Here is a 56,218-nt window from a genome sequence, read left to right on the forward strand (position 1 = left end):
GCGCCGCGTCGAGGTTGGAGAGCGGCTCGTCGAAGAGCAGGATCTTGGGCTCGCGGGCCATCGCCCGGCCGATCGCCACGCGCTGGCGCTGGCCGCCGGAGAGCGCCTTGGGCAGGCGCTCCAGCAGGCCGTCGAGCTGCAGGAGCTTGGCCGTGTGGCGGGCCCGTTCGTCCACCGTCTGCTTCTCCTGCTTGGCCAGCTTCAGGCCGAAGGCGATGTTGTCGTAGACGCTCATATGCGGATAGAGCGCATAGGACTGGAACACCATGCCGATGCCGCGCTCCGGCGGCGTCAGATTGTTGACCCGTTGGTCGTCGATCATCAGGTCGCCGTGGGTGATCGATTCGAGCCCGGCGATCAGGCGCAGCAGGGTCGACTTGCCGCAGCCCGAGGGGCCGACGAAGACGATGAACTCGCCATCGTCGATCTGCATCGAGACGTCGTCGATCACTTGGGTGCTGCCGAAGCGCTTGTTGACTCGTTCGAGCGTCAGACCAGCCATAGTTTCTCCTACCCGAGAACGGGGAAAGCGGTAGTGGCGCAAAGCCTCAGAGGCGTTCAGCCCTTGACGGCACCGGCGGTGAGCCCGGAGACGATACGCCGCTGGAAGATCACCACCAGCACCACCAGCGGCACGGTGACGATCACCGAGGCGGCCATGATCGGACCCCACGGCAGCTCGTACTGGCTGCCGCCGGAGATCAGCGCGATCGCCACCGGTACCGTGCGCTGCGAGTCGGTCAGGGTGAAGGTCAGGGCGAACAGGAACTCGTTCCACGCCGCGATGAAGGCCAGCAGACCGGTGGTGGCCATGGCCGGCCACAACAGCGGCATGAACACCTTGGTCAGGGTCACCCAGGGGGAGGCGCCGTCGACGATCGCCGCCTCCTCGAGTTCGTCGGGGAGCTGGCGCATGAAGGTGGTCAGGATCCACACCGTGAACGGCAGGGTGAAGATGGTGTAGCTCAAGATCAGCCCGCCGGGGGAGTTGTAGAGATCGAGCGTACGGATCACCTCGAACAGCCCCGAGAGCACCGCCACCTGGGGGAACATCGACACCCCCAGCACGATCATCATCACCGTGGTACGCCCGCGAAAGCGCACCCGGCCCAGCGCCCAGGCCGCGGTCAGGCCCAGCAGCAGGGCGATGAGCACCACGCTGAGGGCGACGATCACCGAGTTGCGGATCGCGGCCAGGAAGGTCGGCTGCGACAGCACCGTGACATAGTTGGAGAAGTCCAGACTATCGACCCAGTAGCTCACCTCGAACAGCTGGCTCGACGGCTTCAGCGAGGTCACGATGGCGTAGTAGAAGGGGAAGATGGCATAGAGCACCAGCACCGCCACCAGCAGCCAGAAGCCGATTGTCAGCGCGATGCCCTTCAGTCTGCGCAGCGTCATGACCCACCTCCCAGCTGGCGGCGTCCGAGATAGAGATAGACCACCGTGACCAGCGCGATGATCATGAACAACAGCGTCGAGGCGGCACTGCCGTAGCCCACATCCTGGAACTCCACCAGCTGCTGGCGGGCGTAGATCGACATCGTCATGGTCGAGGCGGCGTTGGAGGTCAGCACGTAGATGACGTCGAACACGCGCAGCGCATCCAGGGCGCGGAAGATCACCGCCACCAGCAGGGCCGGGGTGATCAGCGGCAGGGTGACGCGGAAGAACACCCGCAACGGATGGATGCCATCGACCTTGGCCGCTTCATAGCAGTCCGAGGGCAGCATCTGCAGCGCCGCCAGCACCAGCAGGGCGACGAAGGGGGTCGCCTTCCACACGTCGACCATGATCACCGCCCACATCGACAGACTGGCGTCGGCGGTCCAGGACAGAGGTGCGTCGATCAGCCCCAGAGTCATCAGCAGATGATTGATGATCCCGAACTGGTCGTTGAGCATCCACGCCCAGATCTTGGCCGAGACCACGGTGGGGATCGCCCACGGGATCAGCATCGCCGCGCGCACCAGGGTGCGGCCGCGGAAGTGGGCGTTGAGCACCAGCGCCACGATCACCCCCAGCACCGCCTCCAGCGACACCGAGACCAGCGCGAAGTAGAGCGTGTTCCACACCGACTGCCACCACAGCGGGTCGGCGAGAATGCCGTACCAGCCGTTGTCATGGACCAGATAGTTCTCGAACCCGATGAAGTTGGCGCCCTCGAGGCTCGACAGGCTGGCATCGGTGACGCTGAACCAGAAGGTGCGCGCCAGCGGCCAGCCGGCGACCAGCGCCAGGCCGATCAGCATCGGGGTCAGGAACAGCCAGGCCGCGCGTACCCGGCGCCGGCGTACCCGGGTGCCGCGTTCGCGGCGCGGCCGTGCCGGCTGCGTGGCGTCCACCGCGCCGCCCGGATTCTGGGCAGCCGATGTCTGCGCCAGCGTGGGTTGCCGAGTTGCCATGGATTGCCTCCCGGCCGCTTACCAGCGGCGCCGCTTGATGCGCTCGAGTTCGCTCTGCAGTGATGCCAGACCCTGGGCCGCGCCGACCTTGCCGGAGAGCACTTCATGCACGGTGTTGAAGAAGGCGTTGGAGACCCGTGGATACTTGTCGCCGGTCACCGCCGCGGGGCGTGGAATCGCCGAGGTGAAGGTGGTGTAGAGGGTGCCGAAGAAGGGCACCGCGGCGAGCACCTCCTTGTCCTTGTAGAGTGCCGGCAGGGTCGGGTTGTAGGAGCCTTCGATGGCGCGGCGCTTCTGCTCTGCGGGCGAGGTCAGAAAGGCGACCAGATCGGCGGCCATCTGCGGGTGCTCGCTGTAGCGCGAGACTGCCAGGTTCCAGCCGCCGAGCACGGCCGCGCTGTGGCCATCGGCGCCACCGGCGGGCAGTGCCACCACGCCGACCTTGTCGCGGATATCGCTCTGCTCGGACTGCACCAGATCCCAGGCGTAGGGCCAGTTGCGCATGAACAGCGCATTGCCCGACTGGAACACCCCGCGGGACTCCTCCTCGGTGTAGTTGAGCACTCCCTTGGGCGAGATATCGCCGATCCAGCTCGCCGCCAGGGTCAGCGCCTTGATCGCCTGCGGATTGTCGACGGTGATGTCGCCGGCATCGTCGACGATGGTGCCGCCACCGGGATAGCTGGCGATCCACTCCAGGGCGTCCACCGTCAGCCCCTCGTAGGCGCGCCCCTGGAACACGAAGCCCCAGAAATCCTTGTGCCCGGCCTGGCGCTCGCCGGTCTGGACGGTACGCGCCGCTGCGGTCAGCTGCTCCCAGGTGGTGGGCACCGCCAGGCCATATTTCTCGAGCAGATCCTTGCGGTAGTAGAGCACCCCGGCATCGGTGAACCACGGCATCGCCACCAGCCGGCCATCGACGGTGTTGTTGTCGACGATGGCGTCGAAGAAGTCGTCAGTGGTGCCCTTGGGCAGGTACTCGTTGAGGTCGACCAGATGCGGCGCGAGCATGCCCGGCCACACCACGTCGATCTGGAACACGTCGATGTCACCGGAGCGCGCGTTGAGAATCTGCTGATAGAGCGACAGCCGCTCGGTGGCAGAGTTAGGGGTCGAGACCACCTCGACGCTGTGGCCGCTCTGGGCTTCCCAGCGCGCGACGCCCTCCTTGCACAGCTTAAGCTCGGCGCCGACCGCGCCGCAGGAGATGGTGAGATCGGCGGCCTGGACCTGGCCCGCGACGATCAGCGTGGTCGCCAGCATTAGCAGAGAACGTGTTTTCATCCTGGGCTCCTGGGGAGTGCCGGTTGTTGTTGTGGGCGATCTCGTCGGTGGTCATCGCCGTGCGCCCGAGGGTCGCGGTTGGATGCGGCTCGCCTTGGTCTGCGGCAATCCAGACGCGATCTTAATCGTTTAAGTTCTCGGCCAAGTTATGCCACTTGTTTGCGCCCGCTCAACCCGGACTTTGGTTGTAAAGGGGCGTTGGCGAGGGCTGAGTGCAAAAGCGCGCCGAGCGCTCGTGATGCCCCGGGACGAGGGCGTTAGACCTTGGTCAAAGCGCCTTTCGTCGATATTTTCAGCCGGTTCTTAAACGTTTAAGTTCCGCCTTGCGTCACGGCTCGCTGACACCGCCATCCCGTGGTCAGGGCAGGGGACTCGGGGTTGGATCGGGGGATGGCGACGCCCTGCCGCGCAGGCGACGGGGCGTCCGGCGGGCAAGGGGACGACAACAACCACAACAGGAGCATGTCATGTCCAGATCAGCGATCGATGTGATCGAAGGTTCTCGGCTATGCCGCCCGCGCTGGGCGACACCGGGGTTTCGCAAGACCGGGCTCGCCATCGGTGTGGCGCTGGCCTCACTGGGCGCCGTCTCCTCGGCGCAGGCACAGTCGAACCAGAGCCTGGAAGCGCGCCTGGCGGCGCTCGAAGCCAGGGTGGCGGCGGCCGAGCAGCGCGCGGCCACCGCCGAACAGCGCGCCAACCGGGCCGAGCAGAAACTCGATTCGCTCGAGGATCAGTCGCTCGATACGCGTCTCGCCGCGGTCGAGAGCCAGACCGAGAACCGCAGCGCCGAGGCGGCCGAGCAGGGTGACGACGGCCTGTCGTTGAGCGTCTACGCGCGCTCCGGGCTGCTGCTCGGTGATGATGGCAAGAGCGCCCCCGGCGGCCCCTACCTGACCCCGGCGGGGGCCACCGGTGGCGCGGTGGGGCGTCTGGGCAACGAGCCGGACACCTACGTCGAGACCGTGCTCAGCTACCACCAGACCTTCGACAACGGTGCCAAGTCGCTCTACCGCATCATGCTGGCGGACAGCACCACCACCAGCAACGACTGGACCGCCGACGAGTCGCAGCTCAACGTGCGCCAGGCGTTCGTCGAGTTCAGCGATCTGCCCAGCTTCACCGGTCCCTTCGAGAACGCCAAGGTCTGGGCCGGCAAGCGTTTCGATCGCAATAACTTCGATATCCACTGGCTCGACAGTGACGTCATCTTCCTCGCCGGTACCGGCGCCGGTGTCTACGACGTGGCGGTCACCGACGACTGGAGTACCAACCTGACGCTCTACGGGCGCAGCTTCAGCGACTTCTCCGTGGTCACCAGCGACAACCCGGATCTGACCGGCAGCACCGACGCCCTGATCCTCTCTACCAACAACTACGTCGGCCCGTTCCAGTGGATGCTCAGCGGCCTCTCCGCCAACGATAACGATGATCGCGACACCGGCAGCCGCGCCAAGGCGGCCGACCACGGTTTCCATAGCATGCTCGCCTACCACGGTGACAGCTTCTTCGGGGTCAGCGACGGCAACACCGTCGCCGCACTGCTTCACGGCGAAGGGCTGGGGGCGGAGGTCAAGTCGCTGGGCTCCGACGGCAACCTGACCAAAGACGCCAAGACCACGCGGCTGGCGCTCTACGGCACCACCTACGTGGCGCCGAGCTGGCGCCTGGCCCCGGCGATGCTGGCCCAGACCAGCGACGACCGCTACGCCAACGGCGACAGCTACGACTGGGCCACTTTCAACCTGCGCTTCGCCAACGAGCTGACCCAGAACTTCGAGATGCAGTACGAAGCCAGCTACCAGTGGATGGATCTCGACCCCAAGGGTTACAAGGGCCGCAATGCGGTGGAGGGGGGCTACACCCGCTTTACCCTGGCGCCGACCTTCAAGCCCCAGGTGGGCGGCTTCTGGCAGCGTCCGGAGATCCGCGTATTCGCCAGCTACAGCGACTGGGACAGCGAGCTCAATAAATTCGCGGGTGACGATGCCCTGGGCAAGGACAACTTCACCGGCGGGCAGTGGACCTTTGGCACGCAGATGGAGGCGTGGTTCTAGAACAAAGTCTAGGCTGGGAGCCGACCTGGCTCGAGCCCGCCGTCAGCGGCGGGCCGTGTGACCCGCCACCCCATCGATCGTGATCGGCGGGGTGGCGCCTTTCAGGCGCCTACGTGCCGGGTGGCGCTGATAGGTGACAGGCGGCGTTGATAGGTGACAGGCGGCGCGGGGTCAGGTGAAGGAGAGCAGCAGCAGGATCAGCGGCGGTGAGAGCAGCGAGAGCAGAAAGCCGCTGACGATGGCCACTGGCACGCAGGCGATGCCGCCGTGCTTCTGGATCACCGGCAGGGTGAAGTCCATCGCCGTGGCGCCGCTGTAGCCGATCGCCAGCGGCACCGCGCCGCGGATGAACAGTGGCACCAGCAGAAAGGCCAGAAGCTCCCGGGCCAGATCGTTGAAGAAGGCGGCGCCGCCGAGCACCGGTCCGAGCTGGTCGCCGATCAGAATGCCGGAGAGCGAATACCAGCCAAACCCCGCCGCCATCGCCATCCCCTCGTTCCAGGGTAACTGGAGCAGCGGTGCCGCGATCAGCCCCGCCAGCATCGAACTCACGAATACGGTCGTCGCGATCGCCAGGCCTAGTCGATTGAGCAGAATCTGGCGCAGCCCCAGCCCCGAATTGCGCAGCTGGCAGCCGATCAGGCCGAGCAGAACGTAGAGCGTCCAGGTAGCCAGGGTCTCGGCCTGGGCCGCCGGGTGCCAGCCGAGCAGGCGCATGCCCGCGCCGAGCAGTACGCCACCGGCGACCACGGCGCACAGCAGCACCGAGCCCTTCATCGCCTGCCACTTGCCGAGTGGCGCGGCATCGTCGCCGGCGATGCGCTCGACCCGTGCCATTGGCCGCCGCGACAGCCACCACAGGGCGAGCAGATTGAGCGGCGAGATCACCAGGAACAGCACCAACGCCGTGGACCCGATGCGGGACAACTGCCCCAGCAGGTTCTCCAGCCCGCCCAGACTGATACCCATCAGCAGCAGGATCACGTAGACCGAGGCGCTGACGCCGCGATCGATGGCCTGACGAACCCCGGCGTGGCGAACGGGGATCAGGTAGCCGACGATCAACGGCAGCAGTATCCACAATAACCCCAGCAGCATGATCCCTCCCGAAGCGAACCCATGAGTCACCGGCAATGACGCGGCACGAAAAAAACGGACGCCGATGAATCGGCGTCCGTGATTGGCAACGAACTCTAGAGGATGTGTGCCGAGGAGGGAAGAACGGCCGGCCGATTATCCGCCGGAAGTGCTCGCCGAGGCCGAGTTCGACGGGGCGAGCGTCAGATCCGTGAGCGTGAGATGGCTGCGTTCCTCGTCGTCGCGCACGTAGCGCATCCCGAGCAGCAGGCCGGGGATCTCGCGGTGAAAGGTCAGGTAGAGATGTCGGCCTCGTTTATCGGGGTCCCAGGTGTCCACGGTAACGCCCGGGAACGTGCCGGCGGGGGTCTGGATGTCGCTACGGTCGATCACCCGGTAGTAGAGCATCTCCGTCTTGCCCTTGTGATTCTGGTAGTCGAGCTGGCAGGGCGAGACCTGAGTGCTGGCGCAGCGGGCATCCGGCGCCTTGCGTGAAAGATCGAAAAGTGCGGTCTGGCGGTCCGGCAACGCCTGCAACTGGGCCCGGTTCAGATGGTATTTATCGCCAATCCCCACGAGCGAGTACGAACTGGTGTAATCCAGCGCCTGCACGCGGTCGCCATCGAGCTGAAATCGGCCGCGCTCCTCGCCACTGGCGACCTTGATGCTGGCTCGCATGTCGCTCTCCCAGACATCGCCGGTTTGCACGTCATTGCCCCGGTGCGAGAGCTGGTGGGTGATCGTCGCATCCGGCCAGCCGCTGATGTCGAGCCGGTAGTGGGCGGTGAACGGCGTCGGTGCCGCCAGTGCCAAGGAGCTGACGGTCGTCAGGAGCAGAGCGGCAAGGGCCTTGAGAGTCGAAATTCGGTGTGACATGAACATCCTCGGAAGCGAATCGGCGATCTATCCCTCTCAGACGCCGAGCCGCCGCCGGTGTTCCCGATCATCAGGCTGGATCAGGCGACGGGCCACACTCTGCCGAGCCGCTCTACCGTGTGTTGCCACTTCGGCGTCGTCGGCTTGCAGACGGTGTTCTGGTTACCGAACAACCCCACCTCGCTGAACGCATCGTTCCTCGCTACCGTATGAATCCAGCGCACGGGCACGAGATACTCCGCCTCCTCTTCATCGAACCCGGTTTGAAAAAGATGCGGATACGACTCGTGCGAGAGACCAGTGTCTTGGTCAATGATCTCCGGCAGCGTTCTTCCACCTTCATTCTCGAACCGGTACTCGTCGGCCCGGCAGCGCTCGCCGGTGACGATGCCGACACCGACATAACCCGTCTTGGGAATATTCACCCAGACGCGATCCCCCTCGGAAAGCATGGATAACGTCTTCGAGTACCAGGTCGCGCCGCCGCCGGCGATGAAGCCCAGTCGTCTTGCCAGCGACCATGGCCTGTCGTCACCGAACGAGGCGTAGAACTCGCCGTTCCAGGGCTCCTTGCGGCCCTTGGTGATGGCGCGCTCCTGGCTCTCGTCCGGATCGATCATCCAGGCGCGACTCAGGTAGCGGTTGCCGCCATCCTCGAACGCCGCGAAGAACAGGGCGTTGATGGAAATCTGCGCGTAGTCGTTGAGATAGGTGATGATGCGCTCGGTACTGGCATCCAGCTTGGTCGCGACGACTACCATCTGATGCTGTTCGTTGACCGAGGCGTCCGACAGCGCGATGCCGAACTTGGCCTGGAACGCCTCGTCCAGCGTCTCGTGCGGGCGTGAGTAGCGTCTGGCGAAGTCGAGATAGATATCGACGATCTCGCTGTCCCCCAGGCCCGCGATCCACGAGGCGTAGTCGATGGTCTGGGCGACGACCTCGCGAGGCGTCTTGTCCCGCTTGAGTTCGATGATGATCACCGTGCCGTTGGCATCGATCGCCAGCAGGTCGATCAGCTTGTCGAAGGCCGTGCGCACCTGCCGGCCGATCAGCAGCCAGTCCCGATTGAGAATCGAGACGTCCTGCATGATCTGCGCTTCCAGCAGCCCCTCATCGGCCAGCCCGGCGGGGCGTAGCCGCTGCGGGTGTTCGCCCACGCCGCTGGCCAGCTTCCAGATACCCTGCTCGATCGCCACTCAATACCCCGCTTCGGGGTCGATGGTCTCGACCGCCTTGCCCTTCGACATCGCGTCCAGTGCGTCGGCGACCTGGTCGGCGGCGGCGCCGATCGGCGTGGGGCCTGCCATGTGCGGGGTGATCAGAATGCGCGGATGGCGCCACAGCGGGCTCTCCGCCGCCAGCGGCTCGGTGGGGAAGGCATCCAGCAGGGCGCCGCGCAGGTGGCCTTCAGACTCTCCATCACCGAGTGCGTCGAGCAGGGCGGGCTCGTCGATCAGCGTGCCGCGACCTGGGTTGATCAGGCTGGCGCCAGCGGGGAGCTTGGCCAGGTTGTCGCGATTGATGATGTGCCGGGTGGCTGGGGTGTCGGGGAGCAGCGTGATCAGCGTCTTGACCTGACGCAGCAGGGTGTCGAGCCCCTCATCGCCATGGTGACAGGCGATGCCTTCGATCCGCTTGGGTGAGCGGCTCCAGCCGTGGACGGGGTAGCCGTCGGCGGCAAGCATCTGCGCCACCCGCGTCCCGATGGCGCCGAGCCCCAGCACGCCCACCGGCCAGTCGGGCTTGTCGATGACCGGCACCTCGCGCCACTCGGCACTGGCTTGCTGACGTCGGTAGCGGTCGAAGTCGCGCTGGAAATGGAGTACGCCATAGCGAGCGTAGTCGCCGATCAGTTCGCCCATGCCGGCGTCGCGCAGTTTGACGATGGGGATCTCGCGGGGGAGTGCGGGGTTCTGCAGCAGGGCATCGACCCCGGCGCCGAGATTGACGATGCCCTTGAGCGCCCTCTGTTCCTCGAAGACCGAGGCGGGCGGTTTCCAGGCGACCAGGTAGTCCACCTGCGGGTTGCCACTGTCCGCCGCAATCTGGACCTCGGCGTCCGGCAGGCGCTCGAGCAGGATGGTGCGCCACTGCTCGGCGTCACTATGGTAGATCAGGACTCGCATCTTGGCTCCGTCGTCGCTGTTGGGTCATGTCTTGTCATCATGGCAGGTTGCCCGTGGCGAAAGAAACCGCCGTGCGCGGCTTGGCGGGTTTGCTGACCAGTTGACACCGTTCGTGTAGCCCATAGCCCATAGCCCATAGCCCATAGCCCATAGCCCATAGCCCATAGCCCATAGCCCATAGCTCGTAGCCCGTAGCCCGTAGCCCGTAGCTCGTAGCTCGTAGCTCGTAGCTCGTAGCTCGTAGCCCGTGGTCTTCAGTAAGCGATCTCCAGCATCGGCGGCGGCGCTTCGCCGAGCAGCTGGCTCAGCACGTCCAGGCCGCTGGCCAGGCGTGACAGGTCCGGTTCGGCTCCCAGGCTGATGCGAACACGCCGCGGCATGGCGGACGGCTCGACCAGGAACGGCTGGGCGGTGGTGATGGCGACACCTTCCTGGCGGGCCTGCTGCTGCAGCTCTTCCGCCCGCCACGGCTCCGGCAGCATCAGCCAGACATGCAGGCTGCTGGGGCGCGATTCGATGGCATGCCCCGCCAGCTTGCGTGATGCCAGCTGCTGGCGTTCCGCCAACAGCTGGCGCTGTTCGTGGGCGAGCGTGTCGACCATGCCGCTGGCCAGCCAGTAATCCGCCAGTTCGAACACCAGCGGGGTGGCCATCCAACTGGTGGCGCGCAGTCTCGGCAAGGTGTGGTGCATCTGGCCGCGGGGCACGCTGAGGTAGCCGGCGCGCAGCCCGGGGACGGTGGCCTTGGTCAGGCTGGTGACGTGGAAGCTCTGCTGGGGCAGCCTGGCGGTCAGGGAGGTGAGGCCTGCGGGCTCCAGCAGCGCATGGACATCGTCCTCGATCAGCCAGACGTCGTGACGCAGCAGAATCTCCGCCACGACGTCGCGACGGGCGTTCTCCATGGTCGCGCCGGTGGGGTTGAGCTGGGTCGGGGTCAGGCAGACGGCTCGCGGGCGGTATCTCACGATGGCCGCCTCCAGTGCTTCAGGAATGACGCCCTGCTCGTCGATCGCCACGCCGTGCAACTGGAAGCCGAGGGTGCGCGCCAGCGCGATCAGGCCGTGATCGGTCAGCGCCTCGGTCAACACGATATCGCCGTGCTGGACCACGGTGGCGATCGCCAGCATCAGCCCATGGGCGGCGCCATTGCAGAGCAGTCGGTCGTCGGTCTCGCCGGGGACGCCGAGGCGCTCCTTCAACCAGACGTTGGCGCGCTCGCGCTGATGCAGCAGGCCGGCGATCGGGCGGCTGGCGCCGATGACGTCGGCGTGGGCGGACCTGGCGAGTTCCGCCAGCGCCTCGCGAAAGCGCCGGTGGTGAGAGGGCGGACAGACCGGATGGGCGATCGACAGATCGATGGGGGCGTCGTCGCTGACCGCGGCCGGCGCCCGCAGGTATTCGTTCTCGGAATCGCCCTCGGCATCGCGAATCCAGGTGCCGCTGCCGACCCGGGCCTGGACGAGGCCGCTCTTCTCGGCCTGCTCGTAAGCTCGCGACACGGTCTGCACGCTGACCCCCAGCGTCTCGGCGAGTTCGCGATGGGTCGGCAGGCGCATGCCTGGCGAGAGCACGCCATGGCGAACTGCCTCGGCGAGGGCGCGAGCGATGGAAAGGTATTTGGGGCCGTGCCCGCCGAGGAAGGGCGTCAGGTCGATTGTCATGATGCAATAAAGCCTTTGACGGCACGCTGAGCGACGATGCTACTATCATCGTTGATGCATTGACCGATAATTGTCATGAATATTGATAAGTAAATCATGACAATTTCACACCCGGTCGGCAAGCGGCAGGACACTCGGCTCGATCCCCTCGACTGCCGAGGTCCCAACAATTCGGTCCCGTTAGTCGAGTGGCTCCATGTTTCAGGTTTCTTTGCCTTTTTCGCGTGAAGAGTACGCCAGTCGTTTGCACAAAGTGCGCGTTTCCATGGCGAGCCGCGGAATTGATGTTCTCGTTGTCAGCGACCCTTCCAACATGGGCTGGCTGACCGGGTACGACGGATGGTCGTTCTACGTTCACCAGTGCGTACTGATAGGGTTGGAGGGCGAGCCGGTCTGGTACGGTCGGCGCCAGGATGCCAACGGGGCCTGGCGCACCTGCTGGATGGATGCCGAACGGGTGCGCTACTACCCGGATTACTATGTCCAGAATCCGGACATGCACCCGATGGAGTATCTGGCCCAGTCGGTGCTGCCGGAGTATGGCTGGCACACCGGCAATGTCGGGCTGGAGATGGACAACTATTACTTCTCGGGCAAGGCCTATACCAGCCTGCTCAAGGAGTTGCCACACGCCCGGCTGGTCGATGCCACGGCGCTGGTCAACTGGTGCCGGGCGATCAAGTCGCCGCAGGAGATCGCCTACATGCGCACGGCGGCGAGAATCGTCGAGTGCATGCACACCCGGATCATCGAGATGATCGAGCCCGGCCTGGCCAAGAGCAAGCTGGTCTCGGAGATCTATCGGGTCGGCACCGAAGGCTGGACCGACGAGCATGGCACGGTCCACGGCGGCGACTACCCCGCCATCGTGCCGCTGTTGCCGACCGGCAGCGACGCCGCCGCGCCTCATCTGACCTGGGACGACACCCCGTTTCGCAAGGGCGAAGGGACGTTCTTCGAGATCGCCGGCTGCTACAAGCGCTACCACGCACCGCTATCGCGGACCGTCTTCCTCGGCAAGCCGCCGCAGGACTTCATCCGCGGCGAGTCGGCACTGCTCGAGGGGATCGACAACGGGCTGGCGGTGGCCAAGCCCGGCAATCGCTGCGCCGACATCGCGCTGGCGCTGGGCGCGGCCATGGACAAGTACGGTTTCGACCGTGGCGGGGCGCGCTGCGGCTATCCGATCGGTATCAGCTACCCGCCGGACTGGGGCGAGCGCACCATGAGTCTGCGCCCTTCCGACGAGACGATCCTCGAACCCGGCATGACCTTCCACTTCATGCCGGGCATGTGGATGGACGACTGGGGCCTGGAGATCACCGAGAGTATCCTGATCACCGAGAAAGGTGCCGAGCCGCTATGCCATTTCCCGCGTCAGCTGTTCGTCAAGTAAGCCGGGTCAGCTGTTGGTGAAACCAGAGTCGCCGGTCGTTGGTGGAACAAGGCCGGATAGCGGGCCTTAGGCCCGCCGGGGACTCGCCCCGCCCGGCTATTTTGCTACCGTTCAATGACGCGCCTGTTAGCGATCCGCTGCGGCGCGTCATCCGTTTCATTGAGGAGAGTTCGCATGTCCGCAACCCTGCGTTCCAGCCCGATCAGCGCCACCGTCGACTTCGATGCCCAGGGCGTTCAGCACGGTTTTCTCAAGCTGCCGATCTCCATCGACACTTCCGCATGGGGCGCGGTGATGATCCCGATCACCGTGGTCGCCAACGGCGAAGGGCCCACGGCGCTGCTGACCGGCGGCAACCATGGCGACGAGTATGAGGGCATCACCTCGCTGCTCAAGCTCGCCAGCACGCTCCGGGCGGAAGACGTGCGCGGCCGCGTCATCATCGTGCCGATGATGAACCTGCCGGCGGCGGAAGCGGGCAAGCGGACCTCGCCGCTGGATGGCGGCAACCTCAATCGGAGTTTCCCCGGCGATCCCAATGGCGGAGTCACCTCGCAGATCGCCGATTATTTCAACCGCGTGCTGGTGCCGATGTGCGACGTGGCGCTCGACCTGCACTCCGGCGGTCGCACGCTGGACATCGTGCCCTTCGCCGCCGCGCATCGGCTCGACGATATCGGTCAGGAGCGTGCGAGCCTGGCCGGTGCGGTGGCCTTCGGCGCGCCCTATGCGATGATGATGTTCGAGCTCGACGCGACCAAGCTCTACGACACGGCGGTGGAGTCCCAGGGCAAGACCTTCGTCACCACCGAGCTGGGCGGCGGCGGCACCTCGACACCGGCGAGCCTGGCCGTGACCGAGCGGGGCGTGCGCAACTTCCTGGTTCACTACGGTCTGGTGGAAGGCGAAGTCGAGACGCCCGCCGAGCCCATGATCTACGTCGACATGCCGGATGCCAGCTGCTACGTCCAGAGCGAGCATTCCGGTCTGCTGGAACTGACGGTCTCACTGGGGGAAATGGTCAAGCAGGGCGACGTGCTGGCGCGGGTCCATGACATGAGTCGCACCGGTGCGGAGCCGGTCGAGTACCGTGCCCGGCGCGACGGCGTGCTGATCGCCCGGCGCTTTCCGGCCAAGGTCGGAATGGGCGATACCATCGCCGTGGTCGCGGAAGTGGTCGAGTCTTTGGAACGTGACCAGACCCAACGCCAATGAGTGAGTGAAGATCAGACGAGGCGAGCGCTGTTGAGAGAGCGGAGTTTACGAGGGGTAAACGAGCGTTTTGAAACCGCGTTCAACGAGGAATGGCCGAGCGTGATCCGTTTGGATGGTGTCTGGTATGAAGCTTGATCGCTACGACCTCAAGATCCTGGAAATCCTAAGCCGCGACGGCCGAATTACCAAGTCGCGCCTGGCGGAGGCGATCAGCCTCTCCGTCAGCCCCTGCTGGGAGCGGGTCAAGCGGCTGGAGAAGGCTGGGGTCATCGAAGGCTACAGCGCCCGGATCGATCCCGATGCCATCGTCAAGCGCACCCCGGTATGGGTTCAGATCGAGCTCAAGCAGCACAACGCCGAGAGCTTTGCCCGCTTCGAGCGAATGGTGTCGGACACCGATGCGGTGGCGGAATGCGTCGCGGTCGGCGGCGGTGTCGACTATCTGGTCAAGATCGCCGCCGACAGTATCGACGCCTATCAGCGGCTGATCGACGCCTGGCTGGTCTCCGACCTCGGCATCGAGCGCTACTTCACCTATATCGTCACCAAGACGGTCAAGCGCGAAGGGCCGCCGGCGCTGCCCGATCCCGACGGCTTCTCCGTCTGAGAGCTGACGAACGGAAACGATGAATGAACCTGGCCGACGCCAGGTTCGTTCGTTTCCCGTCCCACCTCATCCGAAAAAACCTCAACCTCAACACGTTCTTTCGAAAGAAAACGTACCGTAAATCGGTCGGGACAAAAAAATTACCCGCTGCAGAATCGATACCATGGTCGCACTCGCAGGATCGGCAAACCGTTCTGCCCACCGCCGACACCTTGCAGGAGGCGACATCATGAAACTCAACGATCCCCGGCTTTTCCGCCAGTACGCCTATATCGACGGCAAGTGGACCCATGGCAGCGAGGGGCGCGAGGAAGCGGTCGTCGATCCCGCCACGGGAGAGATTCTCGGCCACTGCGCGTTGCTGGAAGCGGCCCAGATCACCGAGACCGTGACCGCCGCCGAAAATGCCTTCGCCGATTGGCGGGCGATCAACGTCCACGAGCGGGCCGAGAAGCTCAACGCCTGGTATCGCCTGCTGCACGAGCACAAGGAAGACCTGGCGTTGCTGATGACCTACGAGCAGGGCAAGCCGCTTAAGGATGCACGCGGCGAGGTCGACTACGGTGCCAGCTTCATCCAGTGGTTCGCGGAGGAGGCCAAGCGCGCCTATGGGGTGACCATTCCGAGTCATATCCCCAACGCCGCACTGGGCACGATCAAGGAGCCGGTCGGCGTGTCGGCGATGTTCACGCCGTGGAACTTCCCGCTGGCGATGATCACCCGCAAGGCCGGGGCGGCGCTGGCGGCCGGCTGCACGGTGATCGTCAAGCCGGCCAACGAGACGCCTTATTCGGCCCTGGCGCTGGCCGAGCTGGCCGAGCGGGCGGGCATTCCGGCCGGGGTATTCAACGTCGTCACCGGCGACCCGGCGACGGTCTCCGAGGTGCTGTGCAACGACAACCGCATTCGCAACATTTCGTTCACCGGTTCGACCCGCGTCGGCAAGCTGCTGATGCGCCAGAGTTCCTCCAGCGTCAAGCGCATGTCGCTGGAGCTGGGTGGCAATGCGCCCTTCATCGTCTGCGATGACATGGATCCGGATGTGGCGGCGAAAGAGGCGGTCGCCGCCAAGTTCCAGACCGCCGGTCAGGACTGTCTCGCCGCCAACCGGCTGTTCGTTCATCGCAAGATCTACGATGCCTTCATCGAGCGCTTCCTGGTGCACATGCAGGCGCTGAAGGTAGGGAATGGCCTGGAGGAGAGCGACATCGGTCCGCTGATTCACAAGCGCGCGGTCGACATGGCCAAGGGCTTCGTCGAGGATGGGGTCAGCAAGGGCGCCCGCCAGCTGGGTGGAGAGGGGAAACCGCCCGGAGAGAACTTCTTCATGCCGACGCTGCTGGCGGACATCACCCCGCAAATGCGGGTGTTCCGCGAGGAGACCTTCTCGCCGGTCGCGGGGGTCTGCGCGTTCGACGACGACGACGAGGTGATCCGGCTTGCCAACGACACCGAGTACGGGCTCGCGGCCTACGTCTATACCCACGACGTGCGTCGTATCTGGAAGCTGATGCGCGGGCTCGAGTACGGCATGGTCAGCGTCAACAGCGTCAAGATGACCGGCGCGCCGATTCCGTTCGGTGGCGTGAAGCAGTCCGGTCTGGGCCGCGAGGGTGGCGCTGCGGGACTCGATGAGTATCTCGACACCAAGTACTACTGTCTCGGCAATATGCCCTCGGCCAGTTCGTCTTGACGACCGTGGCGGCCCGTCGCCGTGACGGTGTCGCGGCCACTCCCGCCATGCTCGTTGGCTGGCGCCGGCCGCGTCGGCTCGGGCGGGCGCCCCGGATCAGGGGCCAGCTCGCTCGTCGACGTTGCCAAGGGTGATAATGGCGCCTCTGCTCGTCGCCCCGAGATCGACAGTGACCGGCTGGAGAGGGCTCTCCAGCCACGAAATCGCAAGCTTCAAGCGGGTATCACACAAGGGTCACGGTGACCGCTGCGCCCGCTGGGAATCGCCATCAAACACCACCGACAGTCGCGGTGGCGGTTCCGCCTTCATCAAGGAAAACGTCATGACCGATACGCGTAGCCTGATCGACAACGATCGCCGCCACGTCTTTCACGCGTCCACCCATCTTCGGGACCATGCCCACGGCGACGCGCCAGGACGCATCATCACCGGCGGCCAGGGAATCTCCATCGTCGATCGTGACGGCCGCGAGATGATCGACGCCTTCGCCGGGCTCTACTGCGTCAACATCGGCTACGGTCGCAGCGAGATCGCCGAGGCGATCTACGCCCAGGCCAAGGAGCTGGCGTACTATCACACCTATGTCGGCCACTCCAACGAGCCGCTGATCGCCCTCTCCGAGCGGATCGCCAAGCTCGCCGGCAACGGCTTGAACAAGGTCTACTACGGGCTTTCCGGCAGTGACGCCAACGAGACCCAGATCAAGCTGGTGCGCTACTACCACAACGTCACCGGCCAGCCGAAGAAGAAAAAGATCATCGCGCGTCAGCGTGGCTACCACGGCTCCAGCATCGCCGCCGGTTCGCTCACCGGGCTGCCCGCGTTCCACCAGCACTTCGACCTGCCCATCGACGGCATCCTGCACACCAAGGCGCCTTACTATTATCGTCGCGAGCGCGGTGACATGAGCGAGCGCGAGTTCTCGACCTACTGCGCCGAGCAGCTCGAGGCGCTGATCCAGCGCGAAGGCCCGGAAACCATTGGCGCCTTCATCGGCGAGCCGGTACTGGGCACCGGCGGCATCATCCCGCCGCCGGCGGGTTACTGGGAGGCGATCCAGGCCGTGCTCAAGCGCCATGACATCCTGCTGATCGCCGACGAGGTGGTCAGCGGCTTCGGTCGTCTGGGCAGCGACTTCGGCTTCCAGCACTATGGTATCGAGCCGGACCTGGTGACCATCGCCAAGGGGCTGACCAGCGCCTATCAGCCGCTTTCCGGCGTGATCGTCGGCGAGCGCGTATGGAAAGCGCTGGAGGATGGCACCGGCGAATACGGCCCGATCGGTCACGGCTGGACCTACTCCGGCCACCCGCTGGGCGCCGCCGCCGCGATGGCCAACCTGGACATCATCGAACGCGAGAACCTGGTGGGGAATGCCGCCGAAACCGGCGCCTACTTCAACGCCCAACTGGCCAAGACCTTCGGCGACCACCCGCTGGTGGGCGACGTGCGCGGTGAGGGGCTGATGGCGGCGCTGGAGTTCGCCCCGGAGAAGGGCGAATACACGCCATTCGATCCCGCGCTCAAGGTCGGCGCTCGTGTCGCCGCGGCAGCGCTGGAGGAGAACCTGATCGCTCGGGCCATGCCCAACGGCGATATCCTCGGCTTTGCGCCGCCGCTGGTGATCGACCGCGGCCAGGTCGATGAGGTGATCGCCCGTGCCAAGCGAGCCATCGACAAGGTGACCGACGAGTTGACCCGCGAAAAGGCGCTGTAGACCTGGACTGACGGCTGCCCGCATCGGCTTGATGCGATCGCGCCCCTGCGGCAGGGTGAGAGCTCTGCCGCTTTTCATCATTGCTTCGGGAGCCCGCATGTCCGACCCCGTCATCCTGCACGATATCTACCTGGCCCGCCAGCGACTCGCCGGGCAGGCGGCACGCACGCCGCTGGTCCTCTCCCAGACCCTATCGGCGCGCTTCGATGCCGAGATCTATCTCAAACTCGAGACGCTGCAACCGAGCGGCGCATTCAAGCTGCGTGGCGCGCTCAACAAGATCGCCTCGCTGTCGCCGGATCAGCTCGAACGCGGTGTCACCACGGCCTCCACCGGCAATCATGGCCGGGCGGTGGCGTGGGCGGCCCGGCGACTCGGCGCACGGGCGGTGATCTGCCTCTCCGAGCTGGTGCCGGCCAACAAGGTCGCCGCCATCGAAGCGTTGGGGGCGGAGGCGCGGGTGATCGGGCGCTCCCAGGACGATGCCTTCGTCGAGGCGCGGCGTCTGGTCGCCGAGGAGGGCATGGCGCTGATCGAACCCTTCGACGACCCGCTGATCGCGGCCGGCCAGGGCACCATCGGCCTCGAGCTGATGGAGGATCTGCCGGATCTCGACCGCGTGCTGATCGGGCTCTCCGGCGGTGGCCTGCTCGGCGGCATCGGGCGCGCCGTCAAAGGCATCAACCCCAGGGTTCATGTGACCGGCGTGAGCATGGAAAAAGGCGCGGCGATGATCGACAGCCTGGCCGCGGGCAAACCGGTCGAGGTCGAGGAGGAAGCGTCGCTGGCCGATTCGCTCGGGGGCGGGATCGGGCTCGACAACCGCTGCACCTTCGCGCTGGTGCGCGAGGTGATGGACGATCACTACCGGGTCTCGGAGCCGGCGATTGCCCGTGCCATGCTGCACTTCTTCGAACAGGAGAAGATGCTGGTCGAGGGGGCCGCCGTGGTGGGGCTCGCCGCCATCGAGGAGCACGCCCTCGACATCCGCGGCCAGAAGGTGGTGTTGATCGTCTCGGGCAACGGCGTGGATGCCGGGACGCTGATGCGGGCGAGAACCCTGGTCGACTATCCGGCGCGCTGAGCGGGTGAAAACGGCCTGCGCTCGGCATGCGGCGCACTCGATTGGCTATGCGCTCCGATCTGGCCGTCGCTTGCCAAATTTTCAGACTCGCTCGATCTCAACCATAGCTACGTAACGGATTAGAAGGATTACAGATGGAACTCTATAACCGACAGCAGATTCAGGATGTCGTCACGCTCGACCATGCCGCGCTGGATGCCGTTGAAGCCGGTTTTCGCGCGCTGGGAGAGGGCAGTGTGGTCCAGCCGCCGATCCTGTCGATGGCGATCGAAGAGTCCAACGGTGAGGTCGACGTCAAGACCGCCCATATCCGGGGCAATTCGCGCTTCGCGATCAAGGTCAGCCCCGGCTTCTTCGACAATCCCAAGCTGGGGCTGCCGAGTCTCAACGGACTGATGATCGTATTCTCGGCCAGGACCGGGCTGGTCGAGGCGGTGCTGTTCGACGAGGGCTATCTCACCGATATTCGCACTGCGCTGGCGGGCGCCATCGCCGCCAAGCATCTCTCGCGGCGCGACAGCCGCCGCGTCACCGTCCTCGGTGCCGGGCTGCAGGCGGAGCTGCAGGTCGCCGCGCTCAGGCTGGTGCGTGACATCGAGACGCTCGACGTCTGGGCCCGCGACGTCGCCAAGGCCGAGGCCTACGCGGCGCGGATGCAGGAGGCCTACGGCTTGACCGTGGCGGTGCATACCGAGATCGGCAACGCCTGCCGCGAGGCGGACATCATCGTCACCACCACGCCGTCGCGATCACCACTGCTCTCCGGAGAACATCTGCGCGAGGGCGTGCATGTCACTGCGATGGGCTCGGACAGTCCGGACAAGCGCGAACTCGATTCGTCGGTGATGGAGCGGGCCGATCACTTCGTGGCCGATACCCGCGCCCAGAGCGAGCACAACGGCGAGCTCAAGGCCTACGCCGGCCACGAGCCGCCGTTCACCGTCAACGAGCTGGGTGCAGTGATTGCCAGCGGGAGCGGTCTGCGTACCGCGGATTCCCAGATCACCGTCTGCGATCTCACCGGCACCGGGGTGCAGGACACCGCCATCGCCGGGTTTGCGCTGGGCCGGCTGGCGCCGTGAGCGTGGCGGGTGCGGTGGTGGTGCGCCGTGCCACCCCAGCCGACGCCGAGGCGATCGCAACCATCCACGTCGACGCCTGGCGCCACAACTATCGCGGCTGGATCGCCGAGACCACGCTGGCGGGCCTGGATGTCGCCGCGCGTGCCGCGGCCTGGCGCTCGCAGCTCGAGGCGGGGGCGGTGGTCTTCGTCGGCACGGGTTCGAATACCCAGGCAGACACCCAGGCAGGCATTGACCTCGACACTGACCCCGATACCCATCTCGACATGCACCTCGATGCCCAGGCTGGGCCCCGGGCCGATGCGCTGCTCGGTTGGGTGAGTGTCGGGCCTTTCCGCCAGAGCGAGAGCGCGCGGCCCGAGGTCCGGACGCTCACTCCCGGCTGGATCGAACTCTACGGCTTCTACGTCGCCCCGCGGGCGCAGCGCCAGGGCGTCGGCCACGCCCTGTGGCAGGCCGCCCTGAGGTGGTGTCTCGCCCAGGGCTATCGCGAGGTGGGGTTGTGGGTCATCGCCGACAATGCGCCGGCCATCCGCTTCTACCAGCGCTGCGGCTTCCGCGATCTCGAACTCGACCAGAACTTCGAGATCGCGGGGCAGCCGCTGGTCGAGAAGCTGATGGCGCGGCCACTGGGCCTTCGACCCTGAGCCTGATGGTTTCCGTCAGCGCTTGCTCTGGGTTGGCACGGGCGCCACGCCGGGTCCCGTCGCTTCTCCTACCTTGTGCCATACGCGGCCGTCACGCTGGATCAGGTCATGGGCGCCGGTCGGCCCATCGGTGCCGGCAGCGTACGCTTCGATATCGGGTTCGCCCGCTTCGGACTGCTCGGACCAGGCGTCCAGGAACGGCTGCACCGCGCGCCAGCCGTTCTCGATGGTGTCGGCGCGCTGGAACAGCATCTGATCGCCGGTCAGGCAGTCGTAGATCAGGGTCTCGTAGCCGGTGACCGCGGGCAGATCGAAGAAGTCCTTGTAGGCGAACCCCATCTTGACGGTATCCATTTCCAACTCGGGGCCGGGGCGTTTGGCCTGGAAGTCGAACCACATGCCTTCGTTGGGCTGGATCTGGATGATCAGCCAGTTGGAGGCCATGCGTTCCACGTCGGTGTTGCGAAACTGGGCGTAGGGCGCCGGCTTGAAGCAGATGGCGATTTCGGTATCCCGCGCGCTCATGCGCTTGCCGGTGCGCAGGTAGAAGGGCACGTCGACCCAGCGCCAGTTGTCGACCATCACCTTCATGGCGACGAAGGTTTCGGTCTCGCTCTCTGCATCGACGCCGTGCTCGTCCAGATAGCCGGGCACCTGGCGGTCGCCGAGGGTGCCTTTCGCGTAGCGGCCGCGGGCGGAGTAGCGCTTGGCTTCTTCGGTCGTCCAGGGGCGGATGGCGCCCAGTACCTTCGACTTCTCGCTGCGCAGGGAGTCGGCGCCGAATGCCGCCGGCGGTTCGATCGCGACCATCGCCAGCAGCTGAAACAGGTGGTTGGGAACCATGTCGCGCATCGCGCCGGCCTTGTCGTAGAAGGCGGCACGCTCCTCGACGCCGACCGTTTCCGCAGCGGTAATCTGGATGTGGTCGATGTAGTGATTGTTCCAGAATGGCTCGAACAGCACGTTGGCGAAGCGGGCGACGAGGATGTTCTGGACCGTCTCCTTGCCGAGGAAATGATCGATTCGGTAGATCTGCTCTTCCTGCATCACCTCGAGCAGATCGGCATTCAATTCCCGGGCGGACTCGAGGTCGTGACCGAATGGCTTCTCGACCACGAGCCGGCGGTATCGCCCGTTGCGCTCCTCGAGCAGTCCGGCGCTCCCGAGTTGTCTGGCGATATCGCTGAAGAAACGCGATGACGTGGCGCAATAGAAGAGGGCGTTGTCGCTCTCCGAGGCGGCGATGACCTCATCGATCTGGCGATAGATGGCACCATCGGTGAAATCGCCCTGTCGATAGTGCAGCCGCTTCTCGAAATCCCGCCAGTGGGATTCGTCCAGGGAGCCCTCACGGCTCTCCGAGTGGTTGTCGGCGGCCTTGTCGGCGATGAAGTCCTTGAGGTGCCGACGGAAGCTCTCGTCGTCGTGCTCGGCGAGATCGATGCCGACGATCCGCATTTTCGGAGAGATCAGGCGATCCCGATCCAGATTATAGAGTGAAGGGATCAGCAGCCGCTTCACCAGATCGCCACCGGCGCCGAAGATGAACATCGTGGTGTCGTCGGCGGCAGGCGTCTGTTCGTACTTCGCTCGCGTCGAATGGGGCACGGCTCTCACCTCGTCATGTGGGTTGCCGGGAGTCGGTCGCGTGGTGCGACTTCATCATGGAAGACATTCCGGCCGGGGGCCAGCGAATGCGGCGTTCATCGATTCTCCCGCGCCGATTTTGCGCGTCCTGGCGAGCTGAGCCAGACTGAATCGAACCAAATGCTAGCCAAGACAGGGGGAGTATCACATGCGTGGTGACCGTTCGGAGGCAGGCAGCAGCGCCAGCACGCAGGGTCCCGACCCGGGGCGGGCCGGTCGATCCGCCGACGTCAATCAGGGCCTAACGCTGCATTTCGGCCGTGACGAACTCATCATCCGTCGGCGTTACGAGGTCCTGAGCATCGTCAACGATATTCTCATCGGCATCTGGTTCGTCATCGGCAGCTTTTTCTTTTTTTACGAATCATTGACCTACTACGGTACCTGGCTGTTCCTGATCGGCAGCATCGAGATGCTGATCCGACCGATCATTCGCCTGACTCGACGCCTGCATCTCCAGCGCATTAACGCCCATGCGACGTCACCGGCCGAGGCGGAACACGATTTCTGAGCGCGCGATGGGTCTCGACGATGCGCTGCCCGCCGACATTGCGTCCCGTCGCGATCGCCGACTAGCCTTGGGACAGAGGGATCTTCCATACACCACAGGACGTGGAGCCGATTGTGAACGGAACAGACTCAGAAACGGATCTCGGCAACATGGACGCCGAGAAGCTCGAGCGGCTGTACCGATCCGGCGAAGCCTCTCCGCTGGAGGCGACCCGGGCGGCGCTCGAGCGTATCGAGCGGTTCAACGATGCGGTGAACGCCTATGTCCATGTCGATCGCGAGGGCGCCGAGAAGGCTGCCAAGGCCTCGGCCAGGCGATGGGGTCAGGGCAAGCCGCTGAGCGCCATCGACGGTATCCCGGTATCGATGAAGGACCTGGCCGAAGTGGCCGGCATGCCGGCTCGCGGCGGTTCGTTGACCTCGTCGACGGCGGCGTGCGAAGAGGACTGTCCGCCGGCGCGCATGCTTCGGGAAGCGGGCGCCGTGATTCTCGGCAAGACCAATACGCCTGAATTCGGCTGGAAGGCAGTGACCGACAACCGGGTCTTCGGCGCCACCTGCAATCCCTGGGACACGCGCCTGACCCCGGGCGGTTCTTCGGGCGGGGCGGCAGCGGCGGCGGCGCTCAACATGGGGGTGCTGCACCAGGGCGGCGATTCCGGCGGTTCGATACGCATTCCCGCCGCCTTCACCGGTGTGTTCGGCTTCAAGCCCACCTACGGCTGGACGCCCCAGTGGCCGCCGGCCACGGAGCCGTCGTTGTCCCATATCGGTCCGCTGACCCGAAGTGTCAAGGACGCCGTGCGTATGCTCAACGTCATCGGTCGCTACGACTATCGCGACCCTTACGCCACCCGCGGCCAGCCGGACGATTGGGGGGCGGACATCGACCAGGATCTGCGGGGACTGCGAATCGCCTACTCGCCGACGCTGGGCTACGCCGAGGTCGATGAGCAGATCGCGGCACGCGTGCGCGAGGCGGCCCGCAACCTTGAGCAGTTGGGCGCGGAGGTCGAGGAGGTTCATCCCGGCTTCGAGTCGCCGATCGATATCTTTCAGAAGCTCTGGTTCACCGCCTCGCTGGACTTCTGGTCGAAATGCAGCGATCGGGAGCGCGAACAGCTCGACCCCGGGCTGGTCGACAATGCCCGCACTGCCCAGCAGTGGAGCGCGCTCGACCTGTTCCAGACGCTGGGGCGCCGGGCCAACTTCACCGAGTGCCTGGAGCGCTTCAACCAGAAGTACCATCTGCTGATGACGCCGACGGTGCCCATCGAGCCGTTCGCCACGGGACATGAGGTACCACCGGGCAGTGGCATGCGCGACTGGGAGGAGTGGGCTCCGTTCTCCTACCCGTTCAACCTGAGCCAGCAGCCGGCGGCCTCGGTCCCCTGCGGGTTCACGGAGTCCGGTCTGCCGGTCGGTTTTCAACTCGCCGGTGGCAAGCATGACGACGTGCGTGTGCTGCGTGCCTGCCACGCCTACATGCAGGCGCATCCGCCGCGGTTCCCCCGCGTACCCGATCCGGCGGAAATGGCTTAGGTTGCGCTATCGTCCCGATATCGATCGAGAAATGGCGTGAATCCGGCCCAGATCGTGCGTTTGCCGTCGAAGGGCAAGTCGTCGGGCATCTTGAAACGCTCGTCGCTCTGCATGCGTTGCGCGGCGGTCTCGCAGGTGGATTTATCGGGCCACTCGATCCATGAAAAGACGATCTGCTCATCCGCCTGGGCGGCAACGGAGCGTTTGAAATCGGTGACCTTGCCGTCCGGCACGTCCTCGCCCCAGGCCTCGACGATGCGTATGGCGCCCTGCTCGAGAAAGAAGGTCGCGGCTTTCTCGGCCAGCGCGTGATACGCATCGCGCTTGTCACCGTCCACGGGTACCACGAACCCCTGTACATAGTGCATGTTTTTCCCTCCACGTCTCCTTTAGCCGATCATCGCTCGACTCGCCGCTTGGCCCGCCCTGTCTTGACCGCTCGGCCGTAGCGCCCGAACTCTCGATGTCCTGATGTCACATTCAGCCGGAAACGGGCGCGTTCTCGTCGAATACGCGCAGTTGAGCCCGCAGGGCGCGATCGAAGGCCGGTCGTTCGCTGCATCGCCTCACGTAGGCGTCGAGAGCAGGGCGCTCCACGAGCAGTTCGGTGTGATCGATAATGCGCAGCACCGTGGTCATCATCAGGTCGGCGACGCTGAACTCGTCGACCAGATAGGTACGTTCGCCCAGGACGCGCGCCAGATCGTCGAGTCGATCGACGACATTGCCCAGCACGAACTCACGATGACGTGCCCTGACCGTCTCGTCCTCGACAAAGAAATCCAGTTCGGCCAGCGCCATGATCGGGGGTTCGACGCTGTTCAGGCCGGCGAACAACCAGCTGAGGGTCTGGTCCCGCCGGCGCGGAACTCGAGAGAGCAGCGGTTCGTACTGTTCCGCGATCTTGAGCACGATGGCGCCGGACTCGAACATGGCTTCACCATCCACTTCGATCACAGGCACCTGCCCGAAGGGTTGCCGACACAGATAGGTCGCGCTCCGTTTCTCGACGAAGTCGATGGCCTCGGTCTCGTAGGGCAGGCCGGCCTCCTCCAGGGCCCAGCGGACCCGCAGGTCGCGAACCTTGCCGCGGGCGAAATCGGGTACCCAGCGAAACGCGCTGACTCGAATATGGCTCCCCAGCATGACTTTCACCCCCCGAGGATTCCGCCCTCCGTCCGGTTGTTCAGTAATAGGTCATGTTCCAAACGAGGACTGCTAAGACTTTGGTCATTCGAACGACGCCTGTTAGATACCTCGGACGAATCGGCGATGGCCGACTACGCTTGAACAGGGGGCACAAGATGCGCCACTACTAATCCGTTTGTCTTTTCACCGCCCAGTTCACCGGGCCTGGTCATGGCGGAATCGCCGAGCTCCATCGGGCCTCGAGGCGATCCCCCGCCTGCGAAAGGAGTCGCTCCATGAGTCAGAACGTCGCCGAAATCATCGTCGAAACCCTCTCCAGTGCCGGTGCCAAGCGTTGCTACGGCGTGGTGGGGGACACCATCAACCACTTCACCGATGCCGTCCGCCGCAGCGATCTCGAGTGGGTCCATGTCCGCCACGAGGAGGTCGGCGGTTTCGCCGCTGGCGGCGAAGCCTACATGACCCGCGAGTTGGCGCTGTGCGCCGGCACCTGCGGGCCGGGCACGCTGCACTTCGTCAACGGTCTGTTCGAAGCCCATCGCAGCGGTTCTCCGGTGGTGCTGATCGCTTCCCAGGTCGGCACCGCCGATACCGGTGTCGGTTTTCCGCAGGATGTCGACCCCAAGCCGATCTACGAGCAGTACAGCGTCTTCTGCGAGACGATCATCAACCCCGATCAGGTGCGGCGGCTGACCACATTGGCGGCCCAGGCGGCGCTGGCGAAGAACGGCGTCGCGGTGCTGATCGTGCACGGTGACCTGTTCACCCAGAAGCCGAGCCAGGACCTGCCTTATCGGACGCATCGCTTCGACCCGATCACCCGGCCCAGCGCCGAGGAGCTGGTGCCGGCGATCAAGGCGCTCAATGCCGGCGGCAAGATATCCATTTTCGCGGGAGCGGGCTGCGAGCATGCGCGCAACGAGGTGATGGTGCTGGCCGCCAAGCTCAATGCGCCGGTGGCCTGGACCTCGCGAGCCAAGGATTTCATCGAGCCCGACAATCCCTTCGAGGTCGGGATGACCGGGGTTTTCGGCCTGGCCGGCGGCTACCATGCCGTGGCCGACTGCGACACCTTGCTGCTGCTGGGGTGCAACTTCGCCTGGACGCAGTTCTATCCCGACAAGGCGACGATCATCCAGGTGGATATCGATCCGCAGCAGATCGGCAAGCGTCATCCGGTCGACATCGGGCTGCTCGGCAGCGTGCGCGACACCTGCGCCGCACTGGCCCAGATCGTCGACGAGCAGCATGACACGGCGTGGCTGGAGCGGTGCCGCAAGAGCTATCACAAGGCGCTGGAGCACGACGCCCACGAGTCCGGGGACGATGCGTTGATTCACCCGCAGGAGCTGACGCTGGCGCTGAACGACGCTGCCCACGACGATGCGTTCTTTACCGCCGACGGCGGCAGCCCGATGGTGTGGATGCTGCGTCACATCCGCGCCAACGGCAAACGGCGCACGCTCTCCAGCCTGGTCCACGGCACCATGGCCAACGCCTATCCCCAGGCGATCGGCATCCAGAAGGCGTTTCCGGAGCGTCAGGTCATCGCCATGTGCGGCGACGGCGGCATGACCATGCTGATGGGCGATCTGCTGACTCTGAAACAGGAGCAGATCCCGCTCAAGATCGTCGTCTTCAACAACAGCTCGCTGGGCTTCGTCGAACTGGAGCAGAAGGTCGATGGTCTGCTGGACAGCTACACCGACCTCGACAACCCGGATTTCGGGCTGCTGGCGCAATCGATAGGCCTGTGGGGGCGACGTGTCGAACGCGAGCACGAGCTCAAGCACGCCATTGCCGAATGGCTGTCCCAGCCGGGGCCGGCGCTTCTCGACGTCAAGGTCAATCGCATGGAGCTGGTGATGCCGCCCAAGATCGAGCCGGGGCAGGTCACCTCCACCGCGCTCTACTCGGGCAAGGCGGTGCTCGATGGCCGCATGAGCGATGTCGTCGACCTGGTGAAGAGCAACTTCTGGAAGTGAGTCGTCGTCGGCCTGTCACGCGGCACTCATGGTCCGTGGCAGGCTGATGGCTGCCCCGACCCGACCTCGAGAGCGAAGTCCCATGTCCCACAAGGAATTTCGTCGCCCCGGTCTGCGCGACCTGCGTCGCCTGGCCGTGCCAGGCACCGCAAGATCGACGGTGGCAGCGTCGTCGATGGGCGTCACCGATAGCGATTCGCTGAACGACCGCCAAGGCTACGACACGGCGTTTCTGGACGACCTCGTCGTACCGCTGCCGGTGCCCGTCGGCGCGCGCGCGGAGGACGTGACGCCGGTGCCCGGACGTGACGACGGCCGGCTCGACTACACGCACTTCTCGGTCGTGATGTCGCGCTCCCGCAGGCTGGCGATCTTCACTGCCCTCAATCTCGATGGCAGCCGGCTGGAGAGCGTGCCCAGACGCAACGACAACTGGCGTTTCGATCCCCGGATCGACGAATCGCTTCAGGTCGGCGAATCGCTCTACGCGCGCAACCCGCTGGACCGGGGGCATCTGGTTCGCCGCACTTCGGCCAACTGGGGCCCAGAGGCCGAGCAGGCCAATGCCGATACCTTCCACTTCACCAACTGCACGCCACAGATGGCGGGGTTCAACCAGCAGACCTGGCTGGGGCTGGAAGATTACCTGCTGGAGAACGCCCGCGCCGACGGGCAGCGAATCACGGTCTTCACCGGGCCCGTGTTCCGAGAGGGGGACCGCCGCTACCGAGGCGTGAAAATCCCCGAGGCGTACTGGAAGGTGGTGGCGTTCATGGCGGATGGTCAGCCCTCGGCCACGGCCTACATGATCGAGCAGGCCGAGGAGCTCGAAGGGCTCGGCTTCATGTTCGGGCAGTACAAGACCTACCAGCGCAGCGTGGCCCGGATCGGCGAGCTGGCCGGGCTCGACTTCGCCGACCTGGCCGAATACGACGGGTTCTCCAACGAGGAGCGCGAGACAGGCACACGGATCGAGACGGAGATTCGCGGGCCGTCGGATATTCTCGTCTAGAGGCTGCGGCGAGCCGCCGCTTGCGCTTGCCGGCGCATCCCTTACCATGCTCATTATCTTGGCGCTGGATGCCACTGACTCGATGGGTATGGCGTGCTCATGAATGTATCGCACTTCGCAAGCTTCAACGTGGCCGGGGGCATCGGCCTGCTCTGTGCCACGCTGATCCAGGAGCTGTCTCGACGCCACGTCAATCTGGTATTCAACAAGGGCGACCGAGTCGCCAAGGCGATGGCCGCGCGGCTACCGCCGGACACGCCGGTGATTCGCTACAAGGCGCCGCAGGGCGTCAAGCTGCCGGCCTGGGTGCCGGGGCTGCGGGAGTGGGGCGTGTCGCGGTCGCTGACCGGTTTGCCGCGTCCCGACGTGCTGCTGAGCTGGTCCCAGCTCAACGCCGGGCCCCTGATCGCGGCCCATCGCAAACTCGGCGCGCGAGCGATCCACTACGATCACGGCTCCGCCTGGCGCGCCATGCCGAGCCGCTCGAGACTGGCGCACCTTGCCGCCTGCGACGGCGTGATCTGTGTCTCCCACGCCACCCGCCGCATGTTGCAGCTGCGCTGGGGCGTCGCCGATATCTCCATGGTGGTGCAGCACAACCCCCTGATTCACCCCTTGCGGGACCGCGTCGTCATCGAGGCGCCCGAGCCGGCCGTGAAGCGGCGTTGGCGGCTGGGCGTCGCCGGACGGCTGGTGCCGGTCAAGGGGTTCCCCATCGCCATCCGCGCGCTTCGCCGGCTGGTGGACGGCGGCCTCGACGCCGAGTTGCACGTACTCGGCAGCGGCATGATGCAGCAGGATCTGGAGACACTGGTCGAAGCGCTGCAATTGAAGGATCGGGTCGTCTTTCACGGTTTCGTCGACGACATGCCCGCCGCGCTGGCGCGACTCGACCTGCTGCTCTGTCCTTCGTTTCGCGAGACCTTCGGGATGGTCAGCATCGAGGCCGCCGCCGTTGGCTGCCCGGTCATCGGCAGTCGGGTCGACGGGCTACCGGAGACCCTGGACGAAGGAGTCACCGGGCTCACCCTGCCATGCACGGAAGCGGTCGAATCGCTCACGACGCATCCCGGTCACAGCAGCATCTCGGCCCAGGTCTACGATCCCGATACCGACCAACTGCGGGTGCCGCTCGGCGTTTCGCCGGTGCGGCTGGCCGAGAGCGTTGCCGCGGTACTGGGCGACCCGGAGCGCCATCACCGCATGCGCGTGGCGGGTCGCCAATTCGTCAGCGAGCGCTTTACGCTGGAGCGATACGTCGACAGCATGACCCGACATCTGCAATCGATGGGAGCGGCATGAACGGACGGCACGACGCAGAGCCCGTGGCCGGCGGTGGCTACCGCTTTCGCCTGCCGGACGAGATGGTCGGGGTGGCCGGCATGGTGGAGATCGAACTGGCGCTGGAGACCGGCGGCTGGCGCTTGTGGCGTCGCGGCCTGCCCACCGTCACGGTCGGTCGCGACGGTGGCGAGGTGGTCTCCTTCACCCTGGAAGCGTCGCGCGACAGCCAGAGGATCGCCTATTCGCTGACGCCCGACCTGCCCGCACAGAGCGAGCTGCGTCTCGCCATCGACGGTGCCCGGCTCGTCGGGGCGCCGCGTCTCCATTGGCATCCGCGCCCCCGTCTGAACGGCCCGTTTCTGATTCTGGCGCCGCATCCCGACGATGCGGAGTTGGCCGCCGGCGGCTTCTACAGCGACCACGCCGACTCCCTGCACATCGTCACTCTCTCCTGCGGCGAGAAGCTCAAGGGAGTGGATCGTCAGTACCTCGATGGACTGGACCGGACACTGGCGGATGCCACCCGACGCAAGGCGGAGTGGCGGCGCTGGAACGTCTACGCCTCGCCGATGCTGGCCGGTCTGCCGGCGGAGCGGTCGACCCTGATCGGGGTGCCGGATGGCCAAGGGTGGCCGTTGATCCACGACGGCACTCCCCAGAGGCCCGTCTGGCCGCTACGCGAGGCGCGGGCATTCAATCGTGCCGAGCTGCCGTTTTCGGAGGCCGACGTGCTCGAGCGCGAGCATGTGCTGGCGGCCCTGCGCCAGATGATCGACGCCATCCGCCCGAACACGATACTGGTGACCGACCCGGAGTTCGATCCGCACGCCGACCATCGCGCGACCTCGCTGGCGCTGGCCATGGCGCTGGCGAAAAGCGCGCACCGGCCGACCCAAGTCATGCTCTATGCCAACCACTACCGCCGCGCCTACCCACCCGGCCCGGCTTTCCAGCCCGCCTGGATGCCGCCGCGATCCATCGCCATCGATGACTTGTTCGACGACACGCCGACACCGATGCTCTGGCCGCTCGACGCGGAGCGACAGAAACACAAGGCGCTGCTGCTGGACAGCATGAGCGACCTCTCGCCGCGCGCCAATCGCCGCCAGCAGCGGCGCCGGGCGAGGCGGGCGGGGTTCGTGCCGACGTTCGCCGCGGACAGGGATCCCTATTTTCAAGCGGCGGTCCGTTCGACCGAACTCTTCCGGGTACTGCCGGCCGACGCGTTCGTGGCGGGTTGGTTTCGACGACTCGACACTGCGGACTGAGGGCCGCGATCGCCTCCGACCGGGGCGGGGGCAGGTCCAGGCGGAAGCCGAGAATCGCGACGGCAGTGACCTGTGCTAAGGCGGCGTGCCTTCCAGCGCTTCCTGCAACCAATCGAGCAGTGCCCGGGTGGCGGGGCGTTCCGGCGAGCCCCGTCTCGTGTAGATGGCGACCGCCTGCGGTTGCTGCAGGCTTTCGCGCACGGGACGAACCAGTTCGCCCGAGGCGATCAGCCGTTCGGTGGTGCGCCGCCAGCCCAGCGCCACGCCGTGGCCCTCCAGGGTTGCCTGAAGCATCAGCGGATAGCTGTCGAAGGTCTTTCCCGGGAGCGGGGGAGCCTGCGAATGTCCCATCGCCCGGAGCCAGTCGGACCACTCCACCCAGTCCGGCGGCGTGGCGTGGTGGTGAAGCAGGGCGAATGCCGTCAACGACGCCAGCGAGCGGGGGGCACCGTGTGCCGCGGGGTGCGCCGGGCTGCAGACGGGATAGACCTCGTCGCCGGCCGTGAGTGCCAGCGGATGATGACCGCTGGGCCTGCCGCTCGTCTGCAGGGCGATATCGAACGGTTCGCGATGTTCCGCGATGGGGCGCGTCGAGGTGACCAGTTTCAGATCGATATCGGGATGGCGACGATTGAAGGCGGCCAGGCGCGGCATCAGCCAGTAGAACGCCTCGCAGAGTTGGCAGAACAGGGTGACCTGGGCGCCGCGAGCGGGGCCGCGCATGTCGTTGGCTTGATCGGCCATGGCGCCCAGGGAACGAGAGACGGTCGCCGCCAGCTCGCGTCCTGCCGGGGTGAGGAAGACCCCGCGATTGCGACGCTCGAACAGCACCAGCCCGAGATTCTCCTCCAGCGCGCGAACCTGACGGCTGACGGCGGCCTGGGTGAGGTGCAACTCGTCTGCCGCGCGCGAGATGCTCTCGAGCCGTGCCGCCGCCTCGAAGGGCAGCAGCGTCGATAGGGGCGGCAACGATTTACCTAGCCAATTCATAACCTGAGCTCATGGATGACGACGCAGAAGTCGTTGGTCGGATGACGGGCTCCGCGGGCATGGTGAGACCCATTGCGAACCCTTGGAGATCATCATGCACCCCGAACGCCATGACAACCGTCGCCAGGGCGTGGCGCTGATCGTCGGGTCGGTCTGCCTGCTGGCGTTGTCCGATGCGCTGGTCAAGTCTCTCGGCGCCGGGCCATCGCTCTGGCAGTTGCTGACATTGGCATCGTCGATATCGATTCCGCTCCTCGCGGGATGCCTGCTGCTGCGCGGGGGCTGGAGGGCGCTGCTCCCCGAGCGACCGGGGTGGGTGATGTTGCGCAGTCTGCTGCTACTGGCGATGTGGCTGCTGTTCTATGCGTCGCTGCCCCTGATCCCGCTCGCCACCGCGGCCGTGGGCATCTACACCACGCCGCTGTTCATCGCGATTCTCGCGTCGGCCATCGGCGAAGAGCGGCTCACGCGCGGGAACTGGGCGGCGATCGGGCTTGGCTTCGGCGGCGTGCTGCTGGTGCTGCGACCGGGCCTGGGGGTGTTCTCCCTCGCCATGACATTGCCGGTGGCGGCGGCGTGCTGCTACGCCGGAGCCATGGTGCTGACGCGTCGCCACTGCGCGAGCGAGCGCCCGCTGGTGCTGGCCCTGGGGCTGAATCTGGGCTTCGCGCTGGCCGGTGTGGCGGGGAGTGGCCTGGTGGCGATGTGGGTCGACGATCAGGCACTGCCGCGGGGTTTCCTGAGCCGTTCGTGGCAACCGCTCGACCTTGCCGAGGCCGCCCTGATCCTGCTCTATGCGCTACTGATGGTGAGCGTCAACACGGGCGTGGCGCGAGCCTATCAGATCGCCCCCTCCTCGCTGGTGGGAACGTTCGATTACGCCTACCTCCCCTTTGCCGCCGTCTGGGGCGCCCTGTGGTTCGACGAGGTTCCCGATGCGACGACCTGGCTCGGCATGACGGTGATCCTGATCTCGGGCTGGCTGGTCCTGCGACGTTCCGGCGCTCGATCACGCCTGGCAAAGCCTTGACCTCAAGCTAACTTGAGGAGGCAGGATGATGTCTCGTTCTGGATCGGGGAGGTAGACATGCATAACACCGGTTTCATCTGCGCCACGTGTGGCCTGCAGTATCCAAGGAGCGATACGCCACCGGAGCACTGCGATATCTGTGAGGACGAGCGCCAGTTCGTCCCGGTCGAAGGGCAGCGCTGGACAACGCCAACCCAGTTGACGGCCAGTCACACCAACACCTTTCGTCATATGGCGCCGGGGTTGATGGCCATCGGCACCACGCCCAGCTTCGCCATCGGCCAGCGCGCCTTCCTGTTGCGGACGCCGGCCGGCAACGTGCTGTGGGACTGCCTGACGCTGCTCGACGAGGCGACCATCGAGATCATCGAAGGGCTCGGCGGGCTCGACGCCATCGTGCTGTCTCACCCGCATTTCTTCACCACCATGGCCGAGTGGGCGCGGGCGTTCGACTGTCCGGTCCACGTTCACGCCGCGGATCGCGAATGGGTCAGCGTGCCGGACGCGCGAATCGAGTTCTGGGAAGGCGCCTCGCGCGAGATACTGCCCGGCGTCACCGTACATTCCCTGGGCGGTCATTTCCCCGGCGCCAGCGTGCTGCACTGGGCGGAACACGGGGTCCTGCTGACGGGCGACACGCTGATGGTGACGCCGGATCGGATGGCGTCGTTCATGTGGTCCTATCCCAACAACGTGCCGCTGGATGCGGGGACGGTGGCGGGCATCGCCCGACGCCTGGAACCGCTCGCGTTCGATAGCGCCTACTCCGCCTTCTGGGGGCGCGAGATCCTGGTCGACGCCAAGCGCGTCATCGAGGAGTCGGCACAGCGTCACTGCCGGGCGCTGGGACGAGGAGTGTCGAGTTCGGATGCCGCCGAGTTCGGGCGTTAGGGCTGGCATACTAGGGAGACCGGGCCGCATCGCGGCCCGCAACCTGTCCCCATCGAGGCATCGGCGATCAGCTCATGAAGGAATACCTACGCCAAGGTGGCGAGATGCGCTTCTGGCGCAGCGGCGAACTGCCATTCGTGGAAGCGAGACTGACCCGGGAGGGTCGGGGCGTGGGCTATGCGCGGCACAGCCACGAGGCGTTCTCGATCGGCGCGGTGCTGGCGGGACGCAGTCTCTACGAGTACCAGGTGCCCGGCGAGTCGTTACGGACGATACCGGTGTCCGAAGGGGCCGTCGTGGTCATGAATCCGTTCGAGATCCACGCCTGCAATCCGCTCGACGACACGCCCTGGTCCTACGTCATGCTCTATGCCGACGCCCGCTGGCTGGCGGCGCTGCAGCGAGAGGCCGGCATCGGCGAAGGTCGCTTCCTGCCATTGGCGCTGCACATGACACGCGCGCCAGCGCTCTACCGCGATCTCTTGGGGCTGTGCGACGAGCTGTTCGACGCCGATGGCCCGCCGGCCGCCAAGGCCGCGGCAAGCGAGTCATTCTTCCGGCGGTTGTTGGTGCAGCCAGGTGCCTACCGGGCCGAGCCACGGCGCGACGGCTCGGTGCTGCAGCCGGTGGTCGACTTCATTCGCGACCACTGCACCGAGCACTTGCCGCTCGAGCGCATGGCCGCCGAAGCGGGGTTGTCGCCGACGCATCTGGTACGAAGCTTCAAGCGCCAGTATGGCATCACCCCGCATGCCTTCTTGACCGATTGTCGCGTTCGCCATGGCCAGGCCGCCCTGAAAGCGGGAAGTGCCATCGCCGATGTGGCGCTCGAGTGCCGATTCGCCGACCAGTCCCACTTTCAGCGGACCTTCAAGCGCTTCACCGCAGCGACGCCTGACCAGTATCGCCGAGCGGGACGACCGCAAGACTCGAGGCGCTGAGCAGCAGCATCAGTGCCAGGCCACGATTGATCCAGCGCACCTGCCGTGGCGTCGGCAGGCGCCTTCCCAGCCAGGCGCCCAGCGCGGCCCAGCTCGCCAGGCTGAGATAGCAGATGACGAAGAAGATCAGCGCGAACAGGGCGACGGAACCGGCACTGCCGGCGGAAGTGTAGGCACCGGTGCCCGCTGCCGAGGCCATCCAGGCCTTGGGGTTCAACCACTGCATGAGTGCCCCCCGGCGAAACGACGCGCGACGCGGGTCGCGGGCGCGGAGATGGCCGTCGTCGAGCGCCAGGCCGACACTCATGTAGAGCAGGAAAAGCACACCGGCCCAGCGAATCGCAATCATGGCGGGCGGCCAATTCAGAACCGGCTGCAGCGCTCCGCCGATCGCCAGCAGCAGCAAGGTAAAGCCGCAGGTGGCACCGCTTACGTGGCGAAGGCTGTGGCGAAAGCCGTAGCTCAGCCCGGTGCTCAACGCGACCAGGTTGACCGGGCCGGGAGACAGCGAAGCTGCCAGGGCGAAGGCGGCCATGGAAAGGACGACGGCGGATGACATGGAGAGCTCCTCTCGACTGGAAGAAGAGGAGCGTAGGGGGTGGGGGGCGGAGAATATTGAAGAATATTGCCCTCAGCCGGTGCCGCCGACATCGATATCCACTTCCACCATCATGCCGGGCCCGATCCGTTCGGTGGGGCCGTCGTCGAAGCGGATGCGCACGGGGATTCGCTGGGTGATCTTGGTGAAATTGCCCGAGGGGTTGGGGTCCGGCAGCAGCGCGAACTGGCTGGTCGCGGCGCGGCCGATGACGGCGACATGGCCGCTGAAGGTCCGGTCGGGGAAGGCATCGACGGTAATGGCGACGGGCTGGCCGGTACGCAGGGCGCCGACATCGGTCTCCTTGATGTTGGCTTCCACCCACAGCTTCGAGGGGTCGTGCATCATCACGATGGGCTGGCCGGCGCTGACGTATTCGCCCTGATCGATGAGCGTCTTGTCGACCACGCCGTCGATGGGGCTGTCGATCGTGAGGTCGGTGATGCGCAGTTGCTGTTCCTCCAGCGTCGCTCGGGTTTCGGCCAGTTGCTGGCGGGCGATGCGTACCTGCTGTCTCAGCACTTCGGGATTGGGAAGCGGCATCTGCGAGCCGTTGATGAAGCCGACCTCGGCGTTGTCGGCCAGGGCCTGGCTGACTCGCACCTCCTGCTGCGCCTGGGCGTGTTCCGCGAGTGCGGCCTGATAGGCGTAGTAGTCCTGATCGCGGCGCTGCTCCGAGACCGAGCGTTTCTGGTAGAGCGTGTCGGAGCGCTGGAAATCGCGCTCGGCTTCGGTCAGCCGGGCCTGGGCGGCCTTCTCGGCCGCCTTGCTCGCCTCCAGTTGACGCTGCATCAGGCTGATGCCGCCTTTCAACTGCTTCTGGGCCGTCGCCAGCCGTGCCTGCTCGTACGTCAGACGTGCCTGCTGGGTCGCGACCTTGGCCGTCAGTGCTTCGTGCTGGCGCTGGTCCGGCTTGCTGTAGAGCGCGGCGACGGCATCGCCGCGTTTCAGGGTGTCGCCCTCGATCAGGTCGAACGTCGTCACCCAACCCTCGAGACGACTGCTGACGGTCACCTCGTCGGTCATGACGCGAGCGTCCTGGGCGCTGACATGGGTCAGGCGATGGGCGACGGCCAGACCGATCCAGATCAGACACAGCACCACGACGATGGCGAGTATCAGCAGCTTGGCGCTGCGCGGCAGGCGGCGTTTGCGGGGCTGGGAAGCGTCGGCGGTCATGGTGCGGGTGCATCCTTCGTCGATCGGGTGGGCGGAGTCAGACATGGGGCGAACGGCGCCAGCGGCTGAGCAGCAGCGAGGGGATCACCACCAGCAGCAGGCTGCCGATCAGGATCCAGAAGCCATCCTGATAGGCGAGAATCGACGCCCAGATCGCCTCGATGCGACCCAGCAGATAGCCGGCCATGGCCGGCTGGTGAATTTCCGGCACGCCGAGGCGGCCCACCAGGTCGGTCAGTTGCCCCAGGGCCTGGCGGGCGGTGGTGTTGCCGGCGTTGACGCCGGCATTCAGGATCTGGCCGTGATAGGCGGTCTGACGATCCAGCAGGATGACCAGTCCGGCCGTGCCCAGCGCGCCGCCCAGTTGCAGGGCGAAGTTGATCGCGCCGGAGCCATGGCCGGTGAGATGGCCGGGCAAGCCGGCGATGGCGTTGGAGAGCGTCGGAGGCGGGAACGCGGCCATGCCGATGGAGAGAATGCCCATCGCCACGGCGAGGTAGAAAAACGAGGTGTTCCAGTCCATCTGCGCCATCAGCCATACCGAGAACAGGGTACAGGCCAGCCCCGGCAGGGTGATCCAGTGGGGCGGATAACGGTCGCTGAGCCAGCCCACCAGCGGCACCAGGATGCCGAGTACCGCAGTGGAGGGCAGGAATATCTGGCCGGCGGTGATCGGACTGTAGTGCAGCACCGCCTGCACGAATTGCGGCAGCAGGTACATGATGCCGTAGAAGGTGCCACCGAACAGGCACATCGCCAGCGTGCCGACCACGAACAGCCGGTTGCGGAAGATCGCCAGATCCAGCAGCGGGTGGGCGATACGTCTCTGCCAGGCGATGAAGGCGGCACCGCAGAGCACCGAGGTCAGGATCAGCTCGGGCACTCGCGGATCGTACCAGCCCCAGCGCTGGCCGTTGGAGAGCGCCGCCAGCAGCGAGAAGACGCCGATGAACAGCAGCACGACACCGGCCCAGTCGAACGGTGGGCGAGGGCCCTTTTGCTCCCGGGTCGGCAGAAAGAACAGCCCCATGACGATGGCCGCGAAGCAGATCGGCAGGGTCACGAAGAAGACGTAGCGCCAGGTGAAGTGCTCCACCAGCCAGCCGCCGACCACGGTCGCCAGCGTCAACGGCAGCCCCAGGCACATGCCGTACATCGCGGTGGCCATGCCGCGACCTTCCGGCGGGTAGGCGGCAAACAGCGCCTGCATGGCCACCGGGCGGATCAAGCCGGTCATGCCGCCCTGGACGATCCTGGCTGCCACCAGCGCCGCCATGCCCTGACCCAGGCCACCCAGGATCGAAGCCGCGATGAAGGCCAGCAGCAGTCCCACGAAGGTCGCGCGCTGGCCGACCGCCGCCACCAGCCAGGGAGCGATCAACAGCGATACCGTGGTCGAGGCGAGGAATCCGGTGGAGAGCCACTGGACCTGGGAGTCGCTCATGCCGAAAGCGCCCTTGATATAGGGGATGGCCACGTTGACGATGGTGATCGACATGCCCAGTGCCACCAGCCCCAGCATCACCGTCAGCGTGACCCAGAGCTTATAGCGAGGGCCGTAGCGCGCGAACAGCTGCTCGACCTGGGTCATGCGTCGTCGCACCGGCTGGCGATCGTCCGGATCGTGAGAGGCAATGGCACTCCTTGTCGGTTCATGGGCACGCCATGGAGCCAGCCCCAGCCGTCGCGAGGGGGCGATCGGTTGCTGGCTCTGGCAGGAGGCGGCGCCAGGGCTTTCGTGGTTGCGGCGAAAGGGGCGTCGATGAAGGAAGCAGGCGAATCGATAACGCGTCTATGTTTTGCTCGCTAAGCGATTATCCCGACTTGGTTGTATGACTTTCAAGGGGATTGCGACTAAGGTCGCGCACCTCGGGCGCTGGGTAGGTGGCGCGCGATCGGCGAAGTCATCGACCCGTCGGGCCACGGATCCAGGGCCCGTACCTGATCACACCGGGCCAACGGCCCTGTCGAAAACGCCCCTCGCGGGAGGGGCGTTTCAGGTGGCCGCCGGGGCGCTCAGGACGAGGCGGGGTGCGCGTCCCGGACCGACGGATGCGGGTCGATGACGCGCGAGCCGCGGAAACCGTAGAAGGCGATGAACAGGTAGCAGATCAGCGGCAGCACGAAGGCGTGGTGAATGCCCACGGTGTCGGCGATCGCGCCCTGGGCGACTGGCAGAATGGCACCGCCGACGATGGCCATGATCAGCAGGCTCGACGCCTTGCTGGTCAACGGGCCGAGCTTGGCGATGCCCAGCGTGAAGATGGTCGGGAACATGATCGAGTTGAACAGGCCGATGGCGACGATGCTCCACATGGCGGTATGACCGGAGGCAAGCATGGTGGTCATCGTGAGCAGTGCCGCCACGATGGCGAACAGGCCCAGCAGCAGGCTGGGGCGGATCTTCTGCATCAACGCCGACCCGATGAAGCGGCCTATCATCGCGCCGCCCCAGTAGTAGGCGACATAGCTGGCGGCATCGCTCTCGCTCATGTTGCCGATCTCCGGCAGCGAAATGTAGTTGATCAGAAAGCTGCCGATGGAGACCTCGGCGCCGACGTAGGCGAAGATACCGATCACGCCGAACAGCACGTGGGGATGGCGCAGCGCCTGGGCGGCGGTGACTTTCTCGGTGGGGCTGTCGTCGCGGGCCTGGTCCTTGAAGTTGGGCAGCTTCCAGAGGTAGATCACGACCGCGAGGATGGCGAGCACTGCCGCCAGCAGCAGGTAGGGGAGCTGCACGCTCTGGGCCTGCTGGACCTTGTAGGCCATCCGGTCGGCGCTGGACATGTCGGCCAGCTCGCTGGCGCCCAGCACTGCCGCGCCCAGGATCAGCATCCCGCCGAAGTAGGGCGCCAGCGTGGTGCCGAGTGAGTTGAACGCCTGGGCCAGGTTGAGCCGGCTGGACGCGGAGCCTTCCGGGCCCAAAAGGCTGACATAGGGATTGGCTGCGACCTGCAGCATCGTCACCCCGCTGGCGAGCACGAACAGGGCAGTCAGAAACAGCGGATAGGAGGGTGCCCGGGCGGCGGGGTAGAACATCACCGCGCCCACGGCCGCGATCAGCAGGCCCAGGCTGATGGCGTTCTTGTAGCCGATCCTCGCCAGCACCTTGCCCATCGGCAACGACATGATGAAATAGGCGCCGAAGAAGGTGAACTGGATCAGCATGGTCTGGGTGTAGTTGAGCGAGAAGACCGCCTTCAGGTGGGGGATCAGAATGTCGTTGAGACAGGTGATGAATCCCCACATGAAGAAGATCGTCGTGACGACGATCAGCGCGCTGCGATAGTTCGGTCGTTGCATGTCGGGCATGAGCGAAATCCTCGTGATGACAAGTCCTGAATTGAGCGTTACCGACCCGACCTCGTCGTGTCAGCGCGTTTGCTGGCGCGAGATGATGCATTAAGCGAGGTGGCTTATAAAGTAGCCGTTCATCATTAGAACGGTAAGGGAATTGTTGCCACCCACGCGCCGGACCATGGTGGTATTGACGCCTTTCGGGGCATGTGCTCCATATTTTCGTAATATTCATTCAATGCCGACGTTTTTCACGCCGATACGGGCGGGGCTCCGATCTATTTAGGTAATTTAACGCCGTTCTGCCGGACGAGACGTTGAACGTTTCGTGGGAAAGTCGTGAAGCCATGGCGCGTGGCACCTTGCAACCTGTGTCCAGCACGTCGCTTGTGATCGGCGCCAGGCGTTTCTATACCTAGGACACGCCAAGTCATCAGCCGGATCCGGATATCCGGCGCCAGTGAATCGTAAAGGAGGACGATGCCATGTTGACTGTCTGGTCCTGGGGTTTTCTGCTGCTGGGGGGCGCCACCGCGGTGGCGATTGCCGTCGACGTCTCGAGGCGCCCCCAACCGATGTCGATCATGAACGTGACCTGGCCGATCACGGGGCTCTACATGCCGCTTGTCGGCTGGTGGGCCTACTGCAAGATGGGGCGTGCGGCGCCTAGGGCTGCGGCGGGCCAGCAGGATCAGGCGGGCCATGACCATCACGCCCACGCCGATCACGGCCACGATCATGGGCATCATCACGGCAGCGACAAGCCGAAGTGGCAGAGCGTCTTCGTCTCCGCCACCCACTGCGGCGGCGGCTGCACGCTGGGCGACGTGGTCACCGCGCCGATCGCCACGGCCACCGGCTTCGCCCTGCTGGGTTCGACGGTGCTGGGGCACTTTGCGCTGGCGTTCGTCGGCGCCTATCTGTTCGGGGTGCTGTTCCAGTATCTGCCGATCCGGGCGATGAGCGATGCCGGCCCGGCACAGGCGCTGAAGGACGCGATCAAGGCCGATACCCTGTCGCTGATCGCCTTCCAGATCGGCATGTACCTGTGGATGCTGATCGCGCTACACGCCTGGCTGGGGGAGATGGATGCGTTCACCGCGCCGTTCTGGTTCATGATGCAGATCGCGATGCTGGTCGGCTTCATGACCTCCTACCCCGCCAACTGGCTACTGATCGAGCGCGGGATCAAGCACGGCATGTAGCCGTGCCGGGTGAGCGCGCCATGCGTTGCCTGAAACATGTCTGCGCTCACCTTAACGGCATCGATCATCGACTGGCGCGCCAGCCCATGTAAAAAGGCGCATCGCCTCGGGGCATCGGGAGCGTCAGTCCGGTGCGCTCTTGACTCGCGATCTCCTTTTTGACCCGCCACATCCTTGTCGCTCGCGCTTCCCGCGGCGGCGCTGTCCCGATCGCTAACCCTGACGGTCTGTCGCTGACCTCTGCCTTGCCCGGCCACCGAGCGTCGATCTTTTGGGGAGAGTTCACGCCTTGGCAGGGGACGGCTCGATCAGGCTGTCGAGGAGGCGCTTCATCTCCTGGTTGCGAGCACTGTCTCCCAGCTGTTCGTAGAGGGCCGCGAACCCTTCGAAAGCGTGACGGCCGGCCATGTTCTCGCCGTCCGGGGCGGTGGTATCCAGGAAGTCGGCGATCTCGCGCATTTCCGGGTGCCAGCGCCATGCCTTGGGCAGCATGTCCGGAATGCCATTGTCGATGCGGTCGACGACCTCCGGCAGACTGTGTTCGAGTTCCGCGCGAAGGGCTCCACCGGCGCCACTGCGGCCGGCCGCGATCAGCATCAGCGTGGTCAGCGCCGTCATGCCCTTGTTGATGCCGGCGAAACACATCTTCAACGCCGAGGCGCTGCCGATCCCGCCTTCGAGAACACGGACGTCGAGACCGAGATCGTTGAGCCTGGCCAGCGACGAGGCTCGTTCGCCGGCCACGTAGATCCGCGGCATGGCCCTGTCCGACGGCGGCGGGCCGATGATGCCGCCATCCACGAACGCCGCACCGCTGGCGTGAACGATGCGTTCGACGCGAGCGAGCGTGGCGGGGCTGACGGCATTCAAGTCGCAGTAGATCGGTGGCGCCTCGCTGGCGGCCATCAGGGGCGCCAGTTGCCGGGCCAGCGACTCCGCCTCGGCGGGAGGAACCACCGAGAGCAGCAGGTCGGCGTGCATCAGTTGGGCGAGGTCGACGTCGCGCATCCCCGCGCGCCGTGCCCGCTCGATGCTGCCGGCGCTGCGTCCCGCCAGGGTGGTCATGACGTCGGCGCCATGGTCGGTCAGGCGCCGGGCGATGGCGGCGCCCATGGCGCCGGGAGCGATCAATGCCAGGCTCATCGTCATCGGTTGTCGCCTTATCCAGAGTTTGTATGACAACCACTGTCGGTCAAGTCGGGTGCCCGGGCCATACGCCTTCCGTCTAGTGCGTCTCCCGGTCGGGCTCCTCACCGGTGGGGCGGGCGGCCGGCATCGAACAGGCCCTCGTCGGCCAGGCGCTCGAGCAGCCAGTCGCGAAAGGCGACTACCTTGGGCAGCCGGCTGCGCCGGTGGGTGCTGACCCAGTAGCAGCTCAGGCCGATCACGTGACCGGCACCGAAAGGTTCGATCAGGCGGCCGCTGGCGATCAGCGGGTGGGCGATCTCCTGATGCGTGATGGCGACACCGAGCCCGGTCATCACCGCCTCCAGCGCCAGCGTATCGTTGTCGAAGGTCGGGCCGCTGCCATCGTCCAGGTGGGCTAGGCCTCGGGGAGTGAGCCATGCCCGCCAGCCCTCCGGGCGCAGCCGGGTCTGGATATGGGTCACGCCGGTGAGATCCTCGGGCGTCTTCAGCCTCTCCGCCAGGGCGGGCGAGCAGACCACGGTCAGCCGCTCGTGGAACAGGAACCGCGTCTCGAGGTTGGCGGCCGGCGGCCTGGAGAGGTAGCGGATCGCCATGTCGACGTCCGCCTGCTCGACATCGACGAGATCGACGGAAGTCTCCAGCCTTACCTGGTAGGCCGGGTAGCGGGACTGGAAATCGGCCAGTCGCGGAATCAGCCACCCGCTGGCGAAGAACGGCACCGTCGAGACTGTCAGCACGGGGTCCTCCGGCCTGGGGGTGACCGCGGCGACGGCTTCGCCGATGCGATCCAGCCCGTCGCGAACGCCTTCGAGCAGACGGCGCCCCGAGTCGGTCAGCACGACCTGGCGGGTGCGGCGCAGGAACAGCGTGGTCTGCAGCACGCTCTCCAAGCCGCGCACCTGATGACTGATCGCCGATGCCGTGACGTGGAGCTCTTCGGCGGCGTGATGGAAGCTCTCGTGTCTGGCCGCGGCCTCGAAGGCGCGCAGGGCGTTGAGTGACGGCAGGTAGCGCATCGGGCGTGGCCCCATGGATGAAAATAACTCATCCATTATGGCAACAAGTCTCTTTTGTCGTCAGCCGGCCACTTGCCTAGATTGCGAGATGGTTCGGCTGTCGCGAAACTCCGAAACGGTGATTTTTCCTCATCGATGAACGGATCGACGTGGCTTCGGCAGCCGGGACCGCCCCGCACTCGCGGAGCGGCAAGCTCGAGTCGTCGTTGATGGGTGGCATCATGGGATTTCTCTCTCGCAAACGAATTGTCTTGCCGTCGGTCGCCCGCGAGGCACTGCCCTGGAGCACGCTGGCCCTGCTCTGGCTGGTCGGTCTCTACATGCGGCTGCCGATTCTGATCGCGCCGCCACTGGCCGGGGATATCGCCGAGGCGCTCTCGCTGGGAAGCGCGGCGATGGGAGCATTGACCACCGTGCCCTACGTGGTGCTGGCCCTGAGCATGATGCTGGCGGTGCGGTTTGCCCGGGGAATCGGCATGTTGCGAGCGCTGGTGCTGGCGCTGGTCATCGTGACGCTCGGTTCCGGCGCGCGCGGCTTGACGCTCTCCGCTCCCGTGCTGTTCTCCGCCTCGGTGGTGATGGGGCTGGGTCTGGCGCTGATGCAGGTGACCGTACCGGCGCTGTTGCGTGACTGGACACCACGCCACCTGGCGCTGGGCAGCACGGTCTATCTCAACGGCATGACGGTGGGCGAACTTATCGGCGCCGGCGCCACCCGTCCCATCGTGTTGAAACTGGCCGGCGGCGACTGGCAGGTGGCGATGCTGCTGTGGTCGTTGCCGGCGTTGATGATCGTGGCGCTGCTGGTGTTGAAGCTGCGCAAGGCGCCGCGAGGTACCCGCGAGCCACCGGAGGCCGAGAGTGGCTCCCGACGCGGCATTTCGCTGCGCTCGCGCCGGGTCTGGCTGATGGGGGTGCCGTTGGCCGCGTCGGTCGGGCTCTTCATGGCGACCAATGCCTACATGAGCAGCATACTCGATGCCCGCGGCGAGACCGACCTGCTGGCCCTGGCGCTGCTGTTCTACAATGCCAGTCCGCTGGCGGCCTCGCTCGTGATGCTGTGGCGGGGACGACGCTGGATCGGCCGGCGCTGGCCAGTGGGGATCTTCGCCGCGCTCGGCGTGCTGGGGCTGGTCGGGTTCCTGGGGATGGAGGGCTGGCCCGCCCTGGTCGCGCTGGTGATTTCCGGTTTCGGCATCACCCTCGAGCTGACCCTGATCATGGCCTTGCCGCCTTGCCTGGAGCGCGGTGAGGCGGTGGCCTCGCTGACCGCCGGCATGTCTTTCGTCGGCTACACCCTGGCCTTCGTCATGCCGATGGTCGGCGGCTGGATGGCGGAAGCGTTCTCCCGGGCGAGCCTGTCGCTATGGCCGATGCTGGCGTTCGCGGCAGCGAGTCTGGTCGCCGTCCGTCGAATGCCGATGACGGCACGCGAGGATGACGGAACGGCGGCGCCCACCTAGGCTTCGAGAGTCGTGCCTGTCTAGAGAGTCGTTCCCGTCTGGAGGAGAGAGCGATGCCGGTATCCCGCCCTGAAGCCTTGCTGATCGACGCCGACGAGGCCAGTGGCTTTCCCAATGCGCCACTGCCGGTGCTGATCTATCGACAGCTCATCGATGCCGCAGGAGAGCGCGCCGCCTCGACGTTCGAGGCGCTGTTCGCGGCCCATCGGTGGCCGCCCGAGTGGCGTTACGGTCTGTTCGATTTCGACCATTTCCATTCCACCGCCCACGAGGCGCTGGGCGTGTTTCGCGGCCGGGCGCGGATCCGGCTGGGCGGCCCCCACGGCAGTCAGCACGAGATCGCCGCCGGCGACGTATTGGTGCTGCCGGCGGGCGTCGGTCACGCCAATCTCGCTTCCAGCGACGACTTCGCCATGGTCGGCGCCTACCCCCCGGGGCAGCGCTGGGAAGTCGAACGTGGCGACCCCGCCCGATTCGCCGCCGCCTGCCGGCGGGTTGCCGCGGTCGCGTTGCCGGATGCCGATCCTGTCGGCGGATCGCTGCCGTCGCTATGGCGGTAAAGGTAGCCTCTCGCGCTTGAACAACGGCGGTGTCGTCTATAGTTAGGAGCCTACACTTTATCGAGGATCTTGCTGATGTCCGATTCCCGCTCCGTCGCTGTGCTTGGCCTGGGTGCCATGGGCCACGCTTTCGCCGCCAACCTGCTCGAGGCCGGCTTCGATGTCAGTGTCTGGAACCGCTCACCCGACAAGGCTGACGACCTGGTCAATGGTGGCGCCAGACTTGCCGACTCCGCCGCCGATGCCGTTGCCGATGCGCAGGCGGTCATCGTCATGCTGCCGGATCTGGCGATAACCCGTGATCTCCTGCTGGGCGACCACGGGGCGTTGGCGGGGATGGCAAAAGGCGCGGTGCTGATTCAGATGGGGACGCTCGGCGTTGCCGAGACCGATCGGCTGATCGCCGAGGTGGAGGAAGCGCGAGACGACATCGTCTTCATCGACGCGCCGGTTTCCGGCACCAAGGCTCCGGCCGAGCAGGGCTCGGTAGTCGTACTGGCCAGTGGCGATCGAGAGCGCGCGGCAGGCATCGTCGAGCCGATCTTCGAGGTGCTGGGCAAGCAGACCCACTGGCTGGGGAGGGCCGGGCAGGGCGCGCGAATGAAGGTCGTCATCAACGCCTGGCTGATCTCGATGATGCAGGGGATCGCCGAGACCGCTCACCTCGCCGACGCGCTCGGCTTCGCGGCCGACGACCTGTGGCAGGTGCTCGAAGGGGGGCCGCTGGCCACGCCCTACATGAAGCTCAAGCTGGACACGATCGCCAGTGGCGACTTCGATCCACAGATGGCGCTGCAGTGGGGGCTGAAGGATGCAGGGCTCGCGCTGGAAGCGGGAGACGACGAGGCGCTGCCGTCACTGGCCCAGATCCGCAATCTCTGGTTCGACGCGGTCAATGCCGGCCATGGCGAGCAGGACATCGCGGCGATCCACGCGTATCTGGATCGCTATCGCCGCCGATAGCGGTTGTCGAACCTGCCGGGGCCGGGCTGGCCGATGGCCCCGGCGGGAGAGATGTCAGACGCCGAGGCCCGTGGCCTCGTCCACCTCCAGATGCACGTTCATGTTCTGCACGGCGGAGCCCGCGGCGCCCTTGCCGAGGTTGTCGAGCCGCGAAACCAGGCAGACGCGCTCGTCGTTGCCGAACACGAACAGGTCGACACGGTTGGTCTCGTTGGCGCCCTGGACGTCGAAGAAGCCGTTGTCCAGATTGTCGAGTGCCTCGAACGGCCGTACCCGGACGAACGGCTCGTCGGCGTAGTGCGCGCGATAGGCGTCGAGCAGCTCCTCCGCGCCCACGCCCGCGGGCAGCTGCGAGAGCTGCAACGGCACGCTGACCATCAACCCTTTCAGGTACGGGCCGACGATCGGTGAGAACACCGGCGGCTGCGCCAGGCGGCCATGCTGCTGCATCTCCGGCAGGTGCTTGTGGCCGAGCGCCATGGCATAGGGGCGTGGCGCGTTCAGGCGGCCGTCACCGTCGTTCTGGTAGTCGGCGATCATCGCCTTGCCGCCACCGCTGTAGCCGGTCAGCGAGAAGGCGGAGAGCGGATAGTCCGCCGGTAGCAGCCCGGCGTCCACCAGCGGCCGTACCAGCAGGATGAAGGCGCTGGCGTGGCAGCCGACGTTGGCGATGCGCTTGCTGGCGCGAATCCGGTCGCGCTGGCCCTCGTCAAGCTCCGGCAGCCCGTAGACCCAGCCCGGATCGGTGCGAAACGCCGTGCTGGCATCGATCAGGCAGGTGTTCGGATTCTCGACCATCGCCGCGGCTTCGCGGGAGGCCGCATCCGGCAGGCATAGAAAGGCGACGTCGGCGGCGTTGAGCAGGCGTGCTCGCTCGGCCGGATCCTTGCGCTTGTCACTGTCGATGCGCAGCAGCTCGATATCGTCGCGGGCCTGGAGATAGTCGAACAGGCGCAGACCGGTGGTGCCTTCCTGGCCGTCGACGTAGACCTTGAAGGTGCGCTGGGATGAGTCCGGAGATGCCATGGGCGTTGTCCTGCCAGTGATCTTTGACGATATCGTGATCGCGTTATTGTGGGGGTTCGGGGTCAGCTTGTCATGCCGTTGAGCGGCTGGGCCGCCAGTCGGGACTCGCCCTGGCACTCCTGGGCGCAGCGCTCGATTCGCCGACACGCCTCGCGCAGGCGGTCGGCATCCACGGTCAGGCTCAGCCGCACGAAGCCCGCGGCGGAAGCGCCGAACGCCTCGCCCGCGAGCACCGATACGCCATGCTCGTCGAGCAGGCGGTCGGCGAAGGCGTGGGTGCTGAGCCCGGTCGCGCGAATGTCGATCATCATGAACATCCCGGCGGCGGGTGGCAGCGTGGCGACGGTCTCGCTGTCGCGCAGGGTCTCGACCACCGCATCGCGGCGCTGGCGGTAGGTCTCGCGCATCGCCTCCAGCGCCGCCGGCGGTGCGTCGAAAGCGGCGATGGCCGCGTCCTGGATGAACGGCTGGCAGCCGTAGAGCATGCACAGGGCGAGATTGACCAGATGGGTCATCAGGGGCCGCGGGCCGACGACCCAGCCGAGCCGCCAGCCGGTCATGGCGTGGGATTTCGACAGGCTGCTGATCACCACGGTGCGCTCTGCCATGCCCGGCAGGCTGTCGGGACTGAGGTGCTCGCCGTCGAAGACCAGGTCGGCGTAGACGGCATCGACGATCAACCACAGGTCGTGATCGCGGCAGAGCGTGGCGATCGATTGCCACAGCGCCGGTGTCAGGCACTGGCCGGTTGGGTTGTGCGGGCTGTTGATCAGGATCGCCTTGGTGCGCGGCGTGATCGCCGCCTCGATGTCGGCCGATCGGGGCTGGAAGCCTTCGTCGGCCGGCAGCGGGACCCACACCGGCACCGCGCCCGTGGACTGCACCACCGCCTCGTAGGTGACATAGGCCGGTTCGGGGATGATCACCTCGTCGCCCGGATCGAGCAGGCACTGGGCCGTGGCGTAGAGACCGCACTGCGCGCCGGCGAGCACGGCGACGTGGTCCGCGCTCGTCTCGGGCTGGCCGCCATGGGCGCGATGAAAGGCCGCGATGCGCTCGCGCAGGACCGGCTTGCCCTGAACGTCGGCGTAGTGGGTCACGCCGCGCCGCAGACTGTCGACAGCGGCGTCGACGATCGAGGGCGGGGTGTCGAAATCGGGATCGCCCACCGAGAGGACGATCACGTCCTCGCCACGGGCCTGGCGCGCCTTGGCACGGAAGTGGATGTTCCAGGCGCTGGCGCCCTCGCCGGCGATGCGTCGGGTCAACTGGGCAAAGCGGGGAGACGGGGTGTGTGGGTCGGCTGAACGCATGGTGGTCCCGTGGTGGCGAGTCGCGGAGTGGAAGCTGGCTGATGGTGACAGACTAACGATTCCGCGTTGCCACGAACAGCCACCGAGCGGGGCGTGCCTGCTCGGTGGCCGTGCGTCGCCTTGTCGGCGTCGGCAGGACGATGCCGGTCGGGGCGAGACGTTACTGCAGGCTGGCGTTTACCGCTTCGAGTGCCGGTCGGCCGTCGCGGGTGGTAATGCCATCGAGGAACTCGGCGACGCGGTCGGGATGATCCTGCAACCACTCCCGGGCGACCGCTTCGGCCGAGCGCTCCTGGCGGCCATAGCCGTCGATGAATTCGCTCTGCTCGTCGGCGGTCAGGGTGAACTGCCCGAGCAGTGCCATTAGGTTGGGGTTGGCCTCGGCGAACGCCTTGTTGACGATGGTGCGCACCTCGCTCTTGCCGTTGTCGGGGCCGTAGACCGACTCCGGGTCGTCGAGGATGTGCATGTCGTAGGCCGGCGCCATCCAGTGCGGGGTCCAGCCGTACCAGAGGATCCAGCGCTTGTCGTTGAAGGCGGTGTCGACCTCCGACAGCATGCCCGGCGTCGAGGATTCGAGAATCTGCCAGTCGCCCAGCCCGTAGAGGTCCCGGTCCTTGGCGTCGTGGATGAACGTGCTGACCGTCGAGCCGGACTCGATCGAGTAGAAACGGCCGCCGAACCGGTCACGGTGCGCGGCCAGGTCCTCGGCACTGTGAACGCCGGCGTCGTAGACGTAACCGGGCACCGCGAAGCCCATCCGCGCGCCGGTGACGTTGGTGCCGAGATCCTCGATCTTGCCGCTGGCCATCGCCTGATCGTGGCTCTCCTGCTGGGCTGGCATCCAGCCGGCCAGGAACACGTCGCTGTCACCGGTCTGCAGCGTCTGATAGCCGACCGTGCTGCTGACCTCCTGGGTCTCGCTGTCGTAGCCGAGCGGTTCGATCAGTTGGCTGAAGACTTCGGTCTTGACCGTGACCCCCGGCCAGGGGGGGACGACGAAATTGACGCTGTCGGCCTCGTCCGGCTGCGGGTCTTGGGCGAATGCCGCGACCGATGCGGTCATCAGCGAGAGTGGCAGCAGCGTGGCGGCCACGAGTGCGGGGCGTAGTGTCATGATGACTCCTCGTTGTTATGTCGATTTCGGGTGTCGGTTCCGGGTATCGATTCCGGGGCTGGGCTCCGCTGATGCGTTTCGGACCTCTGGCAGCCCGGCGCCCTCGAACGGCGGACGCCCCAGAACCCGTTCGAGGGCCGGGCGGAAATGCGCGAGCGTCAGCGTGTCGTAGTCGGGGTCGAACGAGGTCTGGTCCCACTCGTCACAGAAGCGGACCGTGCGCGGGTAGGCAGGGTGATCGCGATAGTCGTCACGGGCGTGGCGATCCAGGCCGTAGAAGTGGCGGTAATGATAGCCCTGGAACAGCTCGTGATGACGGATCATCCACAGGTTCAGCGGGTCGACGAACGGCTCCAGGATCGCGGCGGCGATCTCGGCATGGTTGTCCGGGGCCAGGTCGTCGCCGATATCGTGGAGCAGGGCACAGACGACGGTCTCTTCGTCGGCACCGGCACGCTCGGCGCGCGTCGCCGTCTGCAGGCAGTGGGTATAGCGGTCGACGGGGTAGCCGTGAGTGTCGCCCTCGAGACGAAGGAGATGCGCGACCACGCGATCGACCACGCCTTCGCGGTAGTCGCGAAAGTGGAGGTCGATCTCGCGCCAGTCATCCGCCTGGCTATGATCGAACCGGGTAAACGTGGCGTTCATGCGGACTCCTCCAGCGAGTGAAGGGAGATACCGGCCTGGCGACGCAACGTCAGTCGTCGACTGGCGGTGGTGTCGCGATCGACGTACCCCTGGCGCAGATGGCGAACGCCCTGGCTCAGCCGAAAGGCAGTGCGTCCGTGCAGTAGCCGGTAGTTGTCCATGATCAGCATCTCGCCGGGTGCCAACTTGGGCGTCAGGGTCAGTTCCGGCGCCGTGATCAGCGCGAAGAAGGCGCGCCGGGCGGCGTAGTAGCGCTCCAACTGCTCGGGCGGCAACGGCGGGATGCGCTCGGTGCGATTGTTGTAGCGTACCCGGATCACCTTGCCGCGGGGGTCGAGTTCGATCAGCGGACCCTCGCTTTCCAGGTGGGCGTCATCGTCGACGTAGCGGAATCGTGTCGAGGTGCGGGTCAGGCAGTCGAAGGCGTCGGGATCGTCCCGGCGCAGGCGCTTCGCGGCCATGAAGCCGTCGGTCAGCGTGCTGTCACCGCCGCTATCGGCGTTGCTCAGGCAGTGCAGCCAGATATAGCCGGGTATCGGATCGCGATAGGGGTTGTCGGTATGCGGTTCGAGCCCGCGCTGCGTCATGGTCAGGTCGTAGGCATCGGCGATCGACTTGACGTCGGCGATGCCGCCCCAGTTGGTCCGACGCAGCGGCCCCAGGCGCTCCACCAGCGGCATCATGCCATCGAGCGTCAGCGGTACGCCGCTGACCTTGACGAAACCGTAGCGCTCGAGCCCCTCGAGCATCTCCGACAGGGCGTCGTCGCGCTCCAGCGCCTGGCTGAAATCGGCACTCGGCATGATCGCCAGCGACGCATCCCAGTGCTCATGGATGGCGCCGGCCGGCGGCGCCGGATGCAGGTCACGCCAGGGGAAACGGGCACGATGTCCGTCGCTGAACGTCAAGTCGACCGTCTCGCCGTCACACGCTGCGCCGGTCAGCGCCAGGTCCTGCGGCAAGGCAGCCGCCTCGATCAGCCGCTGGCCGGTGCGGGGATCGAGCGTTTCCGCATCGGGGGAGCGCTCGCGTAGCCACAGCGCGTGGAAGCGCGTTTCCCGATTGCCCTCGACCACTCTCAGCTGGCGAGCGTGGGTGCCGGGAATGATCTCGACGAAAACATCCATGGCGACATCTCTCGGTGGGTCAGTGTCCTGATACCCTAGGAGGTGTCGCGCCGAGGCAATTGATATTTTTGGCCGTATCGGCGACGCTTTTCGCCATGTCCGATCATTCGACGCCGGAATGGCTCTATCCCCGCCCCGACCTGCCGCCCGTGCTGTCGCCCGAGGAGGCGGACGTCACGGTCAATCTCTGGTTGCTGCCGAAGTTCTCGATGCTGACGCTCTACTGTCTGCTCGAGCCGCTGCGCGTCGCCAATCGTTTCGGGCGCTCGCTGTTCGCGTGGCGGCTGTTTTCCAACGATGGTAGGCCGGTGACCGCCAGCAACGGCGTGACCGTCGATGTCGATGCGGCACTGGGGCGAACGCCGATCTTCGACAATCTGTTCGTGGTGGCCTCCTACGAGGCCGAAGCGACGGTGGCCTCGTCGCACTGGGCGGCGTTGCGTCAGGTCGCGGCCCATGGCGGTCTGCTCGCGGCGCTGGAGACGGGGGCCTTCATTCTGGCCCGGGCCGGGTTGCTCGACGGCTTCGAAGTGGCCCTTCACTGGGAGAGCGCACCGGCCTTCGCGGAAGAGTTCCCCGGTCTCGCCCTGAGCGACGCCCGCTACCGGTTCGATCGCCAGCGTCTGACGGGCGGCGGTGGTGCGGCCAGTCTCGACTTGATGATGGCTTTCATCGAGCGGGAGCACGGGGCCAACCTGGTCGCGGCGCTGAGCCGGCAGCTGGTGCACTCGCGCCTGGACCCCTGCGTCCAGGAGGATGGCGAGGGGCGGGCCGGCTCGGCGTATCGACCCCGGAGCGTGCGTCGGGCGGAGGCGATCATGGAGGCCAATCTGGCGCAGCCGCTGACGATCCCGGAGATCTGCCAACGGGTCGGCCAGTCCCAGCGCCAGCTCAACCGGCTCTTTCAGCGCTATCGCGGCGAAACGGCGAAGGGTCGCTACCTATCGCTGCGACTCGATCGGGCCCGGCAGATCCTCGCCGATAGCCGAACCAGCGTGACTCAGGCCGGGTTGGCGGCAGGATTCACCCAGCCAGCGCATTTCTCCCGGATCTACCGGGCACGGTTCGGCGAGTCGCCGCGAACCACGGCACAGCGGGGAAGAAGCGTGTCGTGAAGCGTCAATTTCATGGCGTCTTATGACAACTTGCGGGGCCCGGCGACAACCACAATGGATGACATCGACAGGCACCCACCGGGTGCACTCATGCACCGCCGCGAACGGCCAACGAGTCGCGGCCGGACCAAGAGAGGATTCCATGAATCGCGACGTCATCCTGACCTGTGCCGTGACCGGCGCCGGCGATACCGCCGGCAAGCACCCTGACCTGCCGATCACCCCGCGCCAGATCGCCGACAGCGCGCTGGACGCCGCCCGTGCCGGTGCCAGCATCGTTCACCTTCACGTACGCGACCCGGAGACCGGTGGCATCAGCCACTCGACCGATCACTTCCGCGAGGTGGTCGAGCGCATCCGCGACTCCGACGTGGACGCGGTGATCAACATCACTGCCGGTGGCGGTGGCGATCTCTACCCCGAGATTCGCGACGGCGTGATCCACGGGCTCGAGGGCACCGACCTGCAGACGGCGGCGGAGCGCCACCACCCGGTGGGCGAGCTGCTGCCGGAGCTGTGCACGCTGGACTGCGGCAGCCTCAACTTCGGCGATATGGTCTATCTCAACAGCGCCGACTGGCTGCGCGAGCATGCGCGCCTGATCCAGCAGGCCGGGGTCAAGCCGGAGCTCGAGTGCTTCGATCTCGGCCACGTCTGGTTCGCCCGTCAGCTGGTCGAAGAGGGGCTGATCGACGGCGACCCGCTGTTCCAGCTCTGCCTGGGGATTCCCTGGGGCGCCGAGGCGGACACCGAGACCATGCTGGCGATGCGCAACAAACTGCCGGAAAACGCGATCTGGTCGGCGTTCGGCATCGGTCGCCAGCAGTTCCCGATGGCGGCGCAGTCGATGATCCTGGGCGGGCACATGCGGGTTGGCCTGGAGGACAATCTCTACCTGAGCAAGGGCGTCTTCGCCACCAACGCCCAACTGGTCGAGCGTGCCGCCACCATCGCCGAGAACCTCGGCGGCAGGGTGCAGACGCCGGCGCAGACTCGCGAGTCGCTGGGACTGCGCAAGCCCTGATTTCGCCTGAACTCTCCCGTTTTCCGTGAACGCGCCCCGGCCATCTCCCGAGTGCGCGTTCGCCGTCAATCCTGTTTCGCATCGTCATGGAGTGCCCTGATGACCGCTTCCGAACTTCCCCGCAACGTTGCCGTGATCGGCACCGGCGTGATCGGCAACGGCTGGATCGCCCGCGCCCTGGCTGCCGGCTGCCGGGTCACCGCTTTCGACCCAGATGCCACGGCCCCCGAGCGCACCCGCGCCTTCGTCGAGCGTGCCTGGCCGGCGCTGGAGCGGCTGGGGCTCGCCGAGAACGCCGATCCCGCGGCGCTGACCTTCGTCGATTCCCTCGAAGCCGCTGTCGAGGGCGCCGAGCTGATCCAGGAGAACGTGCCCGAGCGGCTGGCGCTCAAGCACGACGTGTTGCGCCAGCTCGACGCCCTGGCCGCGCCGGGCGTGGTGATCGGCTCGTCGACCTCCGGGATCAAGCCGAGCGATCTGCAGTCGGCCTGCACCCGCGAGCCCGGCCGCGTGATCGTGGCGCACCCGTTCAATCCGGTCTATCTGCTGCCGCTGGTGGAACTGGTCGGTGGCGAGCACACCGCGCCCAAGGTGATCGAACGCGCCCAGGCGCAGTACGCCGCACTGGGCATGCGTCCGCTGGTGGTGCGTCGCGAGATCGAAGGCCACGTCGCCGACCGGCTGATGGAGGCGCTGTGGCGCGAGGCGCTGCACCTGGTGAACGACGGGGTCGCCACCACCGAGGAGATCGACGCGGCGGTGGTCTACGGCTGCGGTCTGCGCTGGTCGCTGATGGGGACGTTCTTGACGTTCCATCTGGCCGGCGGTGACGGCGGCATGCGCCACATGCTGCACCAGTTCGGCCCGGCACTGAAACTGCCGTGGACCAAGCTGGAAGCGCCGGAGTTGACCGACGAGCTGATCGACAAGGTGGCCGACGGTTGCGAGCATCAGGCCGCCGGGCGCAGCGTTGCCGAGCTCGAGACACGCCGCGATGCGTTTCTCACCGAGCTGCTCGCGCTGACCCGGAAATACTGGCCGGAGGCCGAAGGGCTCCAGGGTCGAATTTAATGAATGAGACGGATCTGATGAGCGCGAGTCCGGACGAGCCGCTGTTCCATACCCGGGTCGAGGACGCCTGGGTCGACTATAACGGCCACATGAACGATGCCGAGTACGCCCGGGTATTCTCGCTGGCGGTGGAGGCGCTGATGGATCGCATCGGTCTCGACGAAGCGGGTCGCGCCGAGCATGGCTATACGATCTACACCCTCGAGACCCACCTCTGCTATCGCCAGCAGGCCCATCGCGGCGAGGGGCTGAGCGTGACACTGACGCTGCTCGACAGCGATGCCAAGCGTCTGCACGTGCTGTTCACGCTCAACAACGTGGATGGCGACGTGCTCGCCACCAGCGAGCAGATGCTGATGGGGATCGATGTGGCCAGCGGACGCCCGGCACCGTTCCCCGCGCCGGTAGCCGCCGAGCTGATGACGCTGCCCACCGCGGGGGATGCGTGGCCGAGCGCTGCCGGGCGGCGCATCGGTATCAGGCGGGACTAGCCGGCGTCAGGCTCCTGACGCCACCGAAGAGGCGACTCGCTCCCGGCGCCGGGCACGCTGCAGCATGCGCAGGCGGGAGCGGGCCTCGTCGCGCTCCAGATAGCACCCCTGTAGCCAGCGACGGCCGCCCTGGCTGACGTCGAAGGCGTCGCGAGCATGCAGCAGGCGCCGGTTGTCGAAGATCACCAGGTCACCGGGCGCGTAGCTGAAGCGCAGCGCGAACTCAGGCTCGCGCAGCAACCGCTGCAGCGCCATCAGCGCCGCATAGGCGGGCTCGACGTCGTCGAATGGCGCCATCAGCGGGCCGCGCAGGAAATCCGCGATGCGGACTTCATCGAACTCGCCCCGGGCATCGAGCTTGATCATCGGATCGAACCAGACGTAGTCGCTGGTCCTGGCGGTATTGGCGTAGCACCAGCGCACGCGGGTGAGCGTCGCGAAGTGCTCGGGATGGCGCTCGCGCAGGGCCTCGGCCACGGCGAAGCCGTCCATCATCACCGCCTCGCCGCCGACGGTATCGTTCTCCAGGCAGTGCAACAGCTGCAGGCCCGGCTGGTACTCCCGCGTCGGCAGGTCGACGTGGGGCGGCAGGGCGATCGAGGTGTAGGCGTTGGAGTCCGGGTCCGGCTTGGCGCGAACGTCGAACAGGTGGCCGAAGTTGGTCGGTCGTGGCG

The 56,218-nt window shown here is 66.0% G+C and carries 52 protein-coding genes (2 of these 52 cut by a window edge); 27 read left to right on the forward strand and 25 right to left on the reverse strand.

Going from position 1 to position 56,218, the window contains the following annotated elements; genetic code table 11:
* The 4 genes in view from AAGT95_RS10275 to AAGT95_RS10290 are tightly spaced (at most 56 nt apart) and all read right to left on the reverse strand, a layout consistent with a single transcriptional unit that may run on beyond the window.
* Positions 1-502, reverse strand: the 5' portion of a protein-coding gene (locus tag AAGT95_RS10275) for a sn-glycerol-3-phosphate ABC transporter ATP-binding protein UgpC (RefSeq protein WP_342596411.1). Its footprint begins 629 nt before the window's first position; 502 of the gene's 1,131 nt are visible here — the first part of the coding sequence; its start codon is at positions 500-502; its stop codon lies beyond the left edge, outside the window.
* A gap of 56 nt (positions 503-558) precedes the next feature.
* A complete protein-coding gene (locus AAGT95_RS10280; protein ID WP_342596412.1) occupies positions 559-1,401 on the reverse strand; it encodes a carbohydrate ABC transporter permease in 843 nt (280 codons plus the stop codon).
* Positions 1,398-2,405: a sugar ABC transporter permease gene (locus AAGT95_RS10285; protein WP_342596413.1), complete on the reverse strand. Its 1,008-nt coding sequence runs from the start codon at positions 2,403-2,405 to the stop codon at positions 1,398-1,400. Before AAGT95_RS10285 ends, AAGT95_RS10280 begins: the two co-directional genes overlap by 4 nt.
* An 18-nt stretch (positions 2,406-2,423) precedes the next feature.
* Positions 2,424-3,689: an ABC transporter substrate-binding protein gene (locus tag AAGT95_RS10290; protein WP_342596414.1), complete on the reverse strand. Its 1,266-nt coding sequence runs from the start codon at positions 3,687-3,689 to the stop codon at positions 2,424-2,426.
* Between the two features lie 467 nt (positions 3,690-4,156).
* Here AAGT95_RS10290 and AAGT95_RS10295 point away from each other — a divergent pair, with 467 nt between their 5' ends.
* On the forward strand, positions 4,157-5,746 hold the full coding sequence (locus AAGT95_RS10295; RefSeq protein WP_342596415.1) for a carbohydrate porin: 1,590 nt from the start codon (positions 4,157-4,159) through the stop codon (positions 5,744-5,746).
* A 171-nt stretch (positions 5,747-5,917) separates the two neighbouring features.
* Here AAGT95_RS10295 and AAGT95_RS10300 read toward each other — a convergent pair whose 3' ends face one another.
* The 5 genes from AAGT95_RS10300 to AAGT95_RS10320 all read right to left on the reverse strand — a co-directional run bounded on the left by AAGT95_RS10300 (position 5,918) and on the right by AAGT95_RS10320 (position 11,489).
* On the reverse strand, positions 5,918-6,844 hold the full coding sequence (locus AAGT95_RS10300; protein WP_110602607.1) for a lysine exporter LysO family protein: 927 nt from the start codon (positions 6,842-6,844) through the stop codon (positions 5,918-5,920).
* Between the two features lie 135 nt (positions 6,845-6,979).
* Complete coding sequence (locus AAGT95_RS10305) at positions 6,980-7,699, reverse strand: hypothetical protein (RefSeq protein ID WP_342596416.1); 720 nt, start codon at positions 7,697-7,699, stop codon at positions 6,980-6,982.
* Positions 7,700-7,779: 80 nt separating this feature from the next.
* The gene (locus AAGT95_RS10310; protein ID WP_342596417.1) at positions 7,780-8,898 is read right to left on the reverse strand and encodes a hypothetical protein; all 1,119 of its coding nucleotides are present in this window, start codon (positions 8,896-8,898) and stop codon (positions 7,780-7,782) included.
* Positions 8,899-9,828, reverse strand: coding sequence for a glyoxylate/hydroxypyruvate reductase A (locus AAGT95_RS10315; protein ID WP_342596418.1), 930 nt, complete (start codon positions 9,826-9,828; stop codon positions 8,899-8,901).
* 254 nt (positions 9,829-10,082) lie between these two features.
* Complete coding sequence (locus tag AAGT95_RS10320) at positions 10,083-11,489, reverse strand: PLP-dependent aminotransferase family protein (protein ID WP_342596419.1); 1,407 nt, start codon at positions 11,487-11,489, stop codon at positions 10,083-10,085.
* A gap of 196 nt (positions 11,490-11,685) precedes the next feature.
* On the opposite strand from AAGT95_RS10320, the gene doeA reads away from it, so the two are divergent.
* The 9 genes from doeA (at position 11,686) to AAGT95_RS10365 (ending at position 20,930) form a co-directional block, all read left to right on the forward strand.
* Complete coding sequence (doeA, locus tag AAGT95_RS10325) at positions 11,686-12,885, forward strand: ectoine hydrolase DoeA (protein WP_342596420.1); 1,200 nt, start codon at positions 11,686-11,688, stop codon at positions 12,883-12,885.
* 174 nt (positions 12,886-13,059) lie between these two features.
* On the forward strand, positions 13,060-14,100 hold the full coding sequence (gene doeB, locus AAGT95_RS10330) for a N(2)-acetyl-L-2,4-diaminobutanoate deacetylase DoeB (protein WP_342596421.1): 1,041 nt from the start codon (positions 13,060-13,062) through the stop codon (positions 14,098-14,100).
* A gap of 124 nt (positions 14,101-14,224) precedes the next feature.
* On the forward strand, positions 14,225-14,707 hold the full coding sequence (locus tag AAGT95_RS10335) for an Lrp/AsnC family transcriptional regulator (RefSeq protein WP_342596422.1): 483 nt from the start codon (positions 14,225-14,227) through the stop codon (positions 14,705-14,707).
* A gap of 23 nt (positions 14,708-14,730) precedes the next feature.
* Complete coding sequence (locus tag AAGT95_RS10340; protein ID WP_342596423.1) at positions 14,731-14,940, forward strand: hypothetical protein; 210 nt, start codon at positions 14,731-14,733, stop codon at positions 14,938-14,940.
* Positions 14,937-16,400, forward strand: coding sequence for an NAD-dependent succinate-semialdehyde dehydrogenase (locus tag AAGT95_RS10345; protein WP_342596424.1), 1,464 nt, complete (start codon positions 14,937-14,939; stop codon positions 16,398-16,400). The genes AAGT95_RS10340 and AAGT95_RS10345 overlap by 4 nt, the downstream gene beginning before the upstream one ends.
* A gap of 322 nt (positions 16,401-16,722) precedes the next feature.
* A complete protein-coding gene (locus AAGT95_RS10350) occupies positions 16,723-18,117 on the forward strand; it encodes an aminotransferase (protein WP_342596425.1) in 1,395 nt (464 codons plus the stop codon).
* A gap of 97 nt (positions 18,118-18,214) precedes the next feature.
* Complete coding sequence (eutB, locus tag AAGT95_RS10355; protein ID WP_342596426.1) at positions 18,215-19,201, forward strand: hydroxyectoine utilization dehydratase EutB; 987 nt, start codon at positions 18,215-18,217, stop codon at positions 19,199-19,201.
* Positions 19,202-19,335: 134 nt separating this feature from the next.
* The gene (locus AAGT95_RS10360; RefSeq protein ID WP_342596427.1) at positions 19,336-20,283 is read left to right on the forward strand and encodes a cyclodeaminase; all 948 of its coding nucleotides are present in this window, start codon (positions 19,336-19,338) and stop codon (positions 20,281-20,283) included.
* On the forward strand, positions 20,280-20,930 hold the full coding sequence (locus AAGT95_RS10365; protein WP_342596428.1) for a GNAT family N-acetyltransferase: 651 nt from the start codon (positions 20,280-20,282) through the stop codon (positions 20,928-20,930). Before AAGT95_RS10360 ends, AAGT95_RS10365 begins: the two co-directional genes overlap by 4 nt.
* A 15-nt stretch (positions 20,931-20,945) precedes the next feature.
* Here the strand turns inward: AAGT95_RS10365 and zwf are convergent, their stop codons facing one another.
* Positions 20,946-22,538, reverse strand: a complete 1,593-nt coding sequence (gene zwf / locus AAGT95_RS10370) for a glucose-6-phosphate dehydrogenase (protein ID WP_342596429.1) — start codon at positions 22,536-22,538, stop codon at positions 20,946-20,948.
* 187 nt (positions 22,539-22,725) lie between these two features.
* On the opposite strand from zwf, the gene AAGT95_RS10375 reads away from it, so the two are divergent.
* Both AAGT95_RS10375 and AAGT95_RS10380 read left to right on the forward strand, forming a co-directional pair.
* A complete protein-coding gene (locus AAGT95_RS10375) occupies positions 22,726-23,088 on the forward strand; it encodes a YrhK family protein (RefSeq protein WP_342596430.1) in 363 nt (120 codons plus the stop codon).
* A gap of 113 nt (positions 23,089-23,201) precedes the next feature.
* Complete coding sequence (locus tag AAGT95_RS10380; RefSeq protein WP_342596431.1) at positions 23,202-24,629, forward strand: amidase; 1,428 nt, start codon at positions 23,202-23,204, stop codon at positions 24,627-24,629.
* On the opposite strand, the gene AAGT95_RS10385 is transcribed toward AAGT95_RS10380, so the two are convergent.
* Both AAGT95_RS10385 and AAGT95_RS10390 read right to left on the reverse strand, forming a co-directional pair.
* Positions 24,626-24,997, reverse strand: coding sequence for a DUF1428 domain-containing protein (locus tag AAGT95_RS10385; protein ID WP_342596432.1), 372 nt, complete (start codon positions 24,995-24,997; stop codon positions 24,626-24,628). The two genes, AAGT95_RS10380 and AAGT95_RS10385, sit on opposite strands and share 4 nt — an antisense overlap.
* A gap of 112 nt (positions 24,998-25,109) precedes the next feature.
* Entirely contained in the window at positions 25,110-25,775 is a 666-nt protein-coding gene (locus tag AAGT95_RS10390; RefSeq protein WP_342596433.1) for a glutathione S-transferase family protein, read from the reverse strand.
* Positions 25,776-26,053: 278 nt separating this feature from the next.
* Here AAGT95_RS10390 and AAGT95_RS10395 point away from each other — a divergent pair, with 278 nt between their 5' ends.
* The 4 genes from AAGT95_RS10395 (at position 26,054) to AAGT95_RS10410 (ending at position 31,327) form a co-directional block, all read left to right on the forward strand.
* Entirely contained in the window at positions 26,054-27,763 is a 1,710-nt protein-coding gene (locus tag AAGT95_RS10395) for a thiamine pyrophosphate-dependent enzyme (RefSeq protein WP_342596434.1), read from the forward strand.
* Between the two features lie 82 nt (positions 27,764-27,845).
* Positions 27,846-28,775: a DNA/RNA non-specific endonuclease gene (locus tag AAGT95_RS10400; protein WP_342596435.1), complete on the forward strand. Its 930-nt coding sequence runs from the start codon at positions 27,846-27,848 to the stop codon at positions 28,773-28,775.
* Positions 28,776-28,874: 99 nt separating this feature from the next.
* Entirely contained in the window at positions 28,875-30,077 is a 1,203-nt protein-coding gene (locus AAGT95_RS10405; RefSeq protein WP_342596436.1) for a glycosyltransferase family 4 protein, read from the forward strand.
* Complete coding sequence (locus AAGT95_RS10410; protein WP_342596437.1) at positions 30,074-31,327, forward strand: PIG-L family deacetylase; 1,254 nt, start codon at positions 30,074-30,076, stop codon at positions 31,325-31,327. The genes AAGT95_RS10405 and AAGT95_RS10410 overlap by 4 nt, the downstream gene beginning before the upstream one ends.
* A gap of 75 nt (positions 31,328-31,402) precedes the next feature.
* On the opposite strand, the gene AAGT95_RS10415 is transcribed toward AAGT95_RS10410, so the two are convergent.
* On the reverse strand, positions 31,403-32,317 hold the full coding sequence (locus AAGT95_RS10415; protein ID WP_342596438.1) for a LysR substrate-binding domain-containing protein: 915 nt from the start codon (positions 32,315-32,317) through the stop codon (positions 31,403-31,405).
* 94 nt (positions 32,318-32,411) lie between these two features.
* Between AAGT95_RS10415 and AAGT95_RS10420 the strand changes: the two genes are divergently transcribed.
* The 3 genes from AAGT95_RS10420 (at position 32,412) to AAGT95_RS10430 (ending at position 35,179) form a co-directional block, all read left to right on the forward strand.
* A complete protein-coding gene (locus AAGT95_RS10420) occupies positions 32,412-33,347 on the forward strand; it encodes a DMT family transporter (RefSeq protein ID WP_110602644.1) in 936 nt (311 codons plus the stop codon).
* A 57-nt stretch (positions 33,348-33,404) separates the two neighbouring features.
* Entirely contained in the window at positions 33,405-34,238 is an 834-nt protein-coding gene (locus AAGT95_RS10425; protein WP_342596439.1) for an MBL fold metallo-hydrolase, read from the forward strand.
* Positions 34,239-34,312: 74 nt separating this feature from the next.
* A complete protein-coding gene (locus tag AAGT95_RS10430; RefSeq protein ID WP_342596440.1) occupies positions 34,313-35,179 on the forward strand; it encodes an AraC family transcriptional regulator in 867 nt (288 codons plus the stop codon).
* Here the strand turns inward: AAGT95_RS10430 and AAGT95_RS10435 are convergent.
* From AAGT95_RS10435 to fucP, 4 genes are all read right to left on the reverse strand, one after another.
* The gene (locus tag AAGT95_RS10435; RefSeq protein WP_342596441.1) at positions 35,118-35,738 is read right to left on the reverse strand and encodes a LysE family translocator; all 621 of its coding nucleotides are present in this window, start codon (positions 35,736-35,738) and stop codon (positions 35,118-35,120) included. The two genes, AAGT95_RS10430 and AAGT95_RS10435, sit on opposite strands and share 62 nt — an antisense overlap.
* 72 nt (positions 35,739-35,810) lie before the next feature.
* Entirely contained in the window at positions 35,811-37,001 is a 1,191-nt protein-coding gene (locus AAGT95_RS10440; RefSeq protein WP_342596442.1) for an HlyD family secretion protein, read from the reverse strand.
* Positions 36,994-38,547 carry a DHA2 family efflux MFS transporter permease subunit gene (locus AAGT95_RS10445; RefSeq protein WP_110602652.1) on the reverse strand — a complete coding sequence of 518 codons (1,554 nt, stop codon included), beginning with the start codon at positions 38,545-38,547 and terminating at the stop codon, positions 36,994-36,996. The genes AAGT95_RS10440 and AAGT95_RS10445 overlap by 8 nt, the downstream gene beginning before the upstream one ends.
* A 425-nt stretch (positions 38,548-38,972) precedes the next feature.
* The gene (gene fucP / locus AAGT95_RS10450) at positions 38,973-40,271 is read right to left on the reverse strand and encodes an L-fucose:H+ symporter permease (protein WP_342596443.1); all 1,299 of its coding nucleotides are present in this window, start codon (positions 40,269-40,271) and stop codon (positions 38,973-38,975) included.
* A gap of 470 nt (positions 40,272-40,741) precedes the next feature.
* Between fucP and AAGT95_RS10455 the strand changes: the two genes are divergently transcribed.
* Positions 40,742-41,461 (forward strand): DUF4396 domain-containing protein, encoded by a 720-nt coding sequence (locus tag AAGT95_RS10455; protein WP_342596444.1) that lies wholly within the window; start codon positions 40,742-40,744, stop codon positions 41,459-41,461.
* 282 nt (positions 41,462-41,743) lie between these two features.
* Here AAGT95_RS10455 and AAGT95_RS10460 read toward each other — a convergent pair whose 3' ends face one another.
* On the reverse strand, positions 41,744-42,610 hold the full coding sequence (locus AAGT95_RS10460) for an NAD(P)-dependent oxidoreductase (protein WP_342596445.1): 867 nt from the start codon (positions 42,608-42,610) through the stop codon (positions 41,744-41,746).
* A 101-nt stretch (positions 42,611-42,711) separates the two neighbouring features.
* Positions 42,712-43,641: a transcriptional regulator GcvA gene (gene gcvA, locus AAGT95_RS10465; RefSeq protein WP_342596446.1), complete on the reverse strand. Its 930-nt coding sequence runs from the start codon at positions 43,639-43,641 to the stop codon at positions 42,712-42,714.
* 134 nt (positions 43,642-43,775) lie between these two features.
* Here gcvA and AAGT95_RS10470 point away from each other — a divergent pair, with 134 nt between their 5' ends.
* From AAGT95_RS10470 to AAGT95_RS10480, 3 genes are all read left to right on the forward strand, one after another.
* A complete protein-coding gene (locus AAGT95_RS10470; protein ID WP_342596447.1) occupies positions 43,776-45,089 on the forward strand; it encodes a CynX/NimT family MFS transporter in 1,314 nt (437 codons plus the stop codon).
* Positions 45,090-45,142: 53 nt separating this feature from the next.
* Positions 45,143-45,649 carry a cupin domain-containing protein gene (locus AAGT95_RS10475; RefSeq protein WP_342596448.1) on the forward strand — a complete coding sequence of 169 codons (507 nt, stop codon included), beginning with the start codon at positions 45,143-45,145 and terminating at the stop codon, positions 45,647-45,649.
* 75 nt (positions 45,650-45,724) lie between these two features.
* Positions 45,725-46,612, forward strand: coding sequence for an NAD(P)-dependent oxidoreductase (locus AAGT95_RS10480; protein WP_342596449.1), 888 nt, complete (start codon positions 45,725-45,727; stop codon positions 46,610-46,612).
* Between the two features lie 54 nt (positions 46,613-46,666).
* Here the strand turns inward: AAGT95_RS10480 and argC are convergent, their stop codons facing one another.
* The 5 genes from argC to tmpA form a co-directional block, all read right to left on the reverse strand.
* Positions 46,667-47,638 (reverse strand): N-acetyl-gamma-glutamyl-phosphate reductase, encoded by a 972-nt coding sequence (gene argC, locus AAGT95_RS10485; RefSeq protein ID WP_342596450.1) that lies wholly within the window; start codon positions 47,636-47,638, stop codon positions 46,667-46,669.
* Between the two features lie 62 nt (positions 47,639-47,700).
* Complete coding sequence (locus tag AAGT95_RS10490) at positions 47,701-48,951, reverse strand: pyridoxal phosphate-dependent aminotransferase (protein ID WP_342596451.1); 1,251 nt, start codon at positions 48,949-48,951, stop codon at positions 47,701-47,703.
* A 160-nt stretch (positions 48,952-49,111) separates the two neighbouring features.
* Complete coding sequence (locus AAGT95_RS10495) at positions 49,112-50,068, reverse strand: ABC transporter substrate-binding protein (RefSeq protein ID WP_342596452.1); 957 nt, start codon at positions 50,066-50,068, stop codon at positions 49,112-49,114.
* A gap of 15 nt (positions 50,069-50,083) precedes the next feature.
* Positions 50,084-50,716 carry an HD domain-containing protein gene (locus AAGT95_RS10500; RefSeq protein WP_342596453.1) on the reverse strand — a complete coding sequence of 211 codons (633 nt, stop codon included), beginning with the start codon at positions 50,714-50,716 and terminating at the stop codon, positions 50,084-50,086.
* Positions 50,713-51,843, reverse strand: a complete 1,131-nt coding sequence (gene tmpA, locus AAGT95_RS10505) for a 2-trimethylaminoethylphosphonate dioxygenase (RefSeq protein WP_342596454.1) — start codon at positions 51,841-51,843, stop codon at positions 50,713-50,715. The genes AAGT95_RS10500 and tmpA overlap by 4 nt, the downstream gene beginning before the upstream one ends.
* A 95-nt stretch (positions 51,844-51,938) precedes the next feature.
* Here tmpA and AAGT95_RS10510 point away from each other — a divergent pair, with 95 nt between their 5' ends.
* The 4 genes from AAGT95_RS10510 (at position 51,939) to AAGT95_RS10525 (ending at position 55,544) form a co-directional block, all read left to right on the forward strand.
* Positions 51,939-52,958, forward strand: a complete 1,020-nt coding sequence (locus AAGT95_RS10510; protein ID WP_342596455.1) for a GlxA family transcriptional regulator — start codon at positions 51,939-51,941, stop codon at positions 52,956-52,958.
* 142 nt (positions 52,959-53,100) lie between these two features.
* On the forward strand, positions 53,101-53,982 hold the full coding sequence (locus AAGT95_RS10515; RefSeq protein WP_342596456.1) for a 3-keto-5-aminohexanoate cleavage protein: 882 nt from the start codon (positions 53,101-53,103) through the stop codon (positions 53,980-53,982).
* Between the two features lie 99 nt (positions 53,983-54,081).
* Entirely contained in the window at positions 54,082-55,053 is a 972-nt protein-coding gene (locus AAGT95_RS10520; RefSeq protein WP_342596457.1) for an L-carnitine dehydrogenase, read from the forward strand.
* A 17-nt stretch (positions 55,054-55,070) separates the two neighbouring features.
* Complete coding sequence (locus AAGT95_RS10525; protein ID WP_342596458.1) at positions 55,071-55,544, forward strand: thioesterase family protein; 474 nt, start codon at positions 55,071-55,073, stop codon at positions 55,542-55,544.
* Between the two features lie 6 nt (positions 55,545-55,550).
* Here the strand turns inward: AAGT95_RS10525 and AAGT95_RS10530 are convergent, their stop codons facing one another.
* A protein-coding gene (locus AAGT95_RS10530; RefSeq protein WP_110707696.1) for a TauD/TfdA family dioxygenase crosses the window boundary here: on the reverse strand, positions 55,551-56,218 show its 3' portion. Its footprint extends 592 nt past the window's final position; 668 of the gene's 1,260 nt are visible here — the last part of the coding sequence; its start codon lies beyond the right edge, outside the window; it ends in the stop codon at positions 55,551-55,553.

It is taken from the genome of Salinicola lusitanus (assembly GCF_038648475.1).
Lineage (GTDB): Bacteria > Pseudomonadota > Gammaproteobacteria > Pseudomonadales > Halomonadaceae > Salinicola > Salinicola lusitanus.

What these genes read in the sequence shown, in the direction of transcription:
- AAGT95_RS10280 (WP_342596412.1), bottom strand. Translation starts at nt 1,401, where the DNA reads ATGACGCTGCGCAGACTGAAGGGCATCGCGCTGACAATCGGCTTCTGG.
- AAGT95_RS10285 (WP_342596413.1), bottom strand. Translation starts at nt 2,405, where the DNA reads ATGGCAACTCGGCAACCCACGCTGGCGCAGACATCGGCTGCCCAGAAT.
- AAGT95_RS10290 (WP_342596414.1), bottom strand. Translation starts at nt 3,689, where the DNA reads ATGAAAACACGTTCTCTGCTAATGCTGGCGACCACGCTGATCGTCGCG.
- AAGT95_RS10295 (WP_342596415.1), top strand. Translation starts at nt 4,157, where the DNA reads ATGTCCAGATCAGCGATCGATGTGATCGAAGGTTCTCGGCTATGCCGC.
- AAGT95_RS10300 (WP_110602607.1), bottom strand. Translation starts at nt 6,844, where the DNA reads ATGCTGCTGGGGTTATTGTGGATACTGCTGCCGTTGATCGTCGGCTAC.
- AAGT95_RS10305 (WP_342596416.1), bottom strand. Translation starts at nt 7,699, where the DNA reads ATGTCACACCGAATTTCGACTCTCAAGGCCCTTGCCGCTCTGCTCCTG.
- AAGT95_RS10315 (WP_342596418.1), bottom strand. Translation starts at nt 9,828, where the DNA reads ATGCGAGTCCTGATCTACCATAGTGACGCCGAGCAGTGGCGCACCATC.
- AAGT95_RS10320 (WP_342596419.1), bottom strand. Translation starts at nt 11,489, where the DNA reads ATGACAATCGACCTGACGCCCTTCCTCGGCGGGCACGGCCCCAAATAC.
- doeA (WP_342596420.1), top strand. Translation starts at nt 11,686, where the DNA reads ATGTTTCAGGTTTCTTTGCCTTTTTCGCGTGAAGAGTACGCCAGTCGT.
- doeB (WP_342596421.1), top strand. Translation starts at nt 13,060, where the DNA reads ATGTCCGCAACCCTGCGTTCCAGCCCGATCAGCGCCACCGTCGACTTC.
- AAGT95_RS10335 (WP_342596422.1), top strand. Translation starts at nt 14,225, where the DNA reads ATGAAGCTTGATCGCTACGACCTCAAGATCCTGGAAATCCTAAGCCGC.
- AAGT95_RS10340 (WP_342596423.1), top strand. Translation starts at nt 14,731, where the DNA reads ATGAACCTGGCCGACGCCAGGTTCGTTCGTTTCCCGTCCCACCTCATC.
- AAGT95_RS10345 (WP_342596424.1), top strand. Translation starts at nt 14,937, where the DNA reads ATGAAACTCAACGATCCCCGGCTTTTCCGCCAGTACGCCTATATCGAC.
- AAGT95_RS10350 (WP_342596425.1), top strand. Translation starts at nt 16,723, where the DNA reads ATGACCGATACGCGTAGCCTGATCGACAACGATCGCCGCCACGTCTTT.
- eutB (WP_342596426.1), top strand. Translation starts at nt 18,215, where the DNA reads ATGTCCGACCCCGTCATCCTGCACGATATCTACCTGGCCCGCCAGCGA.
- AAGT95_RS10360 (WP_342596427.1), top strand. Translation starts at nt 19,336, where the DNA reads ATGGAACTCTATAACCGACAGCAGATTCAGGATGTCGTCACGCTCGAC.
- AAGT95_RS10375 (WP_342596430.1), top strand. Translation starts at nt 22,726, where the DNA reads ATGCGTGGTGACCGTTCGGAGGCAGGCAGCAGCGCCAGCACGCAGGGT.
- AAGT95_RS10385 (WP_342596432.1), bottom strand. Translation starts at nt 24,997, where the DNA reads ATGCACTATGTACAGGGGTTCGTGGTACCCGTGGACGGTGACAAGCGC.
- AAGT95_RS10390 (WP_342596433.1), bottom strand. Translation starts at nt 25,775, where the DNA reads ATGCTGGGGAGCCATATTCGAGTCAGCGCGTTTCGCTGGGTACCCGAT.
- AAGT95_RS10395 (WP_342596434.1), top strand. Translation starts at nt 26,054, where the DNA reads ATGAGTCAGAACGTCGCCGAAATCATCGTCGAAACCCTCTCCAGTGCC.
- AAGT95_RS10400 (WP_342596435.1), top strand. Translation starts at nt 27,846, where the DNA reads ATGTCCCACAAGGAATTTCGTCGCCCCGGTCTGCGCGACCTGCGTCGC.
- AAGT95_RS10405 (WP_342596436.1), top strand. Translation starts at nt 28,875, where the DNA reads ATGAATGTATCGCACTTCGCAAGCTTCAACGTGGCCGGGGGCATCGGC.
- AAGT95_RS10410 (WP_342596437.1), top strand. Translation starts at nt 30,074, where the DNA reads ATGAACGGACGGCACGACGCAGAGCCCGTGGCCGGCGGTGGCTACCGC.
- AAGT95_RS10415 (WP_342596438.1), bottom strand. Translation starts at nt 32,317, where the DNA reads ATGAATTGGCTAGGTAAATCGTTGCCGCCCCTATCGACGCTGCTGCCC.
- AAGT95_RS10420 (WP_110602644.1), top strand. Translation starts at nt 32,412, where the DNA reads ATGCACCCCGAACGCCATGACAACCGTCGCCAGGGCGTGGCGCTGATC.
- AAGT95_RS10425 (WP_342596439.1), top strand. Translation starts at nt 33,405, where the DNA reads ATGCATAACACCGGTTTCATCTGCGCCACGTGTGGCCTGCAGTATCCA.
- AAGT95_RS10430 (WP_342596440.1), top strand. Translation starts at nt 34,313, where the DNA reads ATGAAGGAATACCTACGCCAAGGTGGCGAGATGCGCTTCTGGCGCAGC.
- AAGT95_RS10435 (WP_342596441.1), bottom strand. Translation starts at nt 35,738, where the DNA reads ATGTCATCCGCCGTCGTCCTTTCCATGGCCGCCTTCGCCCTGGCAGCT.
- AAGT95_RS10440 (WP_342596442.1), bottom strand. Translation starts at nt 37,001, where the DNA reads ATGTCTGACTCCGCCCACCCGATCGACGAAGGATGCACCCGCACCATG.
- AAGT95_RS10445 (WP_110602652.1), bottom strand. Translation starts at nt 38,547, where the DNA reads ATGACCCAGGTCGAGCAGCTGTTCGCGCGCTACGGCCCTCGCTATAAG.
- fucP (WP_342596443.1), bottom strand. Translation starts at nt 40,271, where the DNA reads ATGCCCGACATGCAACGACCGAACTATCGCAGCGCGCTGATCGTCGTC.
- AAGT95_RS10455 (WP_342596444.1), top strand. Translation starts at nt 40,742, where the DNA reads ATGTTGACTGTCTGGTCCTGGGGTTTTCTGCTGCTGGGGGGCGCCACC.
- AAGT95_RS10460 (WP_342596445.1), bottom strand. Translation starts at nt 42,610, where the DNA reads ATGACGATGAGCCTGGCATTGATCGCTCCCGGCGCCATGGGCGCCGCC.
- gcvA (WP_342596446.1), bottom strand. Translation starts at nt 43,641, where the DNA reads ATGGGGCCACGCCCGATGCGCTACCTGCCGTCACTCAACGCCCTGCGC.
- AAGT95_RS10475 (WP_342596448.1), top strand. Translation starts at nt 45,143, where the DNA reads ATGCCGGTATCCCGCCCTGAAGCCTTGCTGATCGACGCCGACGAGGCC.
- AAGT95_RS10480 (WP_342596449.1), top strand. Translation starts at nt 45,725, where the DNA reads ATGTCCGATTCCCGCTCCGTCGCTGTGCTTGGCCTGGGTGCCATGGGC.
- argC (WP_342596450.1), bottom strand. Translation starts at nt 47,638, where the DNA reads ATGGCATCTCCGGACTCATCCCAGCGCACCTTCAAGGTCTACGTCGAC.
- AAGT95_RS10490 (WP_342596451.1), bottom strand. Translation starts at nt 48,951, where the DNA reads ATGCGTTCAGCCGACCCACACACCCCGTCTCCCCGCTTTGCCCAGTTG.
- AAGT95_RS10495 (WP_342596452.1), bottom strand. Translation starts at nt 50,068, where the DNA reads ATGACACTACGCCCCGCACTCGTGGCCGCCACGCTGCTGCCACTCTCG.
- AAGT95_RS10500 (WP_342596453.1), bottom strand. Translation starts at nt 50,716, where the DNA reads ATGAACGCCACGTTTACCCGGTTCGATCATAGCCAGGCGGATGACTGG.
- tmpA (WP_342596454.1), bottom strand. Translation starts at nt 51,843, where the DNA reads ATGGATGTTTTCGTCGAGATCATTCCCGGCACCCACGCTCGCCAGCTG.
- AAGT95_RS10510 (WP_342596455.1), top strand. Translation starts at nt 51,939, where the DNA reads ATGTCCGATCATTCGACGCCGGAATGGCTCTATCCCCGCCCCGACCTG.
- AAGT95_RS10515 (WP_342596456.1), top strand. Translation starts at nt 53,101, where the DNA reads ATGAATCGCGACGTCATCCTGACCTGTGCCGTGACCGGCGCCGGCGAT.
- AAGT95_RS10520 (WP_342596457.1), top strand. Translation starts at nt 54,082, where the DNA reads ATGACCGCTTCCGAACTTCCCCGCAACGTTGCCGTGATCGGCACCGGC.
- AAGT95_RS10525 (WP_342596458.1), top strand. Translation starts at nt 55,071, where the DNA reads ATGAGCGCGAGTCCGGACGAGCCGCTGTTCCATACCCGGGTCGAGGAC.